At 74.6% G+C, this 50850-nt stretch carries 50 protein-coding genes and 4 tRNA genes (1 of these 54 cut by a window edge); 24 read left to right on the forward strand and 30 right to left on the reverse strand.

Going from position 1 to position 50850, the window contains the following annotated elements; translation table 11 throughout:
• The 5 genes from ACK8HX_RS15480 to ACK8HX_RS15500 form a co-directional block, all read right to left on the reverse strand.
• On the reverse strand, positions 1-582 hold the 5' portion of the coding sequence (locus tag ACK8HX_RS15480; RefSeq protein ID WP_411941621.1) for a glycosyltransferase. The gene continues 420 nt to the left of window position 1, outside the view; the window shows 582 of its 1002 coding nt (coding positions 1-582); its start codon is at positions 580-582; its stop codon lies off the left edge, out of view.
• A 31-nt stretch (positions 583-613) separates the two neighbouring features.
• A complete protein-coding gene (gene ettA, locus ACK8HX_RS15485; RefSeq protein ID WP_411941622.1) occupies positions 614-2296 on the reverse strand; it encodes an energy-dependent translational throttle protein EttA in 1683 nt (560 codons plus the stop codon).
• 101 nt (positions 2297-2397) lie between these two features.
• Complete coding sequence (locus ACK8HX_RS15490) at positions 2398-2883, reverse strand: single-stranded DNA-binding protein (protein WP_411941623.1); 486 nt, start codon at positions 2881-2883, stop codon at positions 2398-2400.
• 185 nt (positions 2884-3068) lie between these two features.
• Positions 3069-4763, reverse strand: a complete 1695-nt coding sequence (locus ACK8HX_RS15495; protein ID WP_411941624.1) for a GTPase — start codon at positions 4761-4763, stop codon at positions 3069-3071.
• A complete protein-coding gene (locus ACK8HX_RS15500) occupies positions 4760-6469 on the reverse strand; it encodes a dynamin family protein (protein WP_411941625.1) in 1710 nt (569 codons plus the stop codon). Before ACK8HX_RS15500 ends, ACK8HX_RS15495 begins: the two co-directional genes overlap by 4 nt.
• Before the next feature lie 78 nt (positions 6470-6547).
• On the opposite strand from ACK8HX_RS15500, the gene thpR reads away from it, so the two are divergent.
• Complete coding sequence (gene thpR, locus ACK8HX_RS15505) at positions 6548-7105, forward strand: RNA 2',3'-cyclic phosphodiesterase (protein ID WP_411941626.1); 558 nt, start codon at positions 6548-6550, stop codon at positions 7103-7105.
• On the opposite strand, the gene ACK8HX_RS15510 is transcribed toward thpR, so the two are convergent.
• On the reverse strand, positions 7095-8192 hold the full coding sequence (locus ACK8HX_RS15510; protein WP_411941627.1) for a glycosyltransferase family 4 protein: 1098 nt from the start codon (positions 8190-8192) through the stop codon (positions 7095-7097). The two genes, thpR and ACK8HX_RS15510, sit on opposite strands and share 11 nt — an antisense overlap.
• Before the next feature lie 138 nt (positions 8193-8330).
• On the opposite strand from ACK8HX_RS15510, the gene ACK8HX_RS15515 reads away from it, so the two are divergent.
• Positions 8331-9347, forward strand: a complete 1017-nt coding sequence (locus tag ACK8HX_RS15515; RefSeq protein ID WP_411941628.1) for an ATP-binding protein — start codon at positions 8331-8333, stop codon at positions 9345-9347.
• Between the two features lie 219 nt (positions 9348-9566).
• Here ACK8HX_RS15515 and ACK8HX_RS15520 read toward each other — a convergent pair.
• From ACK8HX_RS15520 to ACK8HX_RS15530, 3 genes are all read right to left on the reverse strand, one after another.
• Positions 9567-9640 (reverse strand) — tRNA-Arg (locus ACK8HX_RS15520).
• 67 nt (positions 9641-9707) lie between these two features.
• Entirely contained in the window at positions 9708-10931 is a 1224-nt protein-coding gene (locus ACK8HX_RS15525) for a M20 metallopeptidase family protein (RefSeq protein WP_411941629.1), read from the reverse strand.
• Positions 10932-10974: 43 nt separating this feature from the next.
• Positions 10975-12138 (reverse strand): PrsW family intramembrane metalloprotease, encoded by a 1164-nt coding sequence (locus ACK8HX_RS15530; protein ID WP_411941630.1) that lies wholly within the window; start codon positions 12136-12138, stop codon positions 10975-10977.
• A gap of 62 nt (positions 12139-12200) precedes the next feature.
• Here ACK8HX_RS15530 and orn point away from each other — a divergent pair, with 62 nt between their 5' ends.
• Positions 12201-12866 carry an oligoribonuclease gene (orn, locus tag ACK8HX_RS15535; RefSeq protein ID WP_411941631.1) on the forward strand — a complete coding sequence of 222 codons (666 nt, stop codon included), beginning with the start codon at positions 12201-12203 and terminating at the stop codon, positions 12864-12866.
• Between the two features lie 21 nt (positions 12867-12887).
• Here the strand turns inward: orn and ACK8HX_RS15540 are convergent, their stop codons facing one another.
• Complete coding sequence (locus ACK8HX_RS15540; RefSeq protein ID WP_411941632.1) at positions 12888-13955, reverse strand: glycosyltransferase family 4 protein; 1068 nt, start codon at positions 13953-13955, stop codon at positions 12888-12890.
• A gap of 125 nt (positions 13956-14080) precedes the next feature.
• On the opposite strand from ACK8HX_RS15540, the gene ACK8HX_RS15545 reads away from it, so the two are divergent.
• From ACK8HX_RS15545 to ACK8HX_RS15560, 4 genes are all read left to right on the forward strand, one after another.
• Positions 14081-14156: transfer RNA gene (locus ACK8HX_RS15545), tRNA-His, on the forward strand.
• A gap of 169 nt (positions 14157-14325) precedes the next feature.
• Positions 14326-14991 carry a copper resistance CopC family protein gene (locus tag ACK8HX_RS15550; protein WP_411941633.1) on the forward strand — a complete coding sequence of 222 codons (666 nt, stop codon included), beginning with the start codon at positions 14326-14328 and terminating at the stop codon, positions 14989-14991.
• Positions 14992-15037: 46 nt separating this feature from the next.
• Positions 15038-15113: transfer RNA gene (locus ACK8HX_RS15555), tRNA-Lys, on the forward strand.
• Positions 15114-15196: 83 nt separating this feature from the next.
• Positions 15197-16141, forward strand: coding sequence for a glycosyltransferase family 2 protein (locus ACK8HX_RS15560; RefSeq protein WP_411941634.1), 945 nt, complete (start codon positions 15197-15199; stop codon positions 16139-16141).
• 3 nt (positions 16142-16144) lie between these two features.
• Here the strand turns inward: ACK8HX_RS15560 and ACK8HX_RS15565 are convergent, their stop codons facing one another.
• The 5 genes from ACK8HX_RS15565 to ACK8HX_RS15585 form a co-directional block, all read right to left on the reverse strand.
• Positions 16145-16486 (reverse strand): GroES family chaperonin, encoded by a 342-nt coding sequence (locus ACK8HX_RS15565; RefSeq protein ID WP_459349938.1) that lies wholly within the window; start codon positions 16484-16486, stop codon positions 16145-16147.
• A gap of 1 nt (position 16487) precedes the next feature.
• Positions 16488-16766 (reverse strand): DUF3618 domain-containing protein, encoded by a 279-nt coding sequence (locus ACK8HX_RS15570; protein ID WP_411941635.1) that lies wholly within the window; start codon positions 16764-16766, stop codon positions 16488-16490.
• A gap of 4 nt (positions 16767-16770) precedes the next feature.
• A complete protein-coding gene (gene bcp / locus ACK8HX_RS15575; RefSeq protein WP_411941636.1) occupies positions 16771-17244 on the reverse strand; it encodes a thioredoxin-dependent thiol peroxidase in 474 nt (157 codons plus the stop codon).
• Between the two features lie 69 nt (positions 17245-17313).
• A complete protein-coding gene (locus ACK8HX_RS15580) occupies positions 17314-18534 on the reverse strand; it encodes a glycosyltransferase (RefSeq protein WP_411941637.1) in 1221 nt (406 codons plus the stop codon).
• 26 nt (positions 18535-18560) lie between these two features.
• Positions 18561-18642: transfer RNA gene (locus tag ACK8HX_RS15585), tRNA-Leu, on the reverse strand.
• Between the two features lie 57 nt (positions 18643-18699).
• Here ACK8HX_RS15585 and ACK8HX_RS15590 point away from each other — a divergent pair.
• Complete coding sequence (locus ACK8HX_RS15590) at positions 18700-19569, forward strand: glycosyltransferase family 2 protein (protein ID WP_411941638.1); 870 nt, start codon at positions 18700-18702, stop codon at positions 19567-19569.
• Here the strand turns inward: ACK8HX_RS15590 and ACK8HX_RS15595 are convergent.
• A complete protein-coding gene (locus ACK8HX_RS15595; RefSeq protein ID WP_411941639.1) occupies positions 19553-20791 on the reverse strand; it encodes a hypothetical protein in 1239 nt (412 codons plus the stop codon). The genes ACK8HX_RS15590 and ACK8HX_RS15595 overlap by 17 nt on opposite strands.
• Positions 20792-20858: 67 nt before the next feature.
• On the opposite strand from ACK8HX_RS15595, the gene ACK8HX_RS15600 reads away from it, so the two are divergent.
• Positions 20859-21800 (forward strand): glycosyltransferase family 2 protein, encoded by a 942-nt coding sequence (locus tag ACK8HX_RS15600; RefSeq protein ID WP_411941640.1) that lies wholly within the window; start codon positions 20859-20861, stop codon positions 21798-21800.
• A 16-nt stretch (positions 21801-21816) separates the two neighbouring features.
• Here the strand turns inward: ACK8HX_RS15600 and rdgB are convergent, their stop codons facing one another.
• The 5 genes from rdgB to ACK8HX_RS15625 all read right to left on the reverse strand — a co-directional run bounded on the left by rdgB (position 21817) and on the right by ACK8HX_RS15625 (position 27307).
• On the reverse strand, positions 21817-22452 hold the full coding sequence (rdgB, locus tag ACK8HX_RS15605; protein ID WP_411941641.1) for an RdgB/HAM1 family non-canonical purine NTP pyrophosphatase: 636 nt from the start codon (positions 22450-22452) through the stop codon (positions 21817-21819).
• Positions 22449-23204, reverse strand: a complete 756-nt coding sequence (gene rph / locus ACK8HX_RS15610) for a ribonuclease PH (protein ID WP_411941642.1) — start codon at positions 23202-23204, stop codon at positions 22449-22451. The genes rdgB and rph overlap by 4 nt, the downstream gene beginning before the upstream one ends.
• Before the next feature lie 70 nt (positions 23205-23274).
• The gene (locus ACK8HX_RS15615) at positions 23275-24576 is read right to left on the reverse strand and encodes an MBL fold metallo-hydrolase (RefSeq protein WP_411941643.1); all 1302 of its coding nucleotides are present in this window, start codon (positions 24574-24576) and stop codon (positions 23275-23277) included.
• Positions 24573-25400, reverse strand: a complete 828-nt coding sequence (murI, locus tag ACK8HX_RS15620; protein ID WP_411941644.1) for a glutamate racemase — start codon at positions 25398-25400, stop codon at positions 24573-24575. The genes ACK8HX_RS15615 and murI overlap by 4 nt, the downstream gene beginning before the upstream one ends.
• Before the next feature lie 92 nt (positions 25401-25492).
• Positions 25493-27307, reverse strand: coding sequence for an ABC transporter ATP-binding protein (locus ACK8HX_RS15625; protein WP_411941645.1), 1815 nt, complete (start codon positions 27305-27307; stop codon positions 25493-25495).
• Between the two features lie 138 nt (positions 27308-27445).
• Between ACK8HX_RS15625 and ACK8HX_RS15630 the strand changes: the two genes are divergently transcribed.
• The 11 genes from ACK8HX_RS15630 to ACK8HX_RS15680 all read left to right on the forward strand — a co-directional run bounded on the left by ACK8HX_RS15630 (position 27446) and on the right by ACK8HX_RS15680 (position 40271).
• The gene (locus ACK8HX_RS15630; RefSeq protein ID WP_411941646.1) at positions 27446-28360 is read left to right on the forward strand and encodes a glycosyltransferase family 2 protein; all 915 of its coding nucleotides are present in this window, start codon (positions 27446-27448) and stop codon (positions 28358-28360) included.
• Entirely contained in the window at positions 28357-29370 is a 1014-nt protein-coding gene (locus ACK8HX_RS15635) for a CgeB family protein (RefSeq protein WP_411941647.1), read from the forward strand. Before ACK8HX_RS15630 ends, ACK8HX_RS15635 begins: the two co-directional genes overlap by 4 nt.
• Positions 29358-30416: an RNA-binding protein gene (locus tag ACK8HX_RS15640; protein ID WP_411941648.1), complete on the forward strand. Its 1059-nt coding sequence runs from the start codon at positions 29358-29360 to the stop codon at positions 30414-30416. The genes ACK8HX_RS15635 and ACK8HX_RS15640 overlap by 13 nt, the downstream gene beginning before the upstream one ends.
• Positions 30413-31120: an acylneuraminate cytidylyltransferase family protein gene (locus tag ACK8HX_RS15645; protein WP_411941649.1), complete on the forward strand. Its 708-nt coding sequence runs from the start codon at positions 30413-30415 to the stop codon at positions 31118-31120. Before ACK8HX_RS15640 ends, ACK8HX_RS15645 begins: the two co-directional genes overlap by 4 nt.
• Positions 31117-33387, forward strand: a complete 2271-nt coding sequence (locus ACK8HX_RS15650) for an N-acetylneuraminate synthase family protein (protein WP_411941650.1) — start codon at positions 31117-31119, stop codon at positions 33385-33387. Before ACK8HX_RS15645 ends, ACK8HX_RS15650 begins: the two co-directional genes overlap by 4 nt.
• Positions 33378-34463 carry a glycosyltransferase family 4 protein gene (locus tag ACK8HX_RS15655; protein ID WP_411941651.1) on the forward strand — a complete coding sequence of 362 codons (1086 nt, stop codon included), beginning with the start codon at positions 33378-33380 and terminating at the stop codon, positions 34461-34463. The genes ACK8HX_RS15650 and ACK8HX_RS15655 overlap by 10 nt, the downstream gene beginning before the upstream one ends.
• On the forward strand, positions 34460-35476 hold the full coding sequence (locus ACK8HX_RS15660; protein ID WP_411941652.1) for a glycosyltransferase family 4 protein: 1017 nt from the start codon (positions 34460-34462) through the stop codon (positions 35474-35476). The genes ACK8HX_RS15655 and ACK8HX_RS15660 overlap by 4 nt, the downstream gene beginning before the upstream one ends.
• 120 nt (positions 35477-35596) lie before the next feature.
• Positions 35597-36583, forward strand: coding sequence for a GDP-mannose 4,6-dehydratase (locus ACK8HX_RS15665; RefSeq protein WP_411941653.1), 987 nt, complete (start codon positions 35597-35599; stop codon positions 36581-36583).
• Positions 36580-37533 carry a GDP-mannose 4,6-dehydratase gene (locus ACK8HX_RS15670; protein ID WP_411941654.1) on the forward strand — a complete coding sequence of 318 codons (954 nt, stop codon included), beginning with the start codon at positions 36580-36582 and terminating at the stop codon, positions 37531-37533. Before ACK8HX_RS15665 ends, ACK8HX_RS15670 begins: the two co-directional genes overlap by 4 nt.
• Positions 37530-38651, forward strand: coding sequence for a glycosyltransferase (locus tag ACK8HX_RS15675; protein ID WP_411941655.1), 1122 nt, complete (start codon positions 37530-37532; stop codon positions 38649-38651). Before ACK8HX_RS15670 ends, ACK8HX_RS15675 begins: the two co-directional genes overlap by 4 nt.
• A 156-nt stretch (positions 38652-38807) precedes the next feature.
• On the forward strand, positions 38808-40271 hold the full coding sequence (locus ACK8HX_RS15680; protein ID WP_411941656.1) for a sugar transferase: 1464 nt from the start codon (positions 38808-38810) through the stop codon (positions 40269-40271).
• A gap of 39 nt (positions 40272-40310) precedes the next feature.
• Here ACK8HX_RS15680 and ACK8HX_RS15685 read toward each other — a convergent pair whose 3' ends face one another.
• From ACK8HX_RS15685 to ACK8HX_RS15695, 3 genes are all read right to left on the reverse strand, one after another.
• The gene (locus ACK8HX_RS15685) at positions 40311-41039 is read right to left on the reverse strand and encodes a DinB family protein (protein WP_411941657.1); all 729 of its coding nucleotides are present in this window, start codon (positions 41037-41039) and stop codon (positions 40311-40313) included.
• A gap of 37 nt (positions 41040-41076) precedes the next feature.
• Positions 41077-41580 (reverse strand): NUDIX domain-containing protein, encoded by a 504-nt coding sequence (locus tag ACK8HX_RS15690; RefSeq protein WP_411941658.1) that lies wholly within the window; start codon positions 41578-41580, stop codon positions 41077-41079.
• Positions 41581-41643: 63 nt separating this feature from the next.
• On the reverse strand, positions 41644-43134 hold the full coding sequence (locus ACK8HX_RS15695) for a tyrosine-protein kinase domain-containing protein (RefSeq protein ID WP_411941659.1): 1491 nt from the start codon (positions 43132-43134) through the stop codon (positions 41644-41646).
• A gap of 125 nt (positions 43135-43259) precedes the next feature.
• On the opposite strand from ACK8HX_RS15695, the gene ACK8HX_RS15700 reads away from it, so the two are divergent.
• Complete coding sequence (locus ACK8HX_RS15700) at positions 43260-44144, forward strand: nucleotidyltransferase family protein (protein ID WP_411941660.1); 885 nt, start codon at positions 43260-43262, stop codon at positions 44142-44144.
• The gene (locus ACK8HX_RS15705) at positions 44141-44428 is read left to right on the forward strand and encodes a PqqD family protein (protein ID WP_411941661.1); all 288 of its coding nucleotides are present in this window, start codon (positions 44141-44143) and stop codon (positions 44426-44428) included. Before ACK8HX_RS15700 ends, ACK8HX_RS15705 begins: the two co-directional genes overlap by 4 nt.
• Here the strand turns inward: ACK8HX_RS15705 and ACK8HX_RS15710 are convergent.
• Genes ACK8HX_RS15710 through ACK8HX_RS15725 form a run of 4 tightly spaced genes read right to left on the reverse strand, consistent with a single transcriptional unit; the run spans position 44417 to position 47025 of the window.
• Positions 44417-44839, reverse strand: coding sequence for a VanZ family protein (locus tag ACK8HX_RS15710; protein WP_411941662.1), 423 nt, complete (start codon positions 44837-44839; stop codon positions 44417-44419). The genes ACK8HX_RS15705 and ACK8HX_RS15710 overlap by 12 nt on opposite strands.
• Positions 44836-45450 carry a DUF2017 domain-containing protein gene (locus ACK8HX_RS15715; protein WP_411941663.1) on the reverse strand — a complete coding sequence of 205 codons (615 nt, stop codon included), beginning with the start codon at positions 45448-45450 and terminating at the stop codon, positions 44836-44838. Before ACK8HX_RS15715 ends, ACK8HX_RS15710 begins: the two co-directional genes overlap by 4 nt.
• A complete protein-coding gene (gene clpS / locus ACK8HX_RS15720; protein ID WP_411941664.1) occupies positions 45450-45740 on the reverse strand; it encodes an ATP-dependent Clp protease adapter ClpS in 291 nt (96 codons plus the stop codon). Before clpS ends, ACK8HX_RS15715 begins: the two co-directional genes overlap by 1 nt.
• Positions 45741-45774: 34 nt before the next feature.
• Positions 45775-47025, reverse strand: coding sequence for a homogentisate 1,2-dioxygenase (locus ACK8HX_RS15725; protein ID WP_411941665.1), 1251 nt, complete (start codon positions 47023-47025; stop codon positions 45775-45777).
• A 198-nt stretch (positions 47026-47223) separates the two neighbouring features.
• Between ACK8HX_RS15725 and ACK8HX_RS15730 the strand changes: the two genes are divergently transcribed.
• Together ACK8HX_RS15730 and fahA are read left to right on the forward strand one after the other, a co-directional pair.
• Entirely contained in the window at positions 47224-48108 is an 885-nt protein-coding gene (locus ACK8HX_RS15730; RefSeq protein ID WP_411941666.1) for a hypothetical protein, read from the forward strand.
• Positions 48109-48144: 36 nt separating this feature from the next.
• Positions 48145-49386 carry a fumarylacetoacetase gene (gene fahA, locus ACK8HX_RS15735; RefSeq protein WP_411941667.1) on the forward strand — a complete coding sequence of 414 codons (1242 nt, stop codon included), beginning with the start codon at positions 48145-48147 and terminating at the stop codon, positions 49384-49386.
• A gap of 70 nt (positions 49387-49456) precedes the next feature.
• Here fahA and ACK8HX_RS15740 read toward each other — a convergent pair whose 3' ends face one another.
• Together ACK8HX_RS15740 and ACK8HX_RS15745 are read right to left on the reverse strand one after the other, a co-directional pair.
• Positions 49457-49747, reverse strand: coding sequence for a DUF1905 domain-containing protein (locus ACK8HX_RS15740; RefSeq protein WP_411941668.1), 291 nt, complete (start codon positions 49745-49747; stop codon positions 49457-49459).
• Positions 49748-49751: 4 nt separating this feature from the next.
• Positions 49752-50850: HNH endonuclease signature motif containing protein (locus ACK8HX_RS15745; RefSeq protein WP_411941669.1), on the reverse strand; the 1099-nt coding region annotated here is incomplete at its 5' end.

Below are 50850 nucleotides of genomic sequence, written 5' to 3' on the forward strand. Positions count from 1 at the left end.
GTAGATGCCCGGGCCCGCGTAGGCGGCGACCGAGCGCGCGACCTCGCCGAGGAGGAGGCGGTAGCTGTGGAAGGCGTTGGCGTCGGCACCGCGGGCGAGCCGCTGCACGAGCGACTTCGCCCCCCGCGACGCCAGGTTGCGGACGAACCCGTGCGGCGGCTCGTTCGTCGGGCGGGCGTAGACGACGTCGGCCTGGTGCTCCATCGCGGAGTCGAGCAGGTTGCCGAGGTGCTCGGGGTCGTGCTGGCCGTCCTCGTCCATCGTCGCGACCCACTCCCCACCGGACGCGGCGACGCCCGCGAGCGTGGCCGCGTGCTGCCCGAAGTTGCGGCTCAGCCAGACGGGACGGACCCAGTCGTGCTCGGCGGCGAGCTCACGGATCACGACGTCGGAGGCGTCCGGACCGCAGTCGTGGACGAGCACCACCTCGGTGACGCGGTAGGCGCGCCCCGCCGGGGAGGTGCGGACGGAGGTGCTCGCGACGAGCTCCTCGACGACGTCGCGCAGGGTCAGCTCACCCCCGTAGACGGGGATGACGACGGACAGCTCGTGCGGTCGGGGTCCGTCGGTGTCGTGGTGCACGGCGATCACCCTAGCTGCGCCCGGGCGGGCGTCAGTCGCGGGTCAGCTTGCGGTAGGTGACGCGGTGGGGGCGCGCCGCCTCCTCGCCGAGGCGCTCGATCTTGTTCGCCTCGTAGGACTCGAAGTTGCCCTCGAACCAGTACCACTTCGCCGGGTTCTCGTCGTCGCCCTCGTAGGCGAGGATGTGCGTCGCGACGCGGTCGAGGAACCACCGGTCGTGGCTGATGACGACGGCGCAGCCCGGGAAGTCGAGCAGCGCGTTCTCGAGCGACCCGAGGGTCTCGACGTCGAGGTCGTTCGTCGGCTCGTCGAGGAGGAGCAGGTTGCCGCCCTCCTTGAGGGTGAGCGCGAGGTTGAGGCGGTTGCGCTCGCCGCCGGAGAGGACGCCGGCCTTCTTCTGCTGGTCCGGACCCTTGAACCCGAACTGGCTGACGTAGGCGCGCGAGGGGATCTCGACGTGGCCGACGTTGATGTAGTCGTGGCCGCCGGACACGGTCTCCCAGAGGTTGAGGTTGGGGTCGAGGCCGCCGCGGCTCTGGTCGACGTAGGAGATCTTGACCGTGTCGCCGACGTCGACGACGCCCGCGTCGGGCTCCTCGAGCCCGACGATCGTCTTGAACAGCGTGGTCTTGCCGACACCGTTCGGGCCGATGACGCCGACGATCCCGTTGCGCGGCAGCGTGAACGACAGGTCCTCGATGAGGATGCGGTCGCCGAAGCCCTTGCGGAGGTTCTTGACCTCGATGACCTTGCTGCCCAGGCGCGGGCCCGGCGGGATCTGGATCTCCTCGAAGTCGAGCTTGCGGGTGCGCTCGGCCTCGGCCGCCATCTCCTCGTAGCGCTGGAGGCGCGCCTTGGACTTGGTCTGCTTCGCCTTCGCGTTGCTGCGCACCCACTCCAGCTCCTCGGCGAGGCGCTTGGACAGCTTGGCGTCCTTCTTGCCCTGGATGGCGAGGCGGGCCTGCTTCTTCTCCAGGTAGGTCGAGTAGTTGCCCTCGTACGGGTAGGCCCGGCCGCGGTCGAGCTCGAGGATCCACTGGGCGACGTTGTCCATGAAGTACCGGTCGTGCGTGACCGCGACGACCGCGCCCGGGTAGGCCGCGAGGTGCTGCTCGAGCCAGAGGACCGACTCGGCGTCGAGGTGGTTCGTCGGCTCGTCGAGCAGCAGGAGGTCGGGCTTCTGCAGCAGCAGCTTGCACAGCGCGACGCGGCGGCGCTCACCACCGGAGAGGACGGTGACGTCGGCGTCCGGCGGCGGGCAGCGCAGGGCGTCCATCGCCTGCTCGAGCTGGCTGTCGAGGTCCCACGCGTCGGCGGCGTCGATGGCCTCCTGGAGCTGGCCCATCTCGGCCATGAGCGCGTCGAAGTCGGCGTCGGGGTCGGCCATGAGGGCCGAGATCTCGTTGTAGCGGTCGACCTTGGCCTTGATCTCGCCCGCTCCCTCCTCGACGTTGCCGAGGACGGTCTTCTCCTCGTTGAGCTCCGGCTCCTGCATGAGGATGCCCACCGAGTAGCCCGGCGTGAGGCGCGCGTCGCCGTTGGACGGCTGGTCGAGCCCGGCCATGATCTTCAGCACCGACGACTTGCCGGCGCCGTTCGGGCCCACGACGCCGATCTTGGCGCCGGGCAGGAACGACAGGGTGACGTCGTCGAGGATGACCTTGTCGCCGTGCGCCTTGCGGGCACGCGACATCACGTAGATGAACTCGGGCATGGGCCCAAGGTTATCGACCGGACGGCCTCCTCCCCGAATCGCGTCACGCCCGCCCTCCCGCGCCCTCCGGCCACCACGGGCCGCCGCGGCGCCCGGGCCCCTCAGGCGGCGGGTGCCGCCTCCTCCTCGCGGCTGCCCGAGGCGTGCTGCCCCTCGGCGCCGGCTTCCGGCGGCGGTGGCTGGTCGCCCTCGACGACGTAGGCGGGCTGGCTGTCGCGTGCGAGGGACACCCGCGAGAAGGCCGCCGAGCCGAAGAAGAGGTCGTGGCCCACGGTGTCGGCCTGGACCTCGACGTTCCACCCGGTGGAGCCGTCCTCGCGCTGCCACGACGTGATGCGCTGCTTGCCGTGGACGACGACCGGCTGGCCCTTGCGCAGCGAGGCCGCGAGGTTGCCGGCCAGCGCCCGGTAGGAGGCGACGTCGTAGAAGCTCGGCTCGGTGTCGGCCCACTGCCCCGGCTGCCCCTCGACCGGGCGCCGCGCCGACGTGGCGAGGCGGAAGGTCGTCATCGGGGCGCCCGTCCGGGTCGTGCGGGCGACGGGGTCGGCGGTGAGCCGCCCCCTGATCGTCACGTAGGTCTCGTTCATCGGTCCCTCCCTCGGCCCCGCCGCTCGGGGCCACGACGCCAGCCTTGCCGGGCACCGGGACCCCGGCAACGGCCCGGCCGAACCTGTGGAGAACCGTCCTCGCGAGCCCGGCCTGTGGACGACGCGGGCCCCCCGAGGGGTCGGAAGGGGCGAGGAGGGAGCGGAAGGGCCCGGGCCCGGAAGGGTCAGACCGCGGCGGCGCGGGCCAGCGCCTCGCGCGTGGCGGCGTGCCGCCCGAGCACCCGCTCGACCGGCTGGACGATGCGCTCCTGGGCGACGCCCTCGATCGAGGCCCGCAGGCGCCGGTCCATCACGGCGCCGCGGCGGCGTGCGCCGATGCCTGCGAGCCACCGCGCGACGACGGCGAGGAGGAGCCCGCCGAGCAGGCCACCGAGCAGCAGCACGGCCGGGATCGGCAGCACCCCCCAGGTCGGCGGCTCGCCCACGACGACGTCGAGCTGGAGGAGCCCCATGACGACGTAGAAGGCCAGCCACAGCAGGCCGGCCACGGCCGCCCCGGCGAGGAGGAGCTGCAGGGCCCCGACGACCCGCCACCACACCGGGGACCGGGCGAAGAGGGAGGTGCCCACGACGGCCTGGTCGAGGGCGTCACCGAGCCCGGCGCCGGGCGGGGTCGCGGCCCGGTCGACCGCCTCGGCCCACGGCGTCGGGAGGTCGGCGCCCGCGCGGTCGGAGAGCCGGCGCGTCGCGAGGTCGACGGCGGCACGCGCGGCCGGCGACGGCGGCGGCAGCGAGGACCGGCCCAGCACCGAGCGGACGTCGGCGTCCGAGACGCTGATGTCGCGCCCGTCGAGCCGCAGCCGTCGCAGCGGCCGCGCCCGCACCCGGTGGACCCAGCGGGTGAACGGCCATCCCGTGGAGGCGACGGCCTCCCTGCGGTAGTCGCGGCGCACGGCCTCGACGACGGTGGGGACACCGGCGCTGCGGGCCAGTGCCTCGAGGAGCTCGGTGCGCGCGGTCGCGTCGACGGAGGGCTCGGAGGGCGCCACGTGGTCGGCGAGTGCCCTGGCCGCCATCCGGACGTCGCCGGCGAGGCGGGCGCGGGTGGCGGTGCGCGCAGCGACCGCGTTGGCGAGGCGCTGGCGCAGCTCGTCGGTCCCCTGGCCGGAGGCGACCGACGTCGCGAGGACGGTGGCCCGCGGCACGCCGTCGCGCTCCATGAGCCGGACGAGGTCGGCGCGGCACTGCTCGACCTGCTGCGGGGTGAGCCGGTCGACCTGGTTGAGCACCACCATCGTCACGGCCTCGTGGGTGGCGAGCGCGGCCACGTGGTCGTCGTGCAGGCGGGCGTCGGCGTACTTCTGCGGGTCGGTGACCCAGACGAAGAGGTCGACGAGCTCGAGGACGCGGTCGGCCTCCTCGCGGTGCGCGACCTCGCGGGAGTCGAAGTCCGGGAGGTCGAGCAGGACGAGCCCGTCGAGCGTCCCCACCGGCCCGGCGCCGTCCTGCCCGCCGTCGGCCCCACCCGCGTGCGTGGAGGCGGGGACGAGGTGGCGCCTGCCGACGCCCAGCCAGTCGAGGAGCTCTCCGGCGGGCTCCCTCCCCCACACGGCCGCGGTCGGGGTCGAGGTCGTGGGCCGACGGACGCCGACCGTCGCGACGGCATCGCCGACGATCGCGTTGAAGAGGGAGGACTTGCCGCTGCCCGTGGCGCCCGCGAGCGCGACGACGGTGTGTCCGCCGACGAGGGCGGTGCGTTCGCCGACCTTTGCCACGACCGTGCCGGCGCGGTGGCGCTCGTCCGCGGGCAGCTGCTCTCCCCCGGCGTCGACGGCCGCCGAGAGCGCGTCGGCGGCAGCGGCGAGCTGCTCGGGCGACACGACGGCACCGCGGGCCGAGCCCATGCGGAGCGGGCTCACCGCACCACCGCCCGGACCCGGCCGGCGGCGCTCGAGAGGCGCACGGCCTGGTCGGCGGGGGCGACGCTGTCGGCGAGCGCCGTGGCGTAGCGCGCTCGCTCGGCGTCGTAGAGCTCGTCGGTGAGCTCGAGGAGGCGGGCGCGTGCCTTGGCGGCCATGTCGCGCACGGCCTGGTCGCCGAAGATCGCCTCGAGGACGCGCTGCGCCAGCAGGGCGGTGCCGCCGGCGATGCCGATCTCGGCGCCGACGAGCCCGCCGGTGCTGCCGAACGCGACGAGCATGAGGAACAGGCCGATCGCGTTGACCCCGTAGGCCGCGATCCGGGCGTTGGTGCGGCGTCCCGCACCCTCGGACCGGACGAGCTCGAGGACGTCGCCCTGCCAGTCGCGCACGAGCCGCTCGACGTCGGGGCCGAGGTCGGCCGAGGTCTTGGTCAGTGCCGGGTGGTCGCGCAGCACGGCGGGCCCGCCCGCGAGGCGCCGCCACGCGCGGACCGTCTCGGAGGTCGCGGCCTCGGCGTTGGAGAGCAGGAGCGCGGCGACGCCGGTGTGCAGCGCCTCGTCGAGGGAGCCCGACGGCTGCGGGGCGCCCTTGACGGCGGCCGTCACCTTGTCGCGCCACCGCGAGATCGTCGACTCGACCTGGCGGAAGAACTCGCCCGTGCCGACGAACTCCTGCCAGCGCGCGAGGACCTCACCGCGCAGGAGGGTGCCGTCCGTCATCCCGTCGGCGACCCGGCGGCGCGCCTCGGCGAAGGCCTCGTCGGTGGCGCGGCGCAGGGCGGCGGCGGCGTCCTGCTGGTCGCGGCTGGCGACGACGAGCTCGGCGGTGCGCCCGGACAGCGACTCGACCGCACCCCGCAGGGTCTGGCCGACGACGATGGAGCGGGCGCGCGCGTCGCCGGCGAGCGCCTCGAGCCACGAGCGGAGGCGGTCGACGGCCTGCTCGGGCAGCCGGCCGTCGTCATCGAGCGTCGTCTCGGGGATGGTGAAGATCGGTGCGGTCGGCAGGCCCTGCTCGCGGAGCATGGACGCGAGGTGCGGACGGATCTCGTCGACGGCCTCCGGCGGGATGCGGTCGAGCACGATGGCGACCGCGGTCCCCCGGTCGGCGGCCGTGCGGAGGAGGTCCCAGGGGACGGCATCGGCGTAGCGGGCCGCGGTGGTGACGAACAGCCAGAGGTCTGCCGCCGAGAGCAGCTGGGTGGCGATGGCACGGTTGGCCGAGACGACGGAGTCGATGTCGGGCGCGTCGAGCAGCGCCATCCCGGCGGGCAGCGACCTCGACTCGACGAGGCCCACCGTGCCCGGCTGCTCATCGTCGACCGACCCGCCGGTGACGCGGGCGAGGTCGGGGAGGATCCGGGCCCCCTCGAACCACGCGGCGTCGTCGGGGTGGTGGACGAGCACGGGCGAGGTCGTCGTGGGCCGCAGGACACCGGAACGGCTCACGCGCGCACCGACGACGGAGTTGACGAGGGTCGACTTCCCGGCACCCGTGGAGCCGCCGACCACGGCGAGCAGCGGGGCGTCGAGGGAGCGCAGCCGCGGGAGGACGTAGTCGTCGAGCTGCTGGAGCAGGGCCCGGCGCGAGGCCTCGGCGCGGGCCCGTGTCGGCACGTCGAGCGGGAGGCTGGCCCCGTCGACGGCCTCCCTGAGGGTCTCGACGGCGGAGACCAGCCCCTCCACGTCTCCGACCACCGTCACGGGTCAAGGGTAACGACCACGAGGTGTGGTCCCCACCATTGACCGGGGCGCGGCGAGGTCCCACGCGATGATGACGGCATGCGGATGTTCGTCGCGGTCCTCCCCCCGGACCGGGTCGTCGAGGACCTCGACGACTTCCTCGAGGTGCGCCGCGACGCGGCGGGCGCACCCCGCTGGTCGGCGTCGCACCAGTGGCACGTGACCCTCGCGTTCCTGCCCGACGTCCCCGAGCGCGCGGTCGAGCCCCTGGTCGACGGAACCGCCGCGGCGGCAGCACGCACCGAGCGGATGTCGTTGTCGCTCACCGGGGGTGGCTGCTTCCCCGATGTCGCGGCGGCGCGCGTGCTCGTCGCGGAGATCGGTGGGGGCGAGTCGCTGGCACCACTGGCCCGAGCGGTCCGCTCGGCCGCCTCGGTCGTGGGGGCCGCCCCCGACGGTGGCCCGTTCCGGCCGCACCTCACCCTCGGGCGGTTCGGCCGGCCGACCGACGCCACCCGCTGGGTGCGCCTCCTCGACACCTATCGCGGGCCGTCGTGGACGGTGGAGGACGTCGCGGTCATCGCGTCGCACCTGCCGCGGGAACGCGGGCACCGTCCGCGCCACGAGGTCCTCGCGAGGGTGCCCCTCAGCGGCTGACGCGGACCTCGTCGCACAGCTCGCGGGCGGCACCGGCCCACGTGGCCCACGACAGCACGGTCGCCCCACGGTCGCGGCTCGCGCGCGCCATCGTCCGCCACCGTTCGTGGTCCGTGAGCCGGGCCAGCGCGTCGACCGACCCCGCGACGAGGTCGTCAGGGTCGACGAGGAACCCGGTCACCCCGTCCTCGACGATGCTCGGCACGCCACCGGTCCGCGCGGCGACGACCGGCAGCCCGGACGCCGTCGCGTCGGTGAGGGTCACGCCGCCGGCGTTGGCACGGGCGGGCTCGAGGAGGACGTCGTGCGCGGCGTACAGCTCGCGCATCCGTGAGCGCCGGACCCGACCGACCCGCCGGACACCCGAGGGCAGCCCGGGCGCGTCGCCCACGACGGTGAGGACGTTCCGGACGCCGCGGTCCCGCAGCCGGGCGACGACCTCGAGGGCGACGTCGCCGCCCTTGCGCGTCCAGTCGCTGCCGACGAACAGGACCCGCAGCGGCTCCCCCGGCCACGGGCCGCGCGAGGGCTCCGTGGCCACCACCGACGGGCCGAACGGCGAGACCCGCACCCGCGACGGGTCGACGCCGTAGTCGTCGACGAGCGAGGCGGCCGCCCAGTCGGAGGCGAGGAGGAAGCCCGCCGCACGGCGGGCGGTCCGGCGCCCGAGGGCCTCCCCCTGCCAGCGCGCGGGCGCGGAGAGGCTCGAGAACAGCGGGTAGTAGCCGACGAGGAGGCGGAAGGTCGCATCGCTCACCTCGACGACCGGGACGTCGAGGTCGGCGAAGGCGAGGGTCGAGGACGCTGCCACCGACAGCACGACGTCGACCCGCGCGGCCGCCACCGCCTCGGCCACGGCCGGCCCCGTGGCCCGGCTGGTCGCGAGGCCGTGGCCGGGCAGGTAGCCGCGTCGCAGCGCCCCGAGGGCCCGGGTCGCGGCGCGGTCGAGCAGGTGGTGCGGCACGTCGGGCACGGGCACGTGGACGACCTCGGCCTCCCGGCGCAGCGCGGCGACCATCGGCGTGAGGATGCCGGACCAGGAGTCGGGGTCGTCGAGGGACCACGGCGTGAGGAACCCGATCCGCATCCTCGCCCTCCTGTCGTCCCCGCCGAAGGTACCGGGCCGGTCCCGGGACTGTGCGTGGATCCGGCCGGAGCCGGCGTCAGGACCAGCGCAGAGGTACCGAACCCCCCGGTGAGCGGTCTGAGCAGGTAGGACTTGGGCATGGACTGGTACCTCGAGCGCGCGGATCTCGTGGGAGAGCTGCGCCACGAGGTGGGCGCGTTCCTCCGTCGTCATGCCGTGCCGCAGAGTGGAGCCGACGTGGAGGATGCCGAGCTCATCGTGAGCGAGGCGGTCGGCAACGCGATGCGTCATACCGGAGGTCCCGTGTGGGTGGCCCTTGCGTGGACCGGGGATCACCCCGTCCTCCAGGTTCTCGACTGCGGTCCGGGCTTCGACTCGGAGCTGCTTCGACCCAGCATGGCCGTCTCGACGACGGGAGGCGGACGCGACCTCCCGCGAGGCCACGACGAGCTCGCGGCTGAGGAGGAGTCCGGTCGGGGCCTGATGATCATCCGACTGCTCTCACCCGACGTCGCGGCGACCGCCCGAGCCCACGCCGGCATGGTGCTCTCGATCTCCCTTCCGGTCCGGCGCGCCCCCACCCGGAGCCTGGACCCTCCTCGGCACCACACCAGCTCCCTCCCCGACCTGGACGAAGCGCGCCCGGAGGGCGGTTTCGGCAAGGAGTCGTTCCTGCGGGCGCTGGTGGTGCAGCTGTCCCGCGCCGTGGAGGAGGACCACGGCCCCGATGCCGCCGAGGCCGCGGTGGCCCAGGTGGGCGGTGACGTCGGCGGCCAGATGGAGGAGGAGTTCCGACTCGCGGAGTCCGTGGTGGGCCGGCTGTCGCCCGCTCAGCTCGGCCAGTGCTTCGTGCGGCTGAAGCACGCCATCGACGGAGGTTTCAGTGTCGTGGAGGCGAACACGGAGCGAGTGGTGCTGGAGAACACCCGCTGTCCGTTCGGCGAGGCCGTCCGCAAGGCACCGGCCCTGTGCCGCATGACCTCCAGCGTCTTCGGCGGGATCGCCGCCAGGAACAACGACACCGGGGCCTCGGTGCTCCTCGAGGAGCGCATCGCCGTCGGCGACCCCGGGTGCCGGGTCATCGTGTACCTCGGCGCCCACCCTTCGGAGGTCGACCCGTTCGTGCACCACTACCGGTCGCCACGTCGTCCTTGACGGCTCGGCCCACCGCAGGTTGGGGCCGTCGGTCCCGCACGCAGGGGTGCCACCCACGGCGCAGGGGTGCCGCGGGTGGCACCTGGGACCATGATGGCAAGACCCTGCGCTCAGCAGGGTTATCGCGACAGAGGATTCCTGGACGGCGGCGATGGTGCACCTCGCGGGTCGCGCCCCCGCAGGAGCCGCCGCAGGCGCTCCGCGCGGTGCGGCGCTCAGCGCCCCCGGCAGGACTCGAACCTGCGACCTCGAGATTAGAAGGCTCTTGCTCTATCCGGCTGAGCTACGGGGGCGTGGCGCCCGGCCAGCGGACGCCGCCGCCAGTGTAGGTGCGCCGCCCGCCCGGCACGCTCCGCCCGCTCAGCCCGCTCCACCGGACGCGAGCTGCCGCGAGCGGCGCAGGGCCAGCTCGGCGAGCGCGGCGGCGACGTCCGGGACGACCGCGTCGTCGAAGGCCGCCCGCGGCGAGTGGTTGTCCTCGGCGAGGGAGAGGTCGTCGTGGACCGCCGCCCCGATGTTGAGGTAGCAGCCGGGCACCTCGTCGAGGACGAACGACATGTCCTCCGAGCCGGCCTCGGGGTTGGGCATGTCGGCCCACCGGTCCTCGCCGAACAGCTCGACGACGGTGCCGCGCGCGAACTCGAACTCGGCCTCGTCGTTGACGGTGACCGGGTAGCCGTTGCCGATCGTCACCTCCGCGGTCATGCCGTGGGCCTCGGCGATGCCGCGCGCGACCCGGGTGACGACCTCGTGGGCCCTGGCGCGGTGCTCCTTCGAGAAGGTCCGCAGGGTCGCCTCGACGTGGGCGTCGTCCGGGATGATGTTGTCCTTCGTCCCCGCGGCCACCTTGCCGACGGTCAGCACCACCGGGTCCCACACCGAGAACTGCCGCGTGACGGCCGTGTGGAACGCGAGGACGATCTCGCACGCCACGGGCACCGGGTCGCGGGTCTTCTCCGGCGCCGACCCGTGGCCGCCGAGACCGCGCACGACGACGTGCACCTCGTCGGCGGCGGCCATGAGGGGCCCGGGCCGCCCGAACCAGGTGCCCCGCGGGAAGTCCGCCGCGTACACGTGCACGGCGTAGGCCGCGTCGACGCGCCGACCCGCGGCCTCCAGCAGGCCCTCGCGGATCATCGGCTCGGCCCCGCCCGGGCCCTCCTCGGCCGGCTGGAACATGAGCACGACGTCGCCGACGAGCTCCTCGCGCAGGCTGTCGAGGATGCGCGCGGCACCCACGAGCCCGGCGACGTGGAGGTCGTGCCCGCACGCGTGCATCGACCCCGGGCGCTCGGACCGGTACTCGACGTCGACCTCCTCGGTGACCGGCAGCGCGTCCATGTCGCCGCGGAGGAGGACGACGGGGCGCTCGCCCTCGTGGGGGGCCCGGCCCCGCAGCACCGCGACGACGGAGTCGAGCGACTCCCCCAGGGTCACCTCGAGGTCGATGCCGTCGAGCGCCTCGAGCACCAGGCCCTGGGTCTCGGGCAGCCGCAGCCCGATCTCGGGGATCCGGTGCAGTGCCCGGCGCAGCTCGACGAGCTCGGGGGCGATGGCCCGGGACAGGCTGAGGGCGTCGGTCACGGTGGTCCTTCCGGTCGGGTCGTCAGGCGACCCCGGCAGCCTCTCAGGTGACGGGGAGGCCGACGAACTCGGCCCGGCGCGCGGTGAGGGCGCGCAGGAGCACGCGCTCGGTCTCCACGGCGTGCTCGTCGGCGGCCGCGTGGTGCATCCGGCGGCGCAGCAGCGCGAGCTCGCTCGCGGTGTCCTGGAAGGCCCGCATCGAGGCGAGCCCGGCCCGGCCGGAGTTGGCCCGCGCCCACTGCCGGGCCTCGCGGCGGCGCGTCATCGAGGCGAGCATCGTCACCTCCCCCGGCGAGAGCCAGCCGGCGTCGGCGTACGGGCGCAGGTGCTGACCGATGAGGTGCCCCTCGTGGCGCCGGGCCCAGCCGACGAAGACGACGAACGCGAGGAAGACCGGTACCTCGACGAGGAGGTAGACGACGACGAGGCCCTGGCCACCGGTGACCGCGGCGAGGTTCCACAGCGCGTGCGCGAGCACGGCGAGGACGAACCCGGCGACCGGCGCCACGAGCCGGGGCAGCCACGAGCGGCTCGTCGCGGCGACCCCGATGCCGACCCCGGTGAGGATCGTGAACATCGGGTGGGCGAAGGGCGAGAGCAGGCAGCGGGCCACGAACGTCGCCCCGAGGGCCTCGTTGCCGCCGTCGGTGTAGGCGACCGCGAGGTACTGGATGTTCTCGGTGAACGCGAACCCGGCCGCCGTGATCCCGGCGTAGACCATGCCGTCGGTGATGCCGTCGAACTCGCGCCGCCGGAACCACCAGATCAGCAGGACGAGCAGCCCCTTCATCGCCTCCTCGGTGACCGGGGCGACGACGACCGCCGCCGTCGCGAGGGCCGCGTCGGGGTCGGAGGAGGCCTCGAGCACGGCGATGGCGCTCGTGTTCGTCACGGCGGCCACGACCGCCGCGACGAGGGCGCCCCACAGGAAGGCCCCGACGAGGTACCGGTTGGGCTCGGACTCGAAGCGGTCCAGCCAGAGGAACGCCGGGATGACGATGCCGAGCGGGATGACGGCGACGGCGAGGGCGAGGAGCGCGGTCGTCACGCCGAAGGCCGCCCCGAAGTACGAGGCCACGACGAGGGCGGCCAGGAGGAAGCCGAGGACCACGAGGCCGGTGACGACCCAGCGCCGGATGGCCGACCGCGCGGTCGGGTCGGTGGGGGCCGGGGGCCCGGCGTGATGGGCCGCGAGGTCCGCGCTCATGGGAGTCGACCCTAGTGGAGGGCCGGTCGCGGACGGAGGGCCTCACCCGCCGCGCCCCTAGCATGGCCCCCATGACGACCCCCGGGACCGACCGCGCCACCTCCGACCGCATCGTGTGGATCGACTGCGAGATGACCGGCCTGTCCCTCGAGCACGACGCCCTCGTCGAGGTCGCGGCCCTCGTCACCGACTACGAGCTCACCGTCCTCGGCGACGGGGTCGACGTCGTCATCCGGCCGCCGGAGGCCGCGCTCGCGCAGATGGGCGACTTCGTCCGCGAGATGCACACCGGCTCGGGGCTGCTCGACGCGCTCGAGGGCGGCACGACGCTGGACGAGGCGCAGCGGCTCGTCCTCGACTACGTCAAGGAGTTCGTCCCCGAGCCGCGCAAGGCCCCCCTCGGGGGCAACACCGTCGCCACCGACCGGGCCTTCCTCGCCCGGGACATGCCCGAGCTCGAGGCGCACCTGCACTACCGGATCATCGACGTCTCCTCGATCAAGGAGCTCTCGCGCCGCTGGTTCCCCCGTGCCTACTTCGCGGCACCGGTGAAGTCCGGCGGCCACCGGGCGCTCGCCGACATCCGCGAGTCCATCGCCGAGCTCCGCTACTACCGCGAGGCCGTCTTCGTCCCCTCGCCCGGCCCGTCGACCGACGAGGCCCGCGTCCTGGCGGCCCGCCACGTCACCGACCACGGCACCGGGGTCGTCGCCGGACCGACCGCCTGAGCCGCACCGGGCGGGGGGCGGTCAGAGGAGCCCGCGGATGACGCCGCGCACCTCGCCCCACATGCCCGGGTAGGCGAACGAGCCGGTGACGGCCGCCCGGGCCGCCTGCCCCACGCGCCGGCGGCGCTCGTCATCGGCGAGGAGCGACCCCAGGACCTCGGCGGTGCCGACCGGGTCGTGGAGCGGCAGCCCGACGGCGGTCTCCCCGTCCCGCACGTAGTCCTCCATGGCGGCGGTGCGCGTCACCGCGACGCAGGCCCCCGTGGCCGACGCCTCGAGGAGCACGCTCTGGCCGGTCGGGTAGGCGAGGTCGTGCGTCGGGACGGCCACGACCCGGGCCGACCGCAGCCAGCGCCGGTACTCCTCCGGTGCGACCGGCCCGTGGAGGTGGACGTTGGCCGGGGCGGTGGCGGGGTCGACGCGCCCCGGCTGGGTGATGACGTCGAACCGGGCACCGGGCAGCCGCCGCGCCGCCTCGACGAGGGTGTCGAAGTCACGCCCACGGTCGATGCCGACGGCCACGACGTCGCGGTCGCGCTCCACGGCCAGGTCGGGGCCGTACCAGTCGGCGTCGACGGAGAACCGCACGGGGACGACCCGGTCGGGGTCGACCCCGTGCTCGGCGAGGATCCCGACCTGGTTCGAGCTGAGGACGAGAAGGCGGTCGATGCCGGCCGCGTGCCGCCGGATGCGCTCGCGGGCGGCGGCGTCGCCGGTGCGCAGCTCCTCGGCCCACCAGCAGGAGAGGACGACGAGCGGGGTGTGCCGCATCGGCCAGACGCCACGGGCGCGCAGCCGCGACGCGAGGGTGCCCTCCCGCTCGAGGAAGGCGAGGACCGCGTCGGCCCGCGCGGCCGCGCGGGCCGAGCGGACCGTCCGGTCGACGGCCAGGCCGGAGCGGTGCTCGACGGCGTCGCGGACCTTGCGGTGGAGGGCGTTCCGCGCGGGGTTGACCCGCAGCAGCTCGAAACCGTCCCCCGCGAGGAGCTGGGCCCCGTAGGCGAACGACCGCGTCGGCGGGCCGTCCCGCACTCCCCCGCGGCCTCCCTCGTCCCCGTTGTCGAACAGACCCAGGACCCGCACCGTCATGGGTCCGGAGGGTAGCGCCCGTCGCGCGCCCCCGGACCCGGTCCGGAGCACCCCCGCGCATTGGGTACGATGGTCCGCGCTGCGGGCGCACCGGCATCATCGACGATGACGACGCGCCCGCCGTGGTGGGTATAGCTCAGCTGGTAGAGCACCTGGTTGTGGTCCAGGGGGCCGCGGGTTCAAGTCCCGTTACTCACCCCACGAGAAGGCCCCGGGCCCGCGTCATGCGGACCGGGGCCTTCCGCGTCCGGTCGAGTGGCCCCGACGCGCTGATGCCACCGCCGCTCCATCAGCGCGTCGTGGCCACTCGACTGGGGGAACGTCGTCTCGCGGTGTCGGTGGGGTCGGGGCGGTTTGCGAGGATGACGAGGTGTTCTCCCGTCGTGCGTCCGCCATCGTCATCGTCGCCCTCGTCCTGCTCGCCCTGCTCGCGGGCCTCGCGCCGGTGTTCGCGGCCCCGGCCTCGGCGGCGCCGTCGGTCCTGCCGGCCCACGCCCGGCTGACCGGCTCGACGCCCGCCGACGGGAGCACCGTCGCCACGGCCGACGAGGTCGTCCTCACGTTCACCGAGGACGTCGACCCGACCTTCGTGGAGGTCGTCGTCGACGGACCGGACGGCGCCGCGGTCGACGCCGCTCCGAAGGTCGAGGGGCGCGAGGTCACCCAGGCCCTGGGCGACACCCTCCCGGCCGGCCGGTACACCGTGACGTACCGCGTCGTCAGCGCCGACGGCCACCCGATCTCGGGGACGGTCTCGTTCACGACGACGACCCCCGTCGGCCCGTCCCCGAGCCCGTCGGCCGCCGTGTCCGAGCCCGCACCCACCCCGACCGCCGACGACGTCCCCGCCGCCGAGGACGGGGGGCCGGGTCCGTGGCCATGGCTGGTCGGCGTCGTCCTCGTCGCCGGCCTCGCCGCCCTCGTCACGCGGCGGCGCCTCCGCGAGGGGCGAGCGGCCGACGCCGGCGACGACGCCGAGCCCGACAGGGAGCGCGTCGAGGCGCACCGCGACCGGCGCGACGACCCCTTCGCCTGAGCCGATTTCGCTCCCGCGGCGGGTGGCTGCTAACGTTTTCCACCGCGCGCCATTAGCTCAATTGGCAGAGCAGCTGACTCTTAATCAGCGGGTTCGGGGTTCGAGTCCCTGATGGCGCACCACCTCCGAAGGGCCCCTCACGAGGGGCCCTTCGGCGTTCCCGACCTCCCTCCCGAGCGCCTCGGGCCCGGGTAGCGTGCAGGCCGTGACGACCCCCGAGCCGGCCGCGACGGTCATCGTGCCGACCCGCGGCGGACGCGACCGGGTCCTCACCCTCCTGCGCCTCCTCGAGGCCCAGGACACCGACGACCTCGAGGTCGTCGTGGTCGTCGACGGCGACGTCGACGACACCACCGGAGCGGTCGCCTCGCGGGCGAGCACCGTGCCCGTGCGCGTCATCACCTTCCCGGAGAACCGTGGCCGGTCCGCCGCGCTCAACGCCGGCGTCGCGGCCGCCCGGGGGCGAGTCGTCATCCGCTGCGACGACGACCTCGAACCCGGCGCGACCTTCGTCGGCGCGCACGTCGCCGCCCACGGCGACGGCGTGGTGGGCGTGGTCGGCCTGTACCGCAACGTGTTCCCCGACACCCCCTACGCGCGGGCCTACGGCCGCACGGCGGACGAGCGGTTCCGCGACGCCGCCTACGCCACGGCCGCCGACACGACGTGGCGCTACTGGGCCGGCAACGTGTCGGTGACGCGGGAGACGGCCGAACGCGTCGGCCCCTACGACGAGGCCTTCCGCGCCTACGGGTGGGAGGACGTCGACTGGGGGTACCGGCTGCACCTGCTCGGCGTGCCCGTCGTCCTCGAGCCCCGGCTCGAGACGACGCACCGGCTCAGCGCGGTCACGGCCCGCTCGCGGGTGGAGCGGGCCTTCTTCTCCGGTGCGGCCCGTCGCCAGTTCGTCGCGAAGCACGGGGTGCGGTGGCTGGAGCCGACGCGGCCGACGACGCCGTGGCAGGCGGCCGTCCGGCTCGTCGCCGCGGTCCTCACCGAGGGAGGGTCGCGCCGGGCCGGCGCGCTGGCCGACCGCGCCGCCGGGGTCCTTCCCGCGCGGGCGGGGCGCGCCCTCGTCGGGCTGCTCGTCGAGGCCGCCGGCGACGCCGGCTACCGGCGCGGGCGGGTGTCCGACCCGACCGCGGTCTGACGCCTACAGGTACAGGCCGGTGCTGCCCTCGGGCACCCGGCTCGCGGCGACCGCGTGGAGGTCACGCTCGCGCAGGAGGAGGTAGTCCTTCGCGCCGATCTCGACCTCGGCCCGCTCCTCGGGGTCGAAGAGCACCCGGTCCCCGACCTCGACCTGCCGGACGTTGGGGCCGGTGGCGACGACCTCACCCCACGACAGCCGCCGGCCGACCGAGGCCGTGGCCGGGATGACGATGCCGCCACCCGAGCGCCGCTCCCCGGCCTCGCCCTCGAGGCTGACGAGGATGCGGTCGTGGAGCATCCGGACCGGGAGGCGGCCCTTCCCGGTGTCGGGACGGGCGGGCACGTCAGTGGCGCCGCAGGCGGCGGTACACGAACAGCCCGCCGACGACGGCAACGACGGCGACGGCCGCGGCGAGGCGCTCGACGCGCAGCTCGCCCTCGGGGGTCGTCGCGACGTCGGCGAACCGGGCCTTCGCCGCCTCGGTCTGCCGGTGCAGGATCGTCTTCGGGCTCACCCGGTGCGCGAGCTCGTCGATGGTGTGGCCGAGCCGTTCGCGGCGGGCGGCGATCTCGGCCTCGAGACCGGTGACCGTCGTGGGCATGGCGGGGCGGGTGCTGCTCATCGCGTCATCCCTCCAGCCCGAGGTCGCGTCGCAGCTTGGCGACGTGGCCCGTGGCCTTGACGTTGTAGAAGGCGTGCGACACGGTGCCGTCCTCGTCGACGACGACCGTGCTCCGGATGACGCCCTCGACCGTCTTGCCGTAGAGCTTCTTCTCGCCGTACGCACCCCACGCGGTCAGGACGGCCTTGTCGGGGTCCGACAGGAGCGGGATGCTCAGGTGGTCGCGCTCGCGGAACTGCGCCAGCTTGGCCGGGGTGTCGGGCGAGACGCCGAGGACGGTGTAGCCGTCACGCTTCAGGGACTCGAGGGAGTCGCTGAAGTCGCACGCCTGGGTCGTGCAGCCCGGCGTCATCGCGGCGGGGTAGAAGTACACGATGACCTTGGTGCCACGCAGGTTGCGCAGCGACACCTGCGCGCCGGTGTCGTCGGTCAGGGTGAAGTCAGGGGCGGTGTCGCCGGGCGCGAGTCGGTCGCTCATCCCGTTCCTTTCGTCCTGCTCATCGCTCTCGTGAGCCAACCTACCCTTCCCGCTGCGGCGGGCCGTCGGTCAGTCCGGGGCAGCGTCGACCCGGAGCCCGGTGGAGACGGCCCGCACGAACGCCTCCCGGCCGTACGTGGCGCGCGCCCACTCCTGCGCGCGGTCGGCGGCCGGTTGGTGCGCCGCGGGGTCGGCGAGCACCGAGACCACCGCGTCGACGAGGCCCGGGGCGTCGTCGCGGACCGCGGCGAACAGGTCCTCGCCCTCGACCCCCTCCGCCCCCACCGAGGTCGTCACGACGGGCACGCCGTGGAGCAGCCCCTCGATCGTCTTGAACTTCACGCCGGCCCCCTCGCGCAGCGGCACGACGCAGACGGTGGCGACCGCGTACTCGGCGTCGAGGTCGTCGACCCAGCCGGCCAGGGTCGCCCCCGGCGTGGACTCCACGAGCGCCCGCAGGGCCGGCCCGGCCTGCGCACCCACGAGCCGGAGCGTGGCGTCCGGCACGCGTTCGCGCACGCCCGGCCAGATCCGCTCGAGCAGCCAGGTCGCGGCCCGCTCGTTCTCCGGGCGTGCGAGCCAGGAGACGAGGAGGACCACGCCCCGGCCCGGCGGACCCGGCGTGTGGGCCACGTCCTCGCCGCTCGCCAGCGGCGGGCGGACGACCCGGTGCGGCGGGTACCCGAGCAGCGCGGCGTCCTTGGTGCTGAACACCACGACGTCGTCGAGGGCCCGCACCATCGCCGCCTCACACCGGCGCGACCAGCGCACCCGGGCCGAGCGGAGGAGTCGTTCGCGGCGGGTCGCCGCCGGGCGGCGGGACAGCCCCTGCGACACGACGTCGTGGAAGGTGCCGCTGATCCGGGCCGTCGGGTTCAGCCGCCGGAGGAGGCGGACGAGCCGGATGGAGTCCGACCACTGCAGGTCGATGACGTCGGCGGACCGCACGGCCTCGCGGGCCTCGGGCGAGGACAGCAGGCCGACGACGAGCGGGAGGTAGGGCAGGCCCGGGTCGACGGTGCGCAGGAGGGTGTCGGCGTTCAGGGCGAGGCGGTTGAGGGCGCCGCGCAGGCGTCCCCGGCCCGGCTCGAGCCCGACGAGGAGCAGGCCGGCCGGCACGCCCGGCTTCCGGGCCGCCTCCCGGTTCGTGCGCGTGCCGGGGACGAGGACGCGCAGGTGGCCCTGGCGTTCCAGCTCGGCGCAGAGCAGCCGGAGGTAGACACCGCCCGCGTGCGGGATCGCGGCGTGGGGTGCCGAGGGGGCGATGACCAGCACACGAGGACGCGGCACCGCGTCATGCTCGCACAGGACGGGGGTGCGCGAGGCGGGACTCGAACCCGCACGCCCGTGGGCACCAGAACCTAAATCTGGCGCGTCTGCCAGTTCCGCCACTCGCGCGCGACGCCCACTGTAGACACGCACGCGAGCACGGGTGCGTCCGCCTACGATGCCCGCGTGCGTGTCGCCCCGTCGGTCTCGGTCGTCATCCCCGTGCGCAACGGGGCCGACCTGCTGCCCGAGCAGCTCGACGCCCTCGCCGCGCAGACGACACGGGACTTCGAGGTCGTCCTCTCGGACAACGGCAGCACCGACGACACGGTCGACGTCGCGCTCGCCCGTGCCGACGAGCTGCGCCTGCGGGTCGTCGACTCCTCCCAGCGCCCCGGCGTCTCGCACGCCCGCAACGTCGGCATCCGGAACGCCGCCGCGAGCAAGGTCCTCATCTGCGACGCCGACGACGTCGTCGACCCGGGGTGGGTGGCCGCGATGGCGGAGGCTCTCGACCGCGACGACGTGGTCTGCGGCCGCCTCGACATCTCGCGGGTCAACCCGCCCGTCGTCCAGTCCTGGTCGGGCGCTCCGCCCGCGGACTCCCTCCCCTCGACCATGCGGTTCCTGCCGTACGCCTACGGGGGCAACCTGGGCCTGCGGCGCACCGTCATCGACGTCGTCGGCGAGTTCGACCCGGAGTTCGTGGGGGGCCACGAGGAGGTCGACTTCGGGTGGCGGGTGCAGCAGGCGGGGCTGACGATCGGGTTCGTCCCCGACGCCGTCATCCACTATCGGCTGCGGCCCTCCCTGCGGGGCACGATGCGCCAGCGCTTCTGGTACGGCCGCTCGTACGCCCAGCTGTACCGGCGGTTCCGCGACGACGGGATCCCGCGCACGCCGTGGCGGGACGAGGCCCGCTTCTACGCGCGGCTCGTGCGCAGCCTTCCCCGCGACGCCCGGGCCGGGCGCACGGGCTTCTGGCTCGTCACGGCCGCCTGGACCGCCGGCCGCCTCGCCGGCGACGTGCGCTACCGCGTCAGGTGCCCTCTCTGACCGAGGCGCGGTGCGCCGCGATGAGGGCGTCGTGGACGCCGACGGGCTCCGGCGGCGGCGGCACGTGCGTGCGCCAGTGGTGGACGTACAGCCCGATCGCCACGGCCATGCTCACGCTGGTGAGGGAGAACCCGATGTTGAGCGAGCAGACCAGCCCCGCGAGGATCGCCCCCTCGTACCACCCGTTGCGCGCCTCCCGCGGCACCCGGTGCAGCCCCCAGACGAGGGCGGCGAGTGCGACGAGGAGGATCGCGGCCGCCGGGATGCCGCCCTCGACCTGGAGGGCGCGGTAGCTGTTGTGGAACCACAGGGGCGCCCCGTCGACCTCCGCGTGCGCGGACCCCAGCCCCATGCCGGTCCAGCCGGCATCGCGCACCATCATCTGCTCGACGAGGGCGAGCCGCTGCCGCAGGTGGTCCGAGCCGGCGCGCTCGGCGAAGAAGCCGCCGTCGCGCGCGAGGCCGACGAGCAGCTGGTAGACCGGCCACGCGACCGCCAGCGCGACGAGCGTCGCGATGCGGGACAGGCGAGGCGCCAGCAGCGCCCACGCCGTGGCCGCGGCGAGGGCGAAGAGGCTGGTGCGCGAGACGGTGAGGACGACGGTGCCGAACAGCACCAGCCACAGCGGCCAGAGCCGTTGCCCGCGTTCGCTGCGGGCGGCGAGGAGCACGCACCCGATGGTGACGATGACGAACCCGGCACCGTTGGGGTCGCCGAGGTAGCCCGTGATGCGGCCCTCGTAGCCGCTCGTGTCGCGGGTCAGGACCGCGTGGACGATGCCGACGCCGAGGCCGAGGGTGAGCCCGGCGACCACCGACGGGACGTGGAGGCGCCCCTGTCCCAGCACCCAGGCCAGGCCGAGGAGGATGAGCAGGTTCCCGGTGCGGCGCACCTCGAGGCCCGAGAAGACGGCCGAGGACGCGACGAGCCAGAGCACCACCGCGACGAGGGCGCCGGTGAGGAGCTGCGGCCGGACGGCCGCAGCGACCGGTGGCCGGGACAGCGCGAGGAGGACGAGGAACGCAGCGGCCACCGTGCTGAAGGGGATGCCGCTGACGGTCGGCCGGAGGGGGAGGAGCGCCGAGAGCACGACGACGAGGAGCTGCAGCTGGCCGAGCCCCGCGGCGACCGCCCGAGCCCGGGTGGCGCCTGCGGTGGGCTGTTCGTCGAGCACCCGCTGCACCGTCGACCTCCCGCCGGGGTCGAATCCGTCGTTCGCCACGGGACCCGCTAGATGGTCACCTAGCATAGCCGCGCAGGTCAGGCCGCACCGGAGAAGGGGGAATCCCGTGGACTCCCAGCCGGGTGCCGAGGACCGCCCCCGCCCCCGGGTCTCCGTGGTCGTCGTCGTCAAGGACGGCGAGGCCCACCTCGGCCGCCAGCTGGCCGCGCTCGACGCCCAGGTGGGGTCGCCGTCGTTCGAGGTCGTCGTCGCCGACAACGGCTCTCGCGACGGCACGGCGACCCTGGCGCGGGCGTGGGCTCAGGGGCCGCTGCACGCTCCCGCCGCTGCCGTCGTCCTCGACGCCGGCGCCCGTCCGGGCATCCCCTACGCCCGCAACCTGGGGGTGCTCGCCTCGCGTGGCGAGGTCATCGCCTTCTGCGACGCCGACGACGTCGTGGCCCCGGACTGGGTGGCTGCCCTCGAGCGCGCGGTCACCGGACCGGGACTCGTCGGGGGCCGCAAGGACGCGGTCGGCGAGGACGGCCGGCCCCGGGACGGCGTGACCGTGCGCGGGCTGACCGGCACCGCCTACCTGCCCTTCGCCGCGACCTGCAACCTCGCCGTCACGCGCGACTGCTTCTTCGACCTCGGGGGCTTCGACGAGTCGCTGCCGCCCTACGGCTTCGAGGACGTCGACTTCTGCTGGCGCGCCCAGCTCGCCGGGTACCCGCTCGTGTACGCCGACGACGCCGCCGTGACCTTCACCGTGACCAACAAGCTGCGGGCGGTCCGCAAGGAGTTCCTCCTCGCCAAGGCCCGGATGGCGATCGTGCGGCGCCACCCGCGCTTCGACCCGGCGCCCTACTCGCTGTCGTACTGCGTGCTCGACGTCGTGCGCAGCGCGGCCCTGCTCCCCGTGCGGATGGTGCGCCCGAGGGCCGCGCGCACCCGCGAGGTCCGGTGGTTCGTCGACACGGTCGGCCGCCTCGCCGGCTACTGGCACTACTCGGTGCGCGGCAGGGACGCCCGGCCCGTGCTGCTCACCGCCGACCCCCTGGCGCCGTAGGCGGTCCGGCGGCCGGTCAGCCCAGCAGGGTCCGCAGCACGGGTTCGAGGGCGCGGAAGGCGTTGCCGCGGTGGGAGATCGCGTTCTTCTCCTCGTCCGTGTACTCGGCGAGCGTCCGCGTGTCGCCGGTCGGCACGAAGGCGGGGTCGTAGCCGAAGCCGTTGGTGCCGCGGGGCTCGCGGGCCAGGAACCCCTCGACCCGGCCCTCGACCCCCTCGACGCGGCCGTCGGGCATCGCGACGACCGCGGCGCACACGAAGGCAGCGGCCCGGTGCTCGTCGGGCACGTCGCCGACCTGCTCGAGGAGGAGGGTGAGGTTCGCGCGGTCCCGGTCGGCCCGCGCCGCGCCCTCCCCCGCGACCGAGCCGGACCAGCGCGCGGAGAAGACGCCGGGCGACCCGCCGAGCACCTCGACCGCCAGGCCCGAGTCGTCGGCGACGGCCGGCAGGCCCGTGGCCTCGGCGAGGGCGACGGCCTTGAGCCGCGCGTTGCCGAGGAAGGTCACCTCGGTCTCGGGGACGTCCGGGGCACCCGGCACGTCGTCGGCGCCGACGACCTCGAGCCCGAGCTCGTCGACGAGCCCCGCGAGGATCTGGCGCAGCTCGTGGACCTTGTGCTCGTTGCGGGTCGCGAGGACGAGGCGACGCGTCATCGGGTGCGCTCCCTCGGGGCACCGGCGAGCGCCTCCTGCTGGAGGCGGGTCAGCTCGGCGCACCCGGTCGTGGCCAGGTCGAGGAGGCCGCCGAGGAGGTCGCGGTCGAACGGCTCGCCCTCGGCGGTGCCCTGCACCTCGACGAAGCGTCCGTCGCCGGTCATGACGACGTTCATGTCGGTCTGCGCGGTGGAGTCCTCGGGGTAGTCGAGGTCGAGGACCGGGCGGCCGTCGACGAGCCCGACGCTGACGGCCGCGATCGACCCGGTGAGCGGGGTGGCCGAGGCGGCGATGAGGCCGCGGGCGCGGGCGTCCTCGATCGCGTCGGCGAGCGCGACCCAGGCCCCGGTGATGGCCGCGGTGCGGGTTCCGCCGTCCGCCTGGAGGACGTCGCAGTCGAGGACGATCGTGTTCTCGCCCAGCGCCTTCGTGTCGATGACGGCGCGCAGGCTGCGACCGACGAGCCGGCTGATCTCGTGGGTGCGGCCACCGACCTTGCCGCGGCGCGACTCGCGGTCTGAGCGCGTGTTCGTCGAGCGCGGGAGCATCTCGTACTCGGCGGTGACCCAGCCGGCGCCCTTCCCCTTCAGCCAGCGGGGCACGCCCTCGGTGAAGGAGGCGGCGCACAGGACGCGGGTGCGTCCGAACTCGACGAGGACGCTGCCCTCGGCGTGGTCGAGCCAGTTGCGCGTGATGCGCACCTCGCGGAGCTGGTCGGGGGTACGGCCGTCGTGGCGGGTGGAGTCGGTCACGCGGCCAAGGCTAACCACGGGCGCGACGGCCGCCGCCACCGTCCTCGCCGCGGGACCTGGCCCGAACCGCTCAGTCGTCCGCGACCTCGGGCGGCCACACGACCCGGAACCGCTCGAAGCAGACCTCCAGGTCGTCGGAGAACGGCACCCCGATGCGCTCGCACTCGCGCGCGAAGTAGCGGCGGTGGCCGTCGAGCCACGACGCGAGCGTGCGGTCGTCCTCGCCCTCGTCCCAGGCGAACCGCTCGTCGACGCTGTGGAGCGGCCCGACCCGCAGCTCGGTGGAGCGCAGGACGGCCCGGGGGCGCCCGGAGCCGTCGCAGGCGACCCAGTGCGACCCGGCGCGCGGCAGGGGGTCGCCGTCGTGGGCGTAGGAGGCGACGAGCCCGGCGGTGGCCCGCTTGGGTCCGTCGACGACGAGGGCGATGAGCTCGTCGGCGAGCGCGGTCGAGTCGCCGAACGCCTCGACCGCCGGCTCGTCCTCCGGGGCGAGGTGCGGGTGCGCCGCGCGGTAGGCGGCCCACAGGGCCAGGCCGGCGGCCCGGTCGACGGTGACACCGGCCCCCACCGTGGCGTCGTCACCACCGGGTGACGAAGGCGCCGCGGGCAGGTCGTACGTCGCGCCGGCCCGGGCCAGCTCGACGTCCCCCGGCCACACCGCGGCGGCCTGCTCCCGGCACACCTCGGGGTCGTTCCACGCGGGCAGGTGGGTGAGGACGAGCCGGCGCACTCCCCCCGCTCGCGCGGCCGCGGCGCCCGCCCGCGAGCCGGAGAGGTGGATCCCCTCGACGTGGTCGCGCCCGTCGACGAAGGCGGCGTCCACGAGCGCGAGGTCGGCGCCGGCGAGGAGCGGGTCGAGGGCGGGGCAGTCGTCGGTGTCGCCGGTGAAGGAGAGGACGGCGCCGTCGGCCTCGACCCGGTAGCCGTACGCCTCGACCGGGTGGTTGACGGCGACCGGCGTGACGGTGAACGGGCCGACCGTGAAGGCTTCGCGGTCTCTGACGACGGCGAAGGCGAACTCGCTCTCCATCCCGCCGGGCTCGAGGCCGTGGTACATCGTCGAGAGGCGCTCGGCGGTGCCGGCCGGCCCGTGCACCGGAAGGCGTTGCGGCAGAGGGCCTTCGGGGCGGTAGCGACGCACGACGTAGAGTCCGCACAGGTCGACGCAGTGGTCGGGGTGCAGGTGGCTGAGGACGACCGCGTCGAGCGTGTCGGGCGCCAGGTGGCGCTGCAGAGCACCGAGGGCTCCGCTGCCGAGGTCGAGGAGGAGGTTCCAGGTGCGCCCGTCGGCGTCGGCCTGCACGAGGTAGCAGGACGAGGCCGACTCGGGCCCGGAGAACGAGCCGGAGCACCCGACGACGGTGACCCTCATGCCGGCCCCACCGCGGCGACGGGCACGGGCGCCGTGAACACCGGCCCGAGGCGCGAGCCCACCCCGAGGAACCGCGACGCCAGGCGCCGGAACTCGTCGGGGTCGCCGGTGGTCGTGAAGCCGTGGTCGGGCTCGGGCAGGTCGTCGGGCCGCAGCGCGTCGGCGTCCGCGAGCACCCGGTAGACGTCCTTGGCCGTCTCCTCGGCGGAGGAGACGAGGGTGACGTCGTCGCCCATGACGTACGAGATCACCGCCGTGAGGAGCGGGTAGTGGGTGCAGCCGAGGACGACGGTGTCGACCCCGTGCTCGCGCAGGGGGTCGAGGTACTCGTGGGCGACGCCGACGAGCTCGGGGCCCCCGGTGACCCCGCGCTCGACGAACTCGACGAACCGCGGGCAGGGGGTGCTCGTGACGTCGAGGTGCGGCGCCGCCGCGAAGGCGTCGAGGTAGGCGCCCGACTGGTGGGTGCCGACGGTGGAGATGACGCCGACCCGACCGGTGCGGGTGGCCGCGGCGGCGCGCCGGACGGCCGGGCGGATGACCTCGACGACGGGGACGTCGTAGCGCTCGCGGGCGTCGTGGAGGACGGCCGCGCTCGCGGTGTTGCACGCGATGACGAGCACCTTGACCCCGTGGTCGACGAGCCGGTCGAGGCACTCGATGGCGAACTGGCGGGTCTGCGCGATCGGCCGTGGGCCGTAGGGGGCGCGGGCGGTGTCACCGAAGTAGGCCACCGACTCGTGCGGCAGCTGGTCGAGGATCGCGCGCATCACGGTGAGCCCGCCGTAGCCGGAGTCGAACACCCCGATCGGTTGGTCAGCCACCCCTGAAGGTTATGGGGAGCCGCCGACGGTTCGTCCGCCGACCGGCCGTCGCGCGCGTCACAGGCGGACGGCGGCGGGTCCGGGGCGCCCCGTCAGGGCGCCGCGTCGCGCGCGCCCTCGACGTCGTCCGGCTCGAGGGCGGCGAGGGCGACGAGCTCGGCGAAGTCCGCGTTCTGCCGCCGCACCTCGTCGAAGGAGCCCTGGGCGCGCACGACGCCGCCGTCGAGGTAGACGAGCCGGTCGGCGTGGCGGACCGTGGAGAGCCGGTGGGCCACGACGACGACGGTGATGTCGCCCGAGAGCGACCCGATCGTCTCGGTCACCGAGCGCTCGGTCTTGTTGTCGAGGGCCGAGGTGGCCTCGTCGAGGACGAGCAGGCGGGGGCGGCGGTAGAGGGCGCGAGCGATGCCGACGCGCTGGCGCTGCCCGCCGGACAGCCGCACGCCGCGCTCCCCCACCCAGCTGTGCAGGCCCTCGGGCAGCTCGGCGACGACGTGCTCGAGGTTGGCCCGCCGGACGCACTCGAGGACGAGGGCGTCGTCGACGTCCTCCGGCCGCTCCCCGAACGCGATGTTGGCGGCGAGGGAGGCGTCGGCGAGGTAGACGTCCTGGGGCACGACCGCGAGCGTGGACTGCCAGCCGACGAGGTTGTCCATGACGTCGCGCCCTCCGGCCGTGATCCGGCCACGCGTCGGCTCGTGCAGCCCGAGGAGGAGGTCGACGAAGGTGCTCTTGCCGGCCCCGCTCGAGCCGACGACGGCCAGCGAGGTGCCGACGGGGACGGTGAGGTCGACCCCGCGCAGCACGTCGACGTCGGAGCCCGGGTACCGGTACCAGAGGTCCTCGACGCGCAGGTCACCGGCAGGGACGGGTCCCTCGGCGCGAGCCCGCGACCCGAGCTCGCGCTCGGCGGCCTCGAGGTCGCGCAGCTCGTCGATGACGAGGCGCATCGGCTGGTCGGCGACGCGGGTCGTGCCCACCGAGCCGAGGAGGCGGACGAGGCTGGGCAGCAGCCGGCTGCCGGCGGCGACGAAGAGGCCGAGGGTGACGAGGGCGTCCTCCCCACCCGTGGCGAACAGCCCGGCGGCGAGGAGCCCGACGCCGGTGACGAAGATGACGTCGAAGAAGTACTTGGGGAACTCCGACCACACCGCACCGGCCGCCCCCGCGTGCGCCGAGCGGCGGCGCGCGTCGAGGTACCGGTCCGAGAAGGTGCCCGCGGCATCGCGCAGCCTGATCTCCTTGACGGCGTTGAGCGACTGCAGGGCGAGGCGGTAGGCGTCCGTGGCGGCCTCGATGACGCGCGCGCCCGCGGCCCTGAGCCGCCGGCGGGTCAGCCGTTGGAGCAGGTACCCGGCGGTGCCGAAGTAGACGAGGGTGAACAGCGCGGGCCACGGGGCGACGACGACGAGGGCCGCCATGACGAAGACGATGTTCGACAGCTCGACGAGCACCTGGAGGCCGGCGACGACGCCCGTGTACGTCATCGCGATGCCGTCGTTGACGGTCCGCAGCAGCTCGGCCGGCGTGCGCCGGAGGTGGAACGCGTAGGGGGCGGACAGGTAGCGGCGCAGGACCGACGCCGACGTCACCGCCTGCTGGTCGGCGAGGAAGTGCACCTGCCAGCGCCGGAAGAGGAACGCCAGGACCGACTTCGTGACGAAGACGGCGATGACGAAGCCGCACACCAAGAGGACGAGGGACCGCTGGCCGGTGACCCCCGTGACCCGGCTGACCGTGCCCAGCGCGCCCTCGTCGACCGGGACCCCCGCGACGACCTGGAACAGGGGCAGGGTGGCGAGGACGCCGATGGTGTCGAGGAGGGAGAGCCCGACCGAACCCGCGGCGGCGAGCGCCAGCCGCCGCCGGGTGGACGGCGAGAACAGGGCTCCGAGCCCCGGGGGCACACCTCGCACCTCGTGTCCTCCGATGTCGCCGGTCGCCGCCTCGCGATGCTAACAAGGGTTCGGGCCCGCCGGGGGGTGCTCCGGGGACACCCGCCGAGCGTCCACGGGCGCGCCCCGCCGGGTGCGAGGATGACGCCCATGACCACCCGGAGGGGGCTGAGCGTCGTGGTGCCGCACTACGGCGCGGCGGAGCCGACCCTCGCGGCGGTCGAGCAGCTGCGCGGTCAGCGGACCGCGCTCGAGGTCCAGGTCGTCGTCGTCGACGACGCCTCACCCGTCCCCTTCCCGCCGACCGAGGGGGTCGAGGTCGTCCGGCGGCCGGCCAACGGGGGGTTCGGGGCGGCGGTCAACAGCGGGGTAGAGCGCGCCCGCCACGACCTGCTCCTCGTCCTCAACAGCGACGTCTCGGTCGGGGAGGGCTTCGTCGACGACCTCGTCGCGGCGGCCGAGCCGTGGCTCCCCGCCGTCGTGGGCCCCCTCCTCCTCGATGCCGACGGCACCCCGTCGTGGAGCGGGCGGCACTTCCCCACGGCGTCGCACCAGGTGGTCGAGTGGCTGACGCCGCTCGCGCGGTTCCGCCACCACCGGGTGCTCCACGAGGCCGTCGGGCACGACACCCGGGCGGTTCCCGGCGCCGTGGTCCCCGTCGACTGGGTCGTCGGGGCGGCGATGCTCCTGCCGACCGAGGCGTTCCGGGCGGCCGGCGGGTTCGACGAGGGCTACTTCATGAACGCCGAGGAGGTCGACCTCCAGCGCCGCCTGCGCGACCTCGGCGTCCCCGCGGTGTTCGCCGGGACGGTGTCGCTCACCCACGTCGGCGGCGGCTCCTCCGACCCCGAGCTGCGCCGCCGCTGGCTCGTGCGGTCCCGGCTGCGCTACGCCGAGGTCTGGGGAGGGCGCCGCCGCCTCGTCGCCGGGCTCGCCGCCGCGACCGCGGTCAACGCCGTCGCCAACGGGGCACGGCGGCTGGCCGGGCGCGACGTCGCCCCGCTGCGCACGGCGCGCCACGAGCTCGGCCTCCTGCGCGGGGCCGACCGGGAGCGGGAGCGGTGACGCCGCGCCGCGTCCTCCTCGTCGGGCCCGTCTTCCACGGCTACACGACCTCGGTCGCCGACGCCCTGCGCCGGGCCGGGCACCGGGTCGACGTCCACCACTACGACGCGCACGACGGGGCCGTCGACCGGCTGCGGACCAAGCTCGGCACCGAGCTGCCCCGCCTCGTCGGACTGCGCGGCGAGGAGCGCCGAGCCGTGCGCCGCCGCACCGCCGACGCCCTGGACGCGTTGCGCGCCACCCGGCCCGACGTCGTCCTCGCCATCAAGGCCGACGTCCTCGACGCCGCCTTCTGGGAGGAGGCCCGGCGTGCCGGCGCCCTGACCCACCTGTGGCTCTACGACGAGCTGCGCCGCATGCGGCTCGACCCCGACGTCCTCGCCGCGGTCGACGTCCTCACCTCGTACTCGGCCCTCGACACCGCCGACCTCGTGGCACGGGGGCTCCCGGCGACCCACGTGGCCAACGGCTTCGACGCCGGTGTTCCCGTGCGCACGCGCCCCTCCGACGACGTCCTCTTCGTCGGGGCGCGCTACCCCAACCGCGAGGCCTTCCTCGTCGCCCTCCACGACCGCGGGCTGCCGGTGCGGGCCGTGGGACGTGACTGGTCGCGCCACCCCGTCGACCGGCTGCGCACCTGGGACGTGCGACGACCCGCTCTGCCGGCTGCGCGCGACGTCGACCGCGCCGAGGGCTACGGCCTCATGGCCGGTGCCGCGGCCAACCTCAACGTCCACCACGACCAGGACGGCTTCACGATGCGCACCTTCGAGATCCCCGGCGTGGGGGGCCTCCAGCTCGTCGACCGCCCCGACGTCGCGACCCTGTACGAGCCGGAGGAGGAGGTGCTCGTCTTCGCCTCCGTCGACGAGGCCGCCGAGCTCGCCTCCCGCGCCCTCGGCGACCGGGCCTGGGCGCGCCGCATCGGGGAGGCGGGTCGCCGCCGCACGCTCGCCGAGCACACGACCGACCACCGGGTCCGCGACCTGGAGGCGCTGTGGACGGCCTGACCCACCCCCGCGACCTCGAGGCCTGGCACCGGTGGCAGCGCGCCCAGCAGCCGCTGGCCCGCCGGGTCAGGGGGACCCTCGACGTCCTGCGCGAGATCGCCCGGCCCGACGGCCGGGCCGGGGAGGTGGTCGTGACGCGGGGCGGTCCGCGGTGCCGCGTCCTCGTCCTCGTCGAGGCCCGGACGCCGTCCCAGGCCGCCGCCCTCCTCGCCCCGCTGCTCCACCTCCCCCTCGACGACGTCGTGGTCGTCTCGACCTCCCCCGTGCGCGACCTGCTCCCGGCATGGCTGTGGCAGGAGTCGCGCTCGCTGGCCCACGAGGTCGTGCCGACCCTGGCGCGCGAGGGCGCCGTGGTCCTGTCGACGGGGCCCTACCTCCGCCTCGGCCGCCTCGCGAGGGGCGCGGTCGAGGCCCCCGAGCGGTTCGTCAGCGTCCAGCACGGGCTGCTGACCCCCCATGCCCCGCCGCTCGCCGAGGGCACGACCCTCCTGGCGTGGAGCGACGCCGACGCCGACTTCTGGCGCTCGGGCCGCACCGACGTGACGTCCCACGTCGTGGGGTCGCAGCTGCTCTGGGACGCCGGGGCGCCACCGTCGGCAGCCGTCGACCCCGGTGCCGCGCCCGTCTTCCTCGGCCAGCTGCACGGGGTCGAGCTCCCTCCCGGTGTCCTCGCCCGCGCCGCGGAGGGCTTCTGCCGCGACCACGGCGCGCGGTACCGGCCGCACCCCGCCGAGACCGACCGCCGCTCCCGGGCCACCCACGCGCGCTGGGAGACCGAGGGGATCGTCGTCGACCGGTCCGCGACCCTGCTGCGCGAGCTCGGGGCGCCGGTCGTCGGGGTCTTCTCCACCGGACTGCTCGAGGCCGCCGCCGCGGGGCTACCCGCGTGGGTCCACTGCCCCGACGCCCCGCCGTGGCTCGAGGCGTTCTGGGAGCGGTACCGGCTCGCCCCCTGGGGCGGGGCGCCGACGCCCTCCCCCGAACGGACCGGAAGTGAACCGAGCCTGCAGGTCGCGCGGGTCGTGCGGGGGATGATGAGGGCGTGAGGATCCTGTGCGTCGTCCCCGCGCGGGGCGGGTCCAAGGGCGTCCCCCGCAAGAACCTGCGGCCGGTCGCGGGCAAGCCGCTGCTCGCATGGACCGTCGAGCAGGCCCTCGCCGCGCAGCCCGCGATGGACGTCGTCGTGTCCACCGAGGACGCCGAGATCGCCGCCGTGGCCCTCGCCCACGGCGCCGACGTCCCCGTCCTCCGGCCCGCGGAGCTGGCGCTCGACGAGACGCCGACCGAGCCGGTCGTCCGCCACGCCCTCGCCGTCGCCCGGGAGTCGGGCCCCGACCCGGACGCGGTCGTCCTCCTCCAGGCGACCTCGCCCGTGCGCCTGCCCGGCTCGCTCACGAGGGCGCTCGAGCAGTTCCTGACGACGGGCGTCGACTCGCTCGTCGGTGTCGTCCCGCAGAGCCCCTTCACGTGGACCGACGGGACCGAGCCCAGCGCGGCGTACGACGTCACCGCCCGCCCGCGCCGGCAGGACTTCGCCCCGGAGGACCTGCGCTACCGCGAGACCGGGTCGCTGTACGTCACGAGGCCGTGGGTCTACGACGACCTCGACAACCGCATCGGCGGCAGGGTCGGCCTGTTCGTCATGGACGAGGTCGAGGGGGTCGACATCGACACCGAGCACGACCTCGACGTCGCCGACGCCATCCTCCGCCGCCTCCTCGCCGATGCCCCGGCCGGGAGGCCGACATGATCATCGAGCGGTCCATCCGGCCCTTCGTCGTCTACGGCGAGGACCCCGTCCTCACGGCACTGGAGAAGATCACCGCCAACCGGGCGCGGATCGTGTTCTGCGTCAGCGAGCACGGGCTGCTCCTCGGGTCCCTGACCGACGGCGACGTCCGCCGCTGGATCGCCGCGCGCCCCGACGTCGACCTCTCGCGGCCGAGCGCCGAGGCGATGAACACCGACTTCGTGTCGGCGCCGCTCGCGGCCGCGCCGTCGGAGATCCGACGGCTCTTCGCCGGGGCCGTCGACCACGTGCCCCTCGTCGACGACCGGGGCCGGCTGGCGGCCGTCGCCGTCAACCGCAACGACGCCTTCCGGGTCGGACGGCGCGAGGTCGGGACGGGCCACGCCACCTTCGTCATCGCCGAGATCGGCAACAACCACAACGGGTCGGTCGAGCTGGCCAAGGAGCTCGTCGACCTCGCCAGGGCCGCCGGCGCCGACGCCGTGAAGTTCCAGCTCCGCGACATGGACGCCCTCTACCGGGGCGACGCCGCGGGCGGCGGCGAGGACCTCGGGCCGCAGTACACCCTCGACCTCCTCGCCCGGTTCAACCTCCCGGCGCCACGGCTGCTCGAGGTGTTCGAGCACGCGCGCGAGGTCGGTGTCGACGCCCTCTGCACGCCGTGGGACCTCCCGAGCGTCGACGTCCTCGTCGAGCACGGCGTCCCCGCCCTGAAGATCGCGTCGGCCGACCTCACGAACCACACGCTGCTGCGTCATGCCGGGGCGTCCGGCACGCCGCTCATCGTCTCCACGGGCATGTCGACGGAGACCGAGATCCGCGAGAGCGTCGAGGTCCTCCGGTCGACCGGCACCGCGTACGCGCTCCTGCACGCGCAGTCGACGTACCCGGCCCCCTTCAAGGACGTCAACCTGCGCTACCTCACCCGCCTCGCCGAGCTCGGCGACTGCCCGGTCGGGTACTCCGGCCACGAGCGCGGCTACCACGTCCCGCTCGCCGCCGTCGCGCTCGGAGCCACGATCATCGAGAAGCACTTCACCGTCGACCGCTCGATGGAGGGCAACGACCACAAGGTCTCGCTGCTCCCCGACGAGTTCCGCGCGATGGTCGACCGGATCCGCGACCTCGAGGAGTCCCTGGGCAGCGCCGAGCCCCGCGTCGTCTCCACCGGCGAGATGATGAACCGGGTCAACCTCGCCAAGAGCCTCGTGGCAGCCCGCGACATCGCCCCCGGCGAGGTCATCTCCCGCGACGCCGTCGAGGTCAAGAGCCCGGGGCGCGGGCTGCAGCCCAACGACCTCGAGCGGCTCGTCGGCCGCACCGCCAGCCGGGGCCTGTCGGCGGGCGACTTCTTCTTCCGCACCGACCTCGTCGACGCGGCGCCGAAGGCCCGCGTCTACCGCTTCCGTCGGCCCTGGGGCGTGCCGGTGCGCTACCACGACTGGCAGCGGCTCGTCGCCGACACCCGGCCCGACTTCCTCGAGTTCCACTTCTCCTACAAGGACCTCGACCTCGACCCCGAGCCGTGGTTCGCCACGCTCCCGCCCCACTGCACCGACGCCGACGGCGTCCTCGGCATGGCCTTCACGACCCACCTGCCCGACCTGTTCGCCGGCGACTTCATCGTCGACCTCGCCTCCCTCGACGACGAGGTGTGGGAGCGCTCGGTCCACGAGCTGCAGCGCACCATCGACGTCACCCGCTCGCTGACCCGCTGGTTCACCCTGGAGGACGACCCCGTCGTCGTCGCGACGATGGGCGGGTTCACCTCCGACCGGCACCTCGACCCCTCCGAGCGCCCGCGCCGCTACGAGCGGGTGGCGGCGGCCGTCGACCGGGTCGACCGCAGCGGGGTCCGGCTCACCGCGCAGACGCTGCCGCCGTACCCGTGGCTCATCGGCGGACAGCACTTCCACAACCTCTTCCTCGACCCGGTCGACACCGCGGAGTTCTCGCTCGCGACCGGTGTCCCTCTCACCCTCGACACCTCGCACACCAAGCTCGCGACGAACTTCCTCGGCCGCTCGTTCGCCGAGGCCGTCGAGCTGCTCGCGCCGCTGACCATCCACCTCCACCTCGTCGACGCGATGGGCGTGGACGGCGAGGGGCCCCAGGTCGGCGAGGGCGAGATCGACTGGCCGGTGCTCGCCGAGCAGCTCGACCGGCTCGCTCCGGGGCTGTCCTTCATCCCGGAGATCTGGCAGGGCCACGTCAACGACGGCGAGGGGTTCTGGGTCGCCCTCGAGCGCCTCGAGGAGTGGTTCTGACCTCCCTCCCCCTGCCTCCCACCGCCCTGTGGGTCGTCCCCGTCGGGGCCCTGGCGGGCGTGGGCCGGCACGTCGTCGACGTCGCCTCCGTCGGCGTCCCGGGATACCGGGTCGTCGTGCTCTGCCCGCCGGGACCGCTGGCCGAGCGGCTGCGGTCGGTCGGTGCGGCCGTCGTCACGGCCCCGGTCGGACCCGAGTTCGGGGTCCGCGAGTCGGTGGCCGCGGTCCGGCACGCCGTCGGGACGCTGCGCCCGGCCGTGACGCACTCGCACCTGTCCTGGGCCGACGTCGTCAGCGCCGTCGCGACCGTCGGGCGGCCGACCGCCCTCGTGACGACGGAGCACGGCATCGCCGACGACGACCTCGTCTACCACGGGAGCCGGGGGCGCGCGCGGCTGAAGGCGGTCGCGCACGCCGTGCGCCTGAGGCGGGCCGACGCCATCATCGCCGTGGCCGACGCGACGGCCCGGACGGTGGTGGCGAAGTGGCACCCGTCGCCGTCGACGCCGGTGCGCGTCATCCGCAACGGCGTCGACCGCCTTCCCGAACGGCCCTCTCGCACACCGGGACTGCACGTCTGCTCGATCGCCCGCCTGGCGCCGGAGAAGCGCATCGACCACCTGCTGCGCGCCTTCGCCCTGCTGCGGGCGGACCACCCGCAGGCCCGGCTCACCGTCGCCGGCACGGGGCCGGAGGCCGTCGCGCTGGGCGACCTCGCCGACGATCTCGGGATCGCCGACGCCACCGACTTCGCCGGTCACGTCGACCCCGCCCCGCTCCTCGCCGGCGCCGACGTCCTCGTGCAGCTCTCGGTGTGGGAGAACTGCTCCTACTCGCTCCTCGACGCCCTCGTCCACCAGTTGGGGGCGGTCGCCACGCCGGTCGGCGGGAACCCCGAGATCCTTCCCGCGTCGGCCCTCGTCGCCCACGACGACCACGCGGAGGTCGCCCGCCTCGTCGCCGAGCAGGGCGAGCACCCCTCGCGGCGACCCACGCTGCCCGCCGGCTGGCCCACCCGCGCCGACATGTGCACCGCGATCGGCGAGGTCTACGACGGCCTGGGGGTGCGCGGGTGACCTCGGTCGTGCTCGCCGCGAACAACGGTGACGTCGGCGGCGGCGAGGTCATGCTCCGCGCCACCGCCGGCCTCCTGGCGGACCTCGGCGTGCACGTCGAGGTCGTCGGGCCCTCCGTACCGGGCGGCGTCCTCGACCTCGTCGAGGCCGACGGCCACCCCGTCCACCGCCTCGCCGCGGACCGGCGGCGCTACGCCGGCGAGCTGCGCGCCTGGCACGCGGGGCGCCCCGAGGTGCTCTGGTGCCACGGTCTCGTCCCGGCCCTGGCGACGGCCGGCCGGTCGCGCCGCGTCGTCCACCTCCACCAGCTGCCCACCGGCTCCGCGCAGCGCGCCGCGCTCGTCACCGCCCGGGCCCGCTCCTCCCTCGTCCTCGTCCCGTCCGACTGGATGGCGGCGCGGGTCCCCGCCGCGCGGGTGCTGCCCAACTGGACCGCCGACCCCGGCTTCGCCCGTCGCACCCCGGGCCGCCAGCGGCGCCTGGGGTACCTCGGGCGCCACTCCGTCGACAAGGGGCTCGTCGTCCTCGCCCGCGCGCTCGCCCGGCCCGGGTCCGACGCCGACGTGCGGCTCGTCCTCGCCGGCGGGCCGCGCTTCGTCGACGACGCGGCCGCCCGGGCCGTCGCCGACGCGCTCGCCCCCCTCGGCGACCGCGTCGAGCGGGTCGGCTGGGTCGAGCCCGCCGCACTCCTCCGCGACGTCGACGGCCTCGTCGTCCCGTCCGTGGCGCCCGAGTCGTTCGGTCTCGCCGCCGCGGAGGCGATGGCGGCCGGCGTGCCCTGCCTCGTCAGCGACGCCGGGGCCCTGCCCGAGGTCGTCGGTGGCGGGCACCCGTGGGTGGTCCCGGCCGGTGACGTCGAGGCGCTCGCCGCGGCCGTCGGCGGGTGGGCGGCCGCACCGGCCGACGACCTCGACGCCCTCGCCCGCACCCAGCGCGTGCGGTGGGAGCGGCACTTCTCGCCCGGCGCGGCACGGGCCCGGGTGGCCGACGTCCTCGCCGCCCTGCAGGCCTAGGACACTCCGGCGGCGCCGCGCGATGACCGGGGCCGACGCCGCGAGGTCTGCGAGGATGCTCGGCAGACGACCCACGGGTGACCGTCGCGACCCCAGCCGACCGGAGGCGGAACCACTTCCATGCCACGCGCACTGATCACCGGCATCACCGGCCAGGACGGCCTCTACCTCTCCGAGCTGCTGCTCGCGAAGGGCTACGAGGTCCACGGCGTCATCCGCGGCCAGAACAACCCGAAGCGCGAGCTGGTCCAGCAGGTGGTGCCCGACGTCGTCCTCCACAACGGCGACCTCACCGACCTCTCCAGCCTGCTGCGCGCCATGGCGGTTGCCGACCCGGACGAGGTCTACAACCTCGGCGCCGTCTCGTTCGTCGCGTACTCGTGGGAGAACGCGCGCGTCACGACCGAGGTCACCGGCAACGGCGTCCTCAACGCCCTCGAGGCCGTGCGCCTGCACTCGGGACGCGACCTGGGGCGCATCCGGTTCTACCAGGCGTCGTCCTCGGAGATGTTCGGCAAGGTCCAGGAGGTGCCGCAGCGCGAGACCACGCTGCTGTGGCCGCGCTCCCCCTACGGCGTGGCCAAGGTCTACGGCCACTACATGACGATCAACTACCGCGAGTCCTACGGGATGCACGCGTCCTCCGGCATCCTGTTCAACCACGAGTCGCCCCGTCGCGGACCGGAGTTCGTCACGCGCAAGGTGTCCATGGGGGTCGCCGCGATCTCCCTCGGGCTCCAGGAGTCGCTGACGATGGGCAACCTCGACGCGCAGCGCGACTGGGGGTTCGCCGGCGACTACGTCGAGGGGATGTGGCGGATGCTCCAGCAGCCCGAGGGCGGCGACTACGTCCTGTCCACGGGCGAGACCCACTCGATCCGCGAGCTGCTCGACGTCGCCTTCGCGCGCGTCGGCATCGACGACTGGTCCGGCCTCGTCGAGCAGGACCCGCGCTTCATGCGACCGGCCGAGGTCGACCTCCTCGTCGGCGACGCGTCCAAGGCCCGCGAGGTGCTCGGCTGGGAGCCGAAGGTCGGCTTCCGCGAGCTCGTCGAGATGATGGTCGACAGCGACGTGGCCCGGCTGCGGGACGGGCTCGCGAGATGAGCGTCGCGCTCGTCACGGGCGCGACGGGGCAGGACGGCAGCTACCTCGTCGAGCGCCTCCTCGGCGAGGGGTGCGAGGTCCACGGGCTGGTGCGTCGGGAGGACCTCCGCGGAACCCGGCCGGACGGCCTGGTCGTCCACGAGCTCGACCTCGGCGCCCCGGCCGACGAGCTCGTCGCCCTCGTCGACCGGGTGTCGCCCGACGAGCTGTACAACCTCGGCGGGGTCAGCTCGGTCGCCCACTCGTGGGCCGACCCGCTGCTGACGACACGGGTCAGCGGTGTGGCCGCCCAGGTGCTGCTCGACGCGGCCCGCCGCGTCCAGGAGCGGCGCGGGCGCGAGGTGCGCGTCCTGCAGCCGAGCAGCGCCGAGATCTTCGGGGAGCCCTCTGCCACACCGCAGAACGAGTCCACGGCCATCCGCCCCGTGTCGCCGTACGGCGCCGCCAAGGCCTTCGCCCACCACGTCGCGGGGATCGAGCGGTCCCGAGGGCTGTTCACGGCGTGCGTGATCCTCTACAACCACGAGTCGCCCCGTCGCCCACCTGCGTTCGTCACGCGCAAGATCACGAGCACCGTCGCGGCGATCGCCGCGGGCACCGCCGACCGACTCGCGCTCGGCAACCTCGAGGCCCGGCGCGACTGGGGGTGGGCCCCGGACTACGTCGACGCGATGGTGCGGGCGCTGCGCCACGACGAGCCGGGCGACTACGTCGTCGCCACGGGCGAGGCCCACACCGTCCGCGACTTCGTCGGCGCGGCCTTCCGCCACGTCGGGATCGAGGACTGGGAACCGCTCGTCGAGGTCGACCCGGCCTTCCTGCGCCCGGCCGACCCGAGCCTGCTCGTCGGGGACGCCTCGCGGGCCCGCACCCTCCTGGGCTGGTCGCCGACGGTCGACTTCGACGGCCTCGTCGCCCGGATGGTCGACGCCGAGGACGGTCGGGCGTGACGGGAACGGGGCGGCCGCGCCTCGCCATCGCCCACGACTACCTCACCCAGCGCGGTGGCGCCGAGCGCGTCGTCCTCGCGATGGCGCGTGCGTTCCCCGAGGCGCGGATCCACACGACGCTGTACGACCCGGACGGCACCTACCCCGAGTTCGCCGCCCACGACATCGTGACGTCGCCGCTCAACCGGATCGGACCCCTGCGGCGCAGGCACCGGCTCGCCCTGCCGTTCCTCGCGCCCACTGCCTCGGCCATGCGTGTCGACGCCGACGTCGTCCTCGTCTCCTCGAGCGGCTGGGCCCACGGGTTCGGGCACGGCGGGCGGTCGCTCGTCTACTGCTACTCGCCCGCCCGCTGGCTGTACCAGACCGAGACCTACCTCGGCGGTCCCGCCCACCGGTCACCACACGGCCTCGCGCTCCTCCTCCTTCGACCGGCCCTGCGCCGGTGGGACCAGCGGGCCGCCCACGGCGCCACGAGGTACCTCGCGATCTCCCGGGCCGTCCGCGAGCGCATCCGGGACACCTACGGCCTCGACGCCGACGTCGTGCCGGCGCCGCACAGCATGGACGCGGCGGCCCCGCGGGAGGCCGTGCCCGAGCTCGCCGACTGGGCCGACGGCGGCTACCACCTCGTCGTCTCGCGCCTGTTGCCGTACAAGAACGTCGACGTCGTCGTCGAGGCCGTGCGCGGTACCGACCACCGGCTCGTCGTCGTGGGCGCGGGCCCCGGGCGCGACGCCCTCCTCGCGACGCGTCCGGACAACGTGCGGCTCGTCTCCGGGCTCAGCGACCCGCAGGTCCGGTGGGTCTACGCGCACAGCCGCACCCTCGTCGCGCCGAGCATCGAGGACTACGGCCTCTCGCCCCTGGAGGCGGCGGTGTTCGGGCGGCCGAGCCTGACCCTGCGGGCCGGCGGCTACCTCGACACGGTCGTCGAGGGGGTCACCGGGCTGCACGTGGACGCCGCCGACCCCGCCCTCGTCCGGGCCGGGCTCGACGAGGTCGAGGCCCACCCGTTCGACCCCGACGCACTGCGCGCGCACGCCGCCAGGTTCGGCGAGGCGGGCTTCGCGGCGCGGCTGCAGGACGAGGTCGACTCCCTCCTGCGCGACGCCTGAGGGCCCGGGACGGGTCCGGACCGGTCTCGGCCGAACGGTTGGTATCAGGGCCGAGTTCTCCGGACCACTCCCGGGGCCGCGGTGCAGGTCTGCATACTGGCACGAGGGGGTCGCCGCAGGGGCGCGCCTCGACCGTCCCATGCTGTGCGAGGTCCCGTGATCATCAACGAGGAGCACACGAGCACCGTCGCCGCCCGCGCGGCGCGGTGGAACCACGTGGCGCCGACCGTCGCCGCGGTCGTGGTCGACCTCCTCGTGATGTCACTCGTCACCTACGGTGCCGCTTTCGGCCGCATGCGCCTGCCGTTCTTCCAGGAGACCGGCGACGTCGACAACCTGCTGCGTGCCGTCGGGGTGCCGCTCGTCGTCGGCTGGGCGCTCGTCCTCCTCGTCACGGGTGCGTACGCGTCGCACGTGCTCGGTGCGGGGACGACGGAGTACAAGCTCGTCCTGCGCGGCACCCTCATCGGCGCGGGTGTCGTCGGGGTCGTCTGCTACCTCGCGAAGTTCCAGTTCTCGCGCGGGTTCTTCTTCCTCCTCATCCTCCTCGGCGTCCCCGCACTGCTCCTCGGGCGCTTCCTCCTGCGGCGCGCGGTGCACGCGGCCCGCCGGAAGGGACGGCTGGCCCACCGGGTCGTCGTCGCGGGGTCCTCCGCCCAGGTCGACGAGGTCGCCCGCGTGCTCGGCCGCGAGAGCTGGCTCGGGTACCAGGTCATCGGCGCGGTCGTGCCGTCCGCGGAGGCGGCCGAGGCGACCCCCGGCGGGGTGCCCGTCCTCGGGTCCACGGCCCGGACGGTCGCGGTCGTCGTCGACTCCGACTGCGACATCGTCCTGTTCGCCGGTGGCGCCGTCGAGTCCGCGCAGCAGATGCGGCGGGCCGCGTGGGAGCTCGCCGACACCCCCGTGCAGATCATGCTCGTGCCCCAGCTGACCGACGTCGCCAACGACCGCGTGCGGGTCCGGCCCGCCGCGGGGCTGCAGCTCATGGAGCTCGAGGGCCCGCGCCACCAGAACGCGAGCAGGATCTCCAAGCGCCTGTTCGACCTCGCCGGCGCCAGCCTGCTGCTCCTCCTCGCGAGCCCGCTGCTCCTCGTCACGGCGATCGCGGTCAAGGTGCACGACGGTGGGCCGGTCATGTTCCGGCAGCAGCGGGTCGGGCGCAACGGCGACCTGTTCGACTGCTTCAAGTTCCGCTCGATGGTCGTCCACGCCGACGCCCTCGTCGCCGCGGTCGCGTCCTCGAACCGCCACGGCGCCGACCACGTCCTGTTCAAGGCCGAGAACGACCCCCGGATCACCGCCCCGGGCCGCCTCATCCGGCGCTTCTCGCTCGACGAGGTGCCGCAGTTCCTCAACGTCCTGCGCGGCGAGATGAGCCTGGTCGGCCCGCGGCCACCGCTGCCCGGTGAGGTCGAGCGCTACAGCGACGACGTCCGCCGCCGCCTCGCCGTGCGCCCCGGGATGACGGGCCTGTGGCAGGTGTCCGGCCGCTCCGACCTGTCGTGGGAGGACTCGGTGCGCCTGGACCTCTACTACGTCGACAACTGGTCGCTCGTCCAGGACCTCGCGATCCTCGCGCGCACGATCGGCGCCGTGCTCTCCAGCCGCGGCGCCTACTGACCGGGCCGGTCCCGGGGAGGGCGGGCTCCTTCCCGCCCTTCACCGCAGGAGCGCGAGGTCCCTGCGGACGTAGCGCAGGTGCGCCCACTCCTCCTCGAGGATGACGCGCACGCAGTCGCCGACGGTGGGGCGCCAGTCGAACCCCCACGGGTCCTTCCGCTCCTCGGCCAGCCGAGCCTCGGTGACCGTGGCGAGGAAGTCGGTGACCATCTGCTGGCGCTCGGCGCGCACCGCGAGGACCTCCTCGTACGGCGGCTGGTCCGCGCGGAACATCGAGGTGTCCACCCCCATCTCGGCCGCGCCGGTGAACAGCTGACCGATCTCGTGGAACGGCTGCTCGACACCCAGGACCGCGCCGCGCAGCCACGTGTCCGTGGCGAGGACGAGGTGGCGCAGGGTCTGGGCGAGCGACCACTCGTCCTCGACGTGGGCGTCGACGAGGTCCGGCGGCGTGTCGGAGACGGTGGTGTGCCAGGCGGCCTGCACGGCGACCCACGCCTCGCGCAGGCCCTCGGGCGTCTGCGCCTTCTGCAGCTCGCGGCCAGGGAACCGCCGGTTCAGCTCGGCGTCCACGAGCGGCACGACGTCGACCCCGTTGACCACGAGGCTGCCCTGGAACAGGTCGTGGCTGTCGATGTCGAGCCCGTCGACGTCGACGCTGCGCATCCGCACGCCGCTGACGTCGGAGAAGCGCAGCGTGGCCCCCTTGAAGCTCACCCGCTGGAAGGTCGCACCCTCGAACTCGTCCGTGCCGGAGTAGGTCGTCATGGCGGCATCATCACAGCGACCGACGACACCCGAGGGCTCAGAGGCCGAGCAGGACCGGCGTGTCCGGCACGTCGCCCCCGAGCAGTGGTGCGAGCGGTGTGGCGAGGTCACGGGGCGAGAACAGGTCCGGTCCGTGGTACCCGGCCACCTCCTCGCGGCGCCACCACCGCATCCCGCTGATGTGCTCGGCGGCGATCGCGTCGCCGGAGAGTGCGCCCCGCGGCTCGAAGTGCCGGGTGCGCACGAGGAAGTAGTCGTTGACGATGCCGTCGTGGCCGTCCGCGTGTCCGGGGGTGGCGACCACCTGGTGCCAGACGTGCGGCGGGTCGGTGTCGAGGACGAGCCCCGTCTCCTCGTGCAGCTCGCGACGCAGTGCCTGCAGCAGGCTCTCACCACGCTCGACCCCGCCCCCTGGTGCGGCCCAGACGACCGCCGGTTCCGACGGTACGACCGGGTGCGGAAACCGGAAACGGCACAGCAGGATGCCGTCGTGCTCGGACAGGATCACGGCACGGACCGAGTACCTGTACCTCGCTGACATGGCCGGATCCTCCATGCCCCCCACTCTGGCAGCCGCCACCGACCACCGGCGGGGGCCGGCGACTCAGGCGCGGGCGCGGACCTTGGGGCGGCCGGTGGGACGTGAGGGACCCGGCCCCACGACCGGCGCCTCGGGAGTGACCTTTCCCACGACGTCGTCGGCCGCGTCGGTGGCGCTCGTGTAGCTGCCGTACCCCGACGACGCCGTGTGGCCCTCGCCGTAGAGGACCGACCCCACGCCGCGGCGGGGCGCGAGGTTGAGGACGACGCCGAGCACACGCGCCCCGACCTGGCCCATGAGCTTGGCCGTGTGGCGCGCGTGCTCCTTCTGCGTGCGCCCGACCGCGAACACGAGCAGGGCACCGTCCGTCATCGCGGCGAGCACGCCGGCGTCGGTCACGGCGAGCAGCGGCGGCGCGTCGAGGATGACGACGTGGTCCTTGGACAGGTGGTCGACGAGGGCGTGCATGCGCTGCGACCCGAGCAGCTCGCTCGGGTTGGGGGGCACCCGGCCGGCGGCGATGAACGACAGGTTCGGGTGCTCCGTCTCCTGCAGGGCGTCCTTGAGCTTGACCTGCCCGGACAGCAGCTGCGACAGGCCCACCCGGCCGGACTGGTCGAGGACGCCGTCGAGCGTGGGGCGCCGCAGGTCGGCATCGATGACGACCGTGCGCTGCCCGGCCTCGCTGAGCGTGCGCGCGAGCGTCGCCGACACCGTGGACTTGCCCTCGTGCGGGTTCGCGCTCGTGACGACGAGGCTGCGCAGGCTGCCGTCGACGGCGAGGAAGCGCAGGTTGGTGCGCACCTGCCGGAACGCCTCGGCGGCCGGGCCGAGCTCGTCGAGGCGGCCGCGCGCGGTCTCCTTGCGCAGCTCGTTCGTCGCCGGGACGACCCCGAGGACGCTGGCGCCGACCAGCTCCTCGACGTCCTCGACGGTGCGGATCCGGGTGTCGAGCTGGCGACGCAGGAAGACCAGCGCGTACGCGACGGCCAGGCCGACGAGGCCGCCCACCGCGAGGTTCTTGCGCGGGCTCGGGGCGATCTTGGACCCCGGGAGCGCGGTCTCGATCGGGACGATCTGGACGAGCGGCTTCCCGCCCGAGGTGGCGGTGGCGACCCGCTCGAGCCGGTCGGCCTCGACGGCCGTCGCGGCGATGACGGCGTCGGCGAGGACCCGTGACTCCTCCGCCGTCGGTCCCGTCGCGGTCACCTTGAGGACGACGCTGTTCTCGGCGACGCTCGCCGACACGCGCGCGGCGACCTCCGCCGGCGACGCGTCGATCCCGGTCGCCTCGATGGCGCGCTGGGCCACCGCGCGACCGGTGACGAGCGGCAGGTAGGAGTCGGCCTTGGTGCCGCCGAGCGTCGTGGCGACGAGGCCCTCGCCGGACGAGCGCTGCTCCCCCGAGACGACGACGTACCCGCTGGCGTCGGCGACGTACACCGGCGGCATCCGCTCGGTGATGACGACCGCGGCCGCGACCCCGACGAGCGTGAGCACGACGAGGTGGAGGAGGTGGGCGCGGGAGAGCCGGACGGCGTCGAGAAGGGTCACAGGGCGTCCTCGGTTCTGAGGGGCGCGGGAGGGGGTTGCAGGCCACCCGTGCTGGTGCGCCGATTTTATCGGCGCCGGTCACCGGGTGCGCGGCCGTCGGGGAACCTCGGCCCTAGAGTGACCGAATGACCGAGGAGGCCCTCGTCCCCGTCGCCGTGCGGGTCGAGCTCGCGCACGCCGCGGTGCAGCGCCTCGCCGAGGAGACCGGCGTCGACGTGCTCCACATCAAGGGCCCCGCCGTGCACCCCGGCCTGCGGCGCCGCACGAGCGGCGGCAGCGACGTCGACGTCATCGTCCGCCCCGACGGCGTCGACCGCCTCATGGGCGCCCTGGCCGAGCACGGTTGGCGGGTCGAGACGACGTTCGAGGCCGGGTCGGCCTTCGACCACGCCGCGAACCTCTACCACCCGAGCTGGGGCCTGCTCGACGTCCACCGCCACTACCCCGGGATGGACCGTGACCCCGCGGCGTCGTTCGCGGTCCTCTGGCGCACGCGCGGCACCATCGAGCTCGGCCACGTGCCCTGCGCGGTGCCCGACCCGATCTCCCAGTCGCTCGTCCTCCTGCTCCACGCGGCCCGGAGCACCACCCCCGGGGTCGAGCACCCCGACGTCGAACCCAACTGGACCGACCGCACCCCCGAGGACCGCGACCGCATCCGCGCCCTCGCCGCCGAGACCGGTGCGACGGTCGCGCTGGCCGCGGCCACCGGCACCCTCGGCGAGCACCGCGACGACCCCGAGGCGGCGTTGTGGCGGGTCTTCAGCGAGGGCGGTGACCGCCTCGACGAGTGGGAGGCTCGCCTGAGGTCGGCCCGCGGGGCGCGCGCGAAGGCGTCGGTCGTCCTGCGCTCCTTCGGGGTCAACCGCTACTACCTCGCCCAGCGCCTCGGGCACGAGCCCTCGCGCCGCGAGGTCGCGGTGGAGTTCGCCCGCCGCCTGGGCGCCGCCGGACGTGGCCTGGCGACCCGGGTGCGCAGCGGGGCGGACCGCGGGGGGTCCGCCCGATGACGACGGCCGCCGACCGCCTCGTCGTCCCGCCGAGCACCGGCTGGGTCCAGTGGGGCGACACGGTCTACCCCGCGGCCCTGCCCGACGGCCCGCCCCTCGTCCTCACCGGTCCCGGCGCGGTCGTCTGGAACGCCGTCGTCGAGGGCGGCACGCTGGCCGAGGTCGTCGAGCGCGTCGCGGCGAGGGTCGGGCAGCCGGTCGAGGAGGTCGCCCCCGGGGTCGAGGAGTTCGTCGCCGGGCTCGTCGCGGCCGGTGTGGTCGCGCGGCAGGCGTCAGCCCGCTGACCCGCCGGGCGGCCGACGGCGGGTGAGGTGCCCGATGCCGGCACCGAGCACGGCCCCGGCACCGTTGAGGACGACGTCGAGCACGCTGGGGTCGCGCGACACCCCGGGCAGCCCCTGCACCAGCTCGACGAGCACCGACAGGGCCCCGAGGGCGCCGACGACGACCACCGGGCGCCACCGCAGCAGCACGACCCCCAGCCAGCCGAGGGGGACGAAGGCGAGGACGTTGAGGACGACCGCGTACGCCTCCGGGGTCACCGACGCCGGCACCCCGAGGTGGAGGAAGAAGACGTAGACCGCGACGACGGCGCGGTTGAGCGACCAGCCCTCGGGCCACAGCAGCACGGCGAGGACGCCCGCGAGGAGGACGGCCGCGAACGCCGTGGCCCCCCACCGCCCCGCGCGTCTCACCGGCCCAGCATCGCCGACGCGAGGGTCTCCTGCAGCCAGGTGAGGAAGTCGTACACGGCGAGGGCGTACCCGAGCGGGTCGTCGTCCTCGAGCTCGGTCGCGGCCCGCTCGAGGGTCTCGAGGTCCTCGTCGGTACGCAGCCCCATCCGTTCGCCGAGGACGAGCCGGACGTCGGTGAGGGCCACGAGGAAGGCGCGCGCCTCGGCCTCGCTGAGGCGCAGCCGGTCGTCGTGGCGCAGCGTGGCGGCGGCCTCGGCGAGGGCGCCGGCCTTGCGCTGCCGCAGCCCCGTCTCGGTGAGCCGCCGGAACTCAGCGGCGGCCTCGTCGTCCACGCGGTTCGCCGTGGGGAGCAGCCGGTCGAGGGCGGGGTCGCGCTCGAGGGCCGCGGCGTCGAGGTCGACCTGGTCCTCGGGGGCGACGGTGACCCCCATCCCGAGCCCCGCGACGATCGCCGAGAAGTCGTCGTCGCCGCCGACCTCGGGGTCGGCCGGGTCGAGGAGGTCGTGGACCTGGTCCATGAGCCCCGCGATCGTGGCCCGCTCGAGGGGGTCGAGGGTGGCGGCGAAGCGCACCTCGCCCCCCGACCCCTTCCGGCGGAAGCCGCGGGCCATCAGACGTCCTTCTGGAACGTCGCCCAGAGCCCGTAGCCGTGGAGGGCCTCGGTGTCGGCCTCCATCGCCTCGCGGCTGCCGTTCGACACGACCGCGCGGCCCTTGGTGTGGACGTCCATCATCAGCTTCTCGGCCTTCGCCCGGCCGTACCCGAAGTGGGTCTGGAGGACGTAGGTCACGTAGGTCATGAGGTTGACCGGGTCGTTCCACACGATGGTCACCCACGGGGTGTCGGGGGCGACGTCACCGCCGGTGGCGGTGACCTCCTCCGTCATGGGTGCGAGCGACACGCCCCAAGGATAGGAGGGGTCGGGGTCCGGCTCCTCAGCGGCCGCGACCGGCGTTCCACGTGCCGGCGTACGTCCCGTCGTCGACGGCGCGTCCGGCCTCGCCGAGCTCGAGGGGGCGGAAGGTGTCGACCATGACGGCGAGCTCGTCGAAGTAGTGCTTGCCCAGGCTGGCCTCGGCCGCACCGGGCTGCGGCCCGTGGGCGTGCCCGCCCGGGTGGAGGCTGATCGAGCCCTTGCCGATGCCCGAGCCCTTGCGCGCCTCGTAGTCGCCGTCGACGTAGAACATGACCTCGTCGCTGTCGACGTTCGAGTGGTAGTAGGGCACCGGGATGGCGAGCGGGTGGTAGTCGACCTTGCGCGGCACGAAGTTGCACACGACGAAGTTCCAGCCCTCGAAGACCTGGTGCGCGGGCGGCGGCTGGTGGATGCGGCCCGTGATCGGCTCGTAGTCGGCGACGTTGAACACGTAGGGGTACAGGCAGCCGTCCCAGCCGACGACGTCGAGCGGGTGGAACGGGAGGACGTGGACGGTCCCGACGATGCCGCCGCTGCTCGAGGGGCCACCGCCGCGGTGCTTGATGTAGACCTCGGTCGCCTCGTCGGGGTCGGCGCCGACGTCCTCGGCGAGGAGCGGACCACGGGGCACCCGGAGGTCTCGCTCGCAGTAGGGGGCGTGCTCGAGGAGCTGGCCGTACTTGCTGAGGTATCGCTTCGGCGGCGCGATGTGGCTGCTCGCCTCGATGCAGATGGTGCGCAGCGGGTTCCTCGTCGAGGCCTTGGGGATCCAGCGGTGCGTCGTCGCCCTCGGGATGATGACGTAGTCGCCCTCGCCGACCTCGAAGGCGCCGAAGACCGTCTCGACGCGGGCGCTGCCGCGTTCGACGTACACGCACTCGTCGCCGATGCCGTTGCGGTACCAGGGGCTCGCCTTCGCTGCGACCGCGTACGAGAGACGGACGTCGCCGTTGCCGAGGAGGAGACGTCGGCCGGTGACGACGTCGGCCTCCTTGGCCTGCTTCGGCGTGAAGAGGTCGTGCATCCTCAGATGGCGCGGCAGGAGCGGGTGGTTCGGCGTCGTGCTGAGGTCGCCGACACTCCACTCGCGGTACTCGGCCACCGTCGAGGGGATGTTGCGGTGGTAGAGCAGGCTGGAGTCGGAGGAGAAGCCCTCCTCGCCCATGAGCTCCTCGTAGTAGAGCTCGCCGACCTGCCCGCGCTTCGCGGGACGGCGGTGCTGGGTGTGCCGCTTCGGGGGGATGCTGCCCATCGCCTGGTAGTGCGCCACTGGTCTGGTCCACCTCGCTGTGGTCGGGAAGGTCGCTCCGTCGCAGCCTAGGCGCTGACGCAGAGACCGGACACCCGTGCACGGGGGCGGCGGCACATTGGTCAGATCGTGCTGCCCGGACCCGGCCCAGGTGGTCACAGTGCCCACCCGCGACGGCTGAGGAGGGACAGCTCGCCCCGCTCCAGTAGCGTGGCCCGCATGCCCTTGCCGACGACGGACGGTCCGACCGCTCCCCTCGCCGCCGACGGCCCCCTCCTGCGCGGCCTGCTCGACGACGCCTCGCTCTTCCCGCCCGCGGCCCTGCCCCTGGCCCAGGCCCTCGCCGCGCACCGGAGGCACCGACGCTCCCCCTACGCGGCCGCGGTCGGGCCCTTCCTCGTCGCCGGGTCCTCGGTCGCCGACCTCGTCGCCGTCCTCGAGGAGGACGACCCGGCCGAGCCGCTCGACGTCGTCCTCGTGGCGCGGCCGGGCGCGGACCCGGCGGTGCTCACCGCCGCGCACGACGCGCTCCGCGACCACCCCGTCGTCCGGGTCGTCGGCGCCGAGCTCGGCTGGGAGGACGGCTGGCGCGACCTGGGGCTCGACGACGTCACCCTGGCGCTCGAGGTCCCGCGTGGGGAGCGCCACGGCGCCGCGCTCGCCGACGTCGCGGACGGGGTGCGGGAGGGACGCCGCGTCCTCGCCAAGTTCCGCACGGGACCCACGGCCACGTGGGCCTGGCCCGACGAGGACGAGCTCGCCGCCGTCCTCGTCGCCACGGTCGGCGCGGGCCTGCCGCTGAAGCTGACCGGCGGGCTGCACCACGCGGTCCGCGGCACCTACGACGTCGACGGCGTCGCCGAGGAGAACCACGGCGTGCTCGACGTCCTCCTCGCGACCGCAGCCGCCCTGTCCGGCGCCGGCGCCGACGAGGTCGCCTGCCTGCTCCGCCTCCGGGACGCCGCGGCGCTGGCCGAGCTCGTCGGCGCGTGGCCGGACGCCACCGGCGTCGCCGTCCGGCGCGCCCTCGTGTCGTACGGCTGCTGCACCGTCACCGACCCGCTCGGCGAGCTCGCCGTCCTCGGCCTCACCGCCCGTCCCTGACCGTTCCACCCGACCAGCTCCCCCCGGAAGGACGCCATGACCTGGCTCGACCTGCCCGCCGACCACCCCTTCGGGGTCCACAACCTCCCGTACGGCGTCTTCTCCGCCGGTGACGACGAGCGCCGCGTCGGCGTGCGGGTGGGCGAGCACGTCCTCGACCTCGCCGCGGCCGCCGAGCACGCCGGGATGGAGTCGGCCGTCGTGTGGCGGACCCCCTCGCTCAACGCGTTCCTCGAGCAGGGGCGCGAGGCGTGGACGGCGGCGCGCGAGTGGTTGACGGAGGTCCTGACGAACGAGGCGCACCGCGACGCCATCGAGCCGCACCTCCTGCCGGTCGCCGACGTGGCGATGCACCTGCCGGTCGAGGTGGCCGACTACGTCGACTTCTACGCCTCGGAGCACCACGCGACGAACATCGGGCGGATGTTCCGCCCCGACTCCGAGCCGCTCACGCCGAACTGGAAGCACCTGCCGATCGGCTACCACGGCCGCTCCGGCACCGTGGTCGTCTCGGGCACCGACGTCGTGCGGCCGTCGGGCCAGCGCAAGGCGCCTGCCGACCCCGCCCCCTCGTTCGGCCCGTCCGTGCGCCTCGACATCGAGGCCGAGCTCGGATTCGTCGTCGGTGGCTCCACCCGCCTGGGCGAGCCGGTGCCGATGGCGGAGGCGGCCGACCACGTCTTCGGCGTCGTCCTCCTCAACGACTGGTCGGCGCGCGACCTCCAGGCGTGGGAGTACGTCCCGCTGGGGCCGTTCCTCGGCAAGTCGTTCGCGACCTCGGTCTCGCCGTGGGTCGTCACGCTCGACGCCCTGTCGGCCGCGCGGGTCCCGCTTCCCGGGCAGGACCCCGAGCCGCTGCCCTACCTGCGCTCCGAGGCGACCGAGGACGGCGCAGGGACCGCGTTCGGCCTCGACCTGCACCTCGAGGTCGACTGGAACGGCACGGTCGTCTCCCGTCCGGAGTTCCGCGACATGTACTGGTCGTCGGCGCAGATGGTCGCGCACATGACGGTCAACGGGGCTTCGCTGCGCAGCGGCGACCTCTTCGCCTCGGGCACGATCTCCGGCCCGGAGAGGGGGACGCGGGGCTCCTTCCTCGAGCTGACCTGGTCCGGCCAGGAGCCGGTCACCCTCGACGACGGGTCGACCCGCACCTTCCTCGAGGACGGCGACTCGGTCACGCTGCGCGCCACCGCCCCCGGCCCGGGCGGGACGGTCGTCGGCCTCGGCGAGGTCACCGGCACGATCCTCCCCGCCCGCACCGACTTTCCCGCCTGATGCCGGAAGCCTGCCGCATCGCCGCGGAACCTTCCCCGTGCGATGCGCACCCTTCCGGGGCGACGGCGGCTCAGGCGCCGGTGACCGTGAGGCGAACGGTGACGACGTCGTCGAGCTCGATGCCCTCGGCGCGGCGCACCGCGTCCTTGAGCGGCACGACGTAACCGCCGTCCTTCGGCCACAGCGCCGTGGTGAACTCGGTCGACCCCACGCGCCCGGAGACGGGGATCATCCCCCACCCGTAGGTCACCTGTGCCGACACGGCCTCGATCGCGCCGCACTCGTCATCGGGCACCGAGACGAAGTGGAACGGCGCCGGACCCCGCCAGTGCCAGACGACGCCGCTGAACTCGAGCTCCATGACGTCAGGCTAGGCCGGGACCCGGACGGGGTGGGCTGAGGACGGGCGGGACGCCGACCCCGTGCGCATGGGGTTCCGCGCCGCGCCACGACGGGGGAGGCCCGGCCGGGCACGAGGGTCCGTCGACGTGCCGCGCGGTCGTTTCCGTCCCGGCCTCGTCGCGCCCGGTCAGGCGGGCGTGGACGACGCTGAGCCGGCGGTCGCGGGGGCAGGCTCGCGTCCACACCGTGGTGCCGGGGAGCCGCTGCAGGAGGTGCTCGAGCTGGATGCCGGACCTCGCGTCGCCGAGGTCGGCGGGCTCGCCGGCGGTCTGGGAGGGACGGGCGGGGGTCTGGTCGGGGGCGGGAAGGACTGCGCCGTGGAGGGCGTCCTGCGGGTGGGTGGTGGTGACGCGCCCGGTGGGGTCGGTCCATTCGAGGACGGCGCCGGGCATCATGCGGGCGGTCCAGCCGGGGCGTTGTTTGATGCGGTGGTGGCGCCGGCACAGGGCGGCGAGGTTGTCCGCGGCGGTGGGCCCCTCCGGCCAGGGTCGGACGTGGTCGAGGTCGCAGGAGCGCGCGTTGACCGAGCAGCCGGGGAAGCGGCAGCGTCCGTCGCGGGCCCTGACCAGGGCGGCCAGCCAGGGCGGTGGCCGGTACCCGAGCACGTCGGGCATGGCTGTGCCGGGCTGGAGCGCGCCGGTGTCGCGGTGGCAGGGCGCGGTGGACACCCGCACCTCGAACCCGTTGCCGACGTCCCGGTCCTGCACGCTGTCCTGCTGGCGGGGTGGTCCGGTTCGTCGCCTGGCGCGGTGGGCGGTCCGCCCGCCGGTGCGGGTGGTGGCGGTGAGGAGCTGCTCGACCCAGGCGCGCGGGACCAGGGCCGGCTCGCCGGGTCGGAGGCCGCGGACCTCGACCAGGTCGCCTCCGCGGCTGGGTCGAGCAGACCCGGTGCCCGCTGCCGCGCCGTCGACGGCGGGCTCGACCGCGCTGTGCGCGCTGTCAATGTCGGCGTTCTCGGTGTGGGTGGTGTCGGCGATGTCCGTGGCGGTGGTGTCGGCGGGGGTGGTGAGGACCAGGGAGATGGTGACGGTGGCCTGGGCGGTGACGAGGTCGGTGAGGGCC

Origin of the sequence: Oryzobacter faecalis, from assembly GCF_046764005.1 — a bacterium.
Classification (GTDB): Bacteria; Actinomycetota; Actinomycetes; order Actinomycetales; family Dermatophilaceae; genus Oryzobacter; species Oryzobacter faecalis.

Excerpts from the sequence above, each read along its gene's own strand:
- ACK8HX_RS15570 (WP_411941635.1), bottom strand. The coding sequence starts at position 16,766 with ATGAGCAGCACCCGCCCCGCCATGCCCACGACGGTCACCGGTCTCGAG.
- ACK8HX_RS15705 (WP_411941661.1), top strand. The coding sequence starts at position 44,141 with ATGACGACGGCCGCCGACCGCCTCGTCGTCCCGCCGAGCACCGGCTGG.
- ACK8HX_RS15715 (WP_411941663.1), bottom strand. The coding sequence starts at position 45,450 with ATGGCCCGCGGCTTCCGCCGGAAGGGGTCGGGGGGCGAGGTGCGCTTC.
- ACK8HX_RS15510 (WP_411941627.1), bottom strand. The coding sequence starts at position 8,192 with ATGCGGATCGGGTTCCTCACGCCGTGGTCCCTCGACGACCCCGACTCC.
- ACK8HX_RS15630 (WP_411941646.1), top strand. The coding sequence starts at position 27,446 with ATGACCACCCGGAGGGGGCTGAGCGTCGTGGTGCCGCACTACGGCGCG.
- fahA (WP_411941667.1), top strand. The coding sequence starts at position 48,145 with ATGACCTGGCTCGACCTGCCCGCCGACCACCCCTTCGGGGTCCACAAC.
- ACK8HX_RS15685 (WP_411941657.1), bottom strand. The coding sequence starts at position 41,039 with ATGACGACCTACTCCGGCACGGACGAGTTCGAGGGTGCGACCTTCCAG.
- ACK8HX_RS15665 (WP_411941653.1), top strand. The coding sequence starts at position 35,597 with ATGCCACGCGCACTGATCACCGGCATCACCGGCCAGGACGGCCTCTAC.
- ACK8HX_RS15615 (WP_411941643.1), bottom strand. The coding sequence starts at position 24,576 with ATGAGGGTCACCGTCGTCGGGTGCTCCGGCTCGTTCTCCGGGCCCGAG.
- ACK8HX_RS15515 (WP_411941628.1), top strand. The coding sequence starts at position 8,331 with ATGGACTGGTACCTCGAGCGCGCGGATCTCGTGGGAGAGCTGCGCCAC.
- bcp (WP_411941636.1), bottom strand. The coding sequence starts at position 17,244 with ATGAGCGACCGACTCGCGCCCGGCGACACCGCCCCTGACTTCACCCTG.
- thpR (WP_411941626.1), top strand. The coding sequence starts at position 6,548 with ATGCGGATGTTCGTCGCGGTCCTCCCCCCGGACCGGGTCGTCGAGGAC.
- orn (WP_411941631.1), top strand. The coding sequence starts at position 12,201 with ATGGCCCCCATGACGACCCCCGGGACCGACCGCGCCACCTCCGACCGC.
- ACK8HX_RS15650 (WP_411941650.1), top strand. The coding sequence starts at position 31,117 with ATGATCATCGAGCGGTCCATCCGGCCCTTCGTCGTCTACGGCGAGGAC.
- ACK8HX_RS15490 (WP_411941623.1), bottom strand. The coding sequence starts at position 2,883 with ATGAACGAGACCTACGTGACGATCAGGGGGCGGCTCACCGCCGACCCC.
- ACK8HX_RS15690 (WP_411941658.1), bottom strand. The coding sequence starts at position 41,580 with ATGTCAGCGAGGTACAGGTACTCGGTCCGTGCCGTGATCCTGTCCGAG.
- ACK8HX_RS15530 (WP_411941630.1), bottom strand. The coding sequence starts at position 12,138 with ATGAGCGCGGACCTCGCGGCCCATCACGCCGGGCCCCCGGCCCCCACC.
- ACK8HX_RS15730 (WP_411941666.1), top strand. The coding sequence starts at position 47,224 with ATGCCCTTGCCGACGACGGACGGTCCGACCGCTCCCCTCGCCGCCGAC.
- ACK8HX_RS15700 (WP_411941660.1), top strand. The coding sequence starts at position 43,260 with ATGACCGAGGAGGCCCTCGTCCCCGTCGCCGTGCGGGTCGAGCTCGCG.
- rdgB (WP_411941641.1), bottom strand. The coding sequence starts at position 22,452 with ATGACGCGTCGCCTCGTCCTCGCGACCCGCAACGAGCACAAGGTCCAC.
- ACK8HX_RS15670 (WP_411941654.1), top strand. The coding sequence starts at position 36,580 with ATGAGCGTCGCGCTCGTCACGGGCGCGACGGGGCAGGACGGCAGCTAC.
- ACK8HX_RS15740 (WP_411941668.1), bottom strand. The coding sequence starts at position 49,747 with ATGGAGCTCGAGTTCAGCGGCGTCGTCTGGCACTGGCGGGGTCCGGCG.
- ettA (WP_411941622.1), bottom strand. The coding sequence starts at position 2,296 with ATGCCCGAGTTCATCTACGTGATGTCGCGTGCCCGCAAGGCGCACGGC.
- ACK8HX_RS15540 (WP_411941632.1), bottom strand. The coding sequence starts at position 13,955 with ATGACGGTGCGGGTCCTGGGTCTGTTCGACAACGGGGACGAGGGAGGC.